Source organism: Enterococcus sp. 7F3_DIV0205 (assembly GCF_002141365.2).
Lineage (GTDB): Bacteria > Bacillota > Bacilli > Lactobacillales > Enterococcaceae > Enterococcus_L > Enterococcus_L palustris.
Genome location: NZ_CP147244.1, coordinates 2825904 through 2883574, shown reverse-complemented (window position 1 = coordinate 2883574; position 57671 = coordinate 2825904). Strand labels below are relative to the sequence as shown.

Annotated in this window: 54 protein-coding genes (2 of these 54 cut by a window edge); 7 read left to right on the top strand and 47 right to left on the bottom strand. The window is 35.8% G+C overall.

From position 1 onward, the window contains the following. Together A5821_RS13505 and A5821_RS13500 are read left to right on the top strand one after the other, a co-directional pair. Positions 1 to 472, top strand: partial view of a glycoside hydrolase family 1 protein gene (locus tag A5821_RS13505; RefSeq protein WP_086315272.1) — the final stretch only. Its footprint begins 953 nt before the window's first position; 472 of the gene's 1425 nt are visible here — the last part of the coding sequence; its start codon lies off the left edge, out of view; the stop codon is at positions 470 to 472. A 145-nt stretch (positions 473 to 617) separates the two neighbouring features. Next, entirely contained in the window at positions 618 to 1004 is a 387-nt protein-coding gene (locus A5821_RS13500) for a VOC family protein (protein ID WP_086315271.1), read from the top strand. A 103-nt stretch (positions 1005 to 1107) separates the two neighbouring features. On the opposite strand, the gene A5821_RS13495 is transcribed toward A5821_RS13500, so the two are convergent. From A5821_RS13495 to A5821_RS13465, 7 genes are all read right to left on the bottom strand, one after another. After that, positions 1108 to 2166: a DUF4179 domain-containing protein gene (locus tag A5821_RS13495; protein WP_086315270.1), complete on the bottom strand. Its 1059-nt coding sequence runs from the start codon at positions 2164 to 2166 to the stop codon at positions 1108 to 1110. Further along, positions 2163 to 2678 carry a sigma-70 family RNA polymerase sigma factor gene (locus tag A5821_RS13490; protein ID WP_086315269.1) on the bottom strand — a complete coding sequence of 172 codons (516 nt, stop codon included), beginning with the start codon at positions 2676 to 2678 and terminating at the stop codon, positions 2163 to 2165. The genes A5821_RS13495 and A5821_RS13490 overlap by 4 nt, the downstream gene beginning before the upstream one ends. 188 nt (positions 2679 to 2866) lie before the next feature. Beyond that, entirely contained in the window at positions 2867 to 4681 is a 1815-nt protein-coding gene (locus tag A5821_RS13485) for a collagen binding domain-containing protein (RefSeq protein WP_339098760.1), read from the bottom strand. A gap of 302 nt (positions 4682 to 4983) precedes the next feature. Continuing rightward, positions 4984 to 6690, bottom strand: coding sequence for a cache domain-containing sensor histidine kinase (locus A5821_RS13480; protein ID WP_170923042.1), 1707 nt, complete (start codon positions 6688 to 6690; stop codon positions 4984 to 4986). 5 nt (positions 6691 to 6695) lie between these two features. After that, entirely contained in the window at positions 6696 to 7457 is a 762-nt protein-coding gene (locus tag A5821_RS13475; RefSeq protein ID WP_086315266.1) for a response regulator transcription factor, read from the bottom strand. 397 nt (positions 7458 to 7854) lie between these two features. Then, the gene (locus A5821_RS13470; protein WP_086315265.1) at positions 7855 to 10062 is read right to left on the bottom strand and encodes a leucine-rich repeat domain-containing protein; all 2208 of its coding nucleotides are present in this window, start codon (positions 10060 to 10062) and stop codon (positions 7855 to 7857) included. A 258-nt stretch (positions 10063 to 10320) separates the two neighbouring features. Then, the gene (locus A5821_RS13465) at positions 10321 to 11004 is read right to left on the bottom strand and encodes a replication initiation protein (RefSeq protein ID WP_086315264.1); all 684 of its coding nucleotides are present in this window, start codon (positions 11002 to 11004) and stop codon (positions 10321 to 10323) included. 260 nt (positions 11005 to 11264) lie between these two features. Here A5821_RS13465 and A5821_RS13460 point away from each other — a divergent pair, with 260 nt between their 5' ends. Continuing rightward, positions 11265 to 11984 (top strand): SDR family NAD(P)-dependent oxidoreductase, encoded by a 720-nt coding sequence (locus A5821_RS13460; RefSeq protein ID WP_086315263.1) that lies wholly within the window; start codon positions 11265 to 11267, stop codon positions 11982 to 11984. Between the two features lie 111 nt (positions 11985 to 12095). On the opposite strand, the gene A5821_RS13455 is transcribed toward A5821_RS13460, so the two are convergent. Further along, positions 12096 to 12962: a hypothetical protein gene (locus A5821_RS13455; RefSeq protein ID WP_086315262.1), complete on the bottom strand. Its 867-nt coding sequence runs from the start codon at positions 12960 to 12962 to the stop codon at positions 12096 to 12098. Between the two features lie 238 nt (positions 12963 to 13200). Between A5821_RS13455 and A5821_RS13450 the strand changes: the two genes are divergently transcribed. After that, positions 13201 to 14199 (top strand): linear amide C-N hydrolase, encoded by a 999-nt coding sequence (locus A5821_RS13450; RefSeq protein WP_086315261.1) that lies wholly within the window; start codon positions 13201 to 13203, stop codon positions 14197 to 14199. Positions 14200 to 14281: 82 nt separating this feature from the next. Here A5821_RS13450 and A5821_RS13445 read toward each other — a convergent pair whose 3' ends face one another. The 36 genes from A5821_RS13445 to A5821_RS13270 form a co-directional block, all read right to left on the bottom strand. After that, the gene (locus tag A5821_RS13445; protein WP_170923041.1) at positions 14282 to 15682 is read right to left on the bottom strand and encodes a MucBP domain-containing protein; all 1401 of its coding nucleotides are present in this window, start codon (positions 15680 to 15682) and stop codon (positions 14282 to 14284) included. Positions 15683 to 15804: 122 nt separating this feature from the next. Then, positions 15805 to 16542 carry a helix-turn-helix domain-containing protein gene (locus A5821_RS13440; protein WP_086315259.1) on the bottom strand — a complete coding sequence of 246 codons (738 nt, stop codon included), beginning with the start codon at positions 16540 to 16542 and terminating at the stop codon, positions 15805 to 15807. 261 nt (positions 16543 to 16803) lie between these two features. After that, positions 16804 to 17655, bottom strand: a complete 852-nt coding sequence (locus tag A5821_RS13435; protein ID WP_086315258.1) for an aldo/keto reductase — start codon at positions 17653 to 17655, stop codon at positions 16804 to 16806. 90 nt (positions 17656 to 17745) lie between these two features. Beyond that, positions 17746 to 18165, bottom strand: a complete 420-nt coding sequence (locus A5821_RS13430; RefSeq protein ID WP_086315257.1) for a MerR family transcriptional regulator — start codon at positions 18163 to 18165, stop codon at positions 17746 to 17748. A 21-nt stretch (positions 18166 to 18186) separates the two neighbouring features. Next, positions 18187 to 18765 carry a histidine phosphatase family protein gene (locus tag A5821_RS13425; protein ID WP_086315256.1) on the bottom strand — a complete coding sequence of 193 codons (579 nt, stop codon included), beginning with the start codon at positions 18763 to 18765 and terminating at the stop codon, positions 18187 to 18189. A 102-nt stretch (positions 18766 to 18867) separates the two neighbouring features. Beyond that, on the bottom strand, positions 18868 to 19434 hold the full coding sequence (locus A5821_RS13420; RefSeq protein ID WP_086315255.1) for a YdeI/OmpD-associated family protein: 567 nt from the start codon (positions 19432 to 19434) through the stop codon (positions 18868 to 18870). Positions 19435 to 19908: 474 nt separating this feature from the next. Beyond that, complete coding sequence (locus A5821_RS13415) at positions 19909 to 21216, bottom strand: carbohydrate-binding domain-containing protein (RefSeq protein WP_086315254.1); 1308 nt, start codon at positions 21214 to 21216, stop codon at positions 19909 to 19911. Positions 21217 to 21423: 207 nt separating this feature from the next. Beyond that, entirely contained in the window at positions 21424 to 22500 is a 1077-nt protein-coding gene (locus tag A5821_RS13410) for an acyltransferase (RefSeq protein WP_086315253.1), read from the bottom strand. Continuing rightward, a complete protein-coding gene (locus A5821_RS13405) occupies positions 22497 to 23462 on the bottom strand; it encodes a glycosyltransferase family 2 protein (RefSeq protein ID WP_086315252.1) in 966 nt (321 codons plus the stop codon). Before A5821_RS13405 ends, A5821_RS13410 begins: the two co-directional genes overlap by 4 nt. A gap of 39 nt (positions 23463 to 23501) precedes the next feature. Then, positions 23502 to 25184 carry a hypothetical protein gene (locus A5821_RS13400; RefSeq protein WP_086315251.1) on the bottom strand — a complete coding sequence of 561 codons (1683 nt, stop codon included), beginning with the start codon at positions 25182 to 25184 and terminating at the stop codon, positions 23502 to 23504. Positions 25185 to 25285: 101 nt separating this feature from the next. Next, complete coding sequence (locus A5821_RS13395) at positions 25286 to 26020, bottom strand: hypothetical protein (RefSeq protein ID WP_086315250.1); 735 nt, start codon at positions 26018 to 26020, stop codon at positions 25286 to 25288. 14 nt (positions 26021 to 26034) lie between these two features. Further along, a complete protein-coding gene (locus A5821_RS13390) occupies positions 26035 to 26988 on the bottom strand; it encodes a DUF5067 domain-containing protein (protein ID WP_086315249.1) in 954 nt (317 codons plus the stop codon). Next, entirely contained in the window at positions 26985 to 29630 is a 2646-nt protein-coding gene (locus tag A5821_RS13385; protein ID WP_086315248.1) for a YfhO family protein, read from the bottom strand. The genes A5821_RS13390 and A5821_RS13385 overlap by 4 nt, the downstream gene beginning before the upstream one ends. Before the next feature lie 33 nt (positions 29631 to 29663). Beyond that, positions 29664 to 30281, bottom strand: a complete 618-nt coding sequence (gene lepB / locus A5821_RS13380) for a signal peptidase I (protein WP_086315247.1) — start codon at positions 30279 to 30281, stop codon at positions 29664 to 29666. A gap of 30 nt (positions 30282 to 30311) precedes the next feature. Then, a complete protein-coding gene (lepB, locus tag A5821_RS13375; RefSeq protein ID WP_086315246.1) occupies positions 30312 to 31133 on the bottom strand; it encodes a signal peptidase I in 822 nt (273 codons plus the stop codon). Between the two features lie 24 nt (positions 31134 to 31157). Next, a complete protein-coding gene (locus tag A5821_RS13370; RefSeq protein ID WP_086315245.1) occupies positions 31158 to 31823 on the bottom strand; it encodes a hypothetical protein in 666 nt (221 codons plus the stop codon). 32 nt (positions 31824 to 31855) lie between these two features. Next, on the bottom strand, positions 31856 to 32926 hold the full coding sequence (locus A5821_RS13365; RefSeq protein WP_086315244.1) for a DUF916 and DUF3324 domain-containing protein: 1071 nt from the start codon (positions 32924 to 32926) through the stop codon (positions 31856 to 31858). A 119-nt stretch (positions 32927 to 33045) separates the two neighbouring features. Next, positions 33046 to 33834: a WxL domain-containing protein gene (locus A5821_RS13360; RefSeq protein ID WP_086315243.1), complete on the bottom strand. Its 789-nt coding sequence runs from the start codon at positions 33832 to 33834 to the stop codon at positions 33046 to 33048. Between the two features lie 30 nt (positions 33835 to 33864). Further along, a complete protein-coding gene (locus tag A5821_RS13355; protein ID WP_086315242.1) occupies positions 33865 to 34668 on the bottom strand; it encodes a WxL domain-containing protein in 804 nt (267 codons plus the stop codon). Positions 34669 to 34672: 4 nt separating this feature from the next. Then, positions 34673 to 35017: an LPXTG cell wall anchor domain-containing protein gene (locus tag A5821_RS13350; RefSeq protein ID WP_086315241.1), complete on the bottom strand. Its 345-nt coding sequence runs from the start codon at positions 35015 to 35017 to the stop codon at positions 34673 to 34675. A 20-nt stretch (positions 35018 to 35037) separates the two neighbouring features. Next, positions 35038 to 38541: an isopeptide-forming domain-containing fimbrial protein gene (locus A5821_RS13345; protein WP_086315240.1), complete on the bottom strand. Its 3504-nt coding sequence runs from the start codon at positions 38539 to 38541 to the stop codon at positions 35038 to 35040. A gap of 200 nt (positions 38542 to 38741) precedes the next feature. Continuing rightward, on the bottom strand, positions 38742 to 39461 hold the full coding sequence (locus A5821_RS13340) for a DNA-binding response regulator (protein ID WP_086315239.1): 720 nt from the start codon (positions 39459 to 39461) through the stop codon (positions 38742 to 38744). Between the two features lie 343 nt (positions 39462 to 39804). Further along, positions 39805 to 40905: a tyrosine-type recombinase/integrase gene (locus A5821_RS13335; protein ID WP_086315238.1), complete on the bottom strand. Its 1101-nt coding sequence runs from the start codon at positions 40903 to 40905 to the stop codon at positions 39805 to 39807. 503 nt (positions 40906 to 41408) lie between these two features. Then, positions 41409 to 42326, bottom strand: a complete 918-nt coding sequence (locus A5821_RS13330; RefSeq protein ID WP_086315237.1) for a helix-turn-helix transcriptional regulator — start codon at positions 42324 to 42326, stop codon at positions 41409 to 41411. Positions 42327 to 42561: 235 nt separating this feature from the next. Continuing rightward, a complete protein-coding gene (locus A5821_RS13325) occupies positions 42562 to 43056 on the bottom strand; it encodes a DUF1456 family protein (protein ID WP_086315236.1) in 495 nt (164 codons plus the stop codon). A 107-nt stretch (positions 43057 to 43163) separates the two neighbouring features. Continuing rightward, positions 43164 to 43538 (bottom strand): VOC family protein, encoded by a 375-nt coding sequence (locus tag A5821_RS13320; RefSeq protein WP_086315235.1) that lies wholly within the window; start codon positions 43536 to 43538, stop codon positions 43164 to 43166. A 144-nt stretch (positions 43539 to 43682) separates the two neighbouring features. Further along, on the bottom strand, positions 43683 to 45314 hold the full coding sequence (locus A5821_RS13315) for a peptide ABC transporter substrate-binding protein (RefSeq protein WP_086315234.1): 1632 nt from the start codon (positions 45312 to 45314) through the stop codon (positions 43683 to 43685). A gap of 32 nt (positions 45315 to 45346) precedes the next feature. Continuing rightward, positions 45347 to 46423: a M42 family metallopeptidase gene (locus tag A5821_RS13310; protein ID WP_086315233.1), complete on the bottom strand. Its 1077-nt coding sequence runs from the start codon at positions 46421 to 46423 to the stop codon at positions 45347 to 45349. A gap of 32 nt (positions 46424 to 46455) precedes the next feature. Then, on the bottom strand, positions 46456 to 47568 hold the full coding sequence (gene ald, locus A5821_RS13305; RefSeq protein WP_086315232.1) for an alanine dehydrogenase: 1113 nt from the start codon (positions 47566 to 47568) through the stop codon (positions 46456 to 46458). Between the two features lie 190 nt (positions 47569 to 47758). Beyond that, positions 47759 to 48748: a tagatose-bisphosphate aldolase gene (gene lacD, locus A5821_RS13300; protein ID WP_086315231.1), complete on the bottom strand. Its 990-nt coding sequence runs from the start codon at positions 48746 to 48748 to the stop codon at positions 47759 to 47761. A 239-nt stretch (positions 48749 to 48987) separates the two neighbouring features. Then, positions 48988 to 49983, bottom strand: a complete 996-nt coding sequence (gene lacD, locus A5821_RS13295; RefSeq protein ID WP_086315230.1) for a tagatose-bisphosphate aldolase — start codon at positions 49981 to 49983, stop codon at positions 48988 to 48990. 10 nt (positions 49984 to 49993) lie between these two features. Further along, on the bottom strand, positions 49994 to 51034 hold the full coding sequence (locus A5821_RS13290) for a galactitol-1-phosphate 5-dehydrogenase (protein ID WP_249921876.1): 1041 nt from the start codon (positions 51032 to 51034) through the stop codon (positions 49994 to 49996). Between the two features lies 1 nt (position 51035). Then, complete coding sequence (locus tag A5821_RS13285) at positions 51036 to 52391, bottom strand: PTS galactitol transporter subunit IIC (protein ID WP_086315229.1); 1356 nt, start codon at positions 52389 to 52391, stop codon at positions 51036 to 51038. Between the two features lie 19 nt (positions 52392 to 52410). After that, a complete protein-coding gene (gatB, locus tag A5821_RS13280) occupies positions 52411 to 52686 on the bottom strand; it encodes a PTS galactitol transporter subunit IIB (protein WP_086315228.1) in 276 nt (91 codons plus the stop codon). Between the two features lie 19 nt (positions 52687 to 52705). Further along, positions 52706 to 53149 carry a PTS sugar transporter subunit IIA gene (locus tag A5821_RS13275; RefSeq protein ID WP_086315227.1) on the bottom strand — a complete coding sequence of 148 codons (444 nt, stop codon included), beginning with the start codon at positions 53147 to 53149 and terminating at the stop codon, positions 52706 to 52708. Positions 53150 to 53164: 15 nt separating this feature from the next. Continuing rightward, positions 53165 to 53932: a DeoR/GlpR family DNA-binding transcription regulator gene (locus A5821_RS13270; protein ID WP_086315226.1), complete on the bottom strand. Its 768-nt coding sequence runs from the start codon at positions 53930 to 53932 to the stop codon at positions 53165 to 53167. Between the two features lie 192 nt (positions 53933 to 54124). On the opposite strand from A5821_RS13270, the gene A5821_RS13265 reads away from it, so the two are divergent. The 3 genes from A5821_RS13265 to A5821_RS13255 all read left to right on the top strand — a co-directional run bounded on the left by A5821_RS13265 (position 54125) and on the right by A5821_RS13255 (position 56380). Further along, positions 54125 to 55063 carry a 1-phosphofructokinase family hexose kinase gene (locus A5821_RS13265; RefSeq protein WP_086315225.1) on the top strand — a complete coding sequence of 313 codons (939 nt, stop codon included), beginning with the start codon at positions 54125 to 54127 and terminating at the stop codon, positions 55061 to 55063. A gap of 81 nt (positions 55064 to 55144) precedes the next feature. Then, complete coding sequence (locus A5821_RS13260) at positions 55145 to 55435, top strand: hypothetical protein (protein WP_086315224.1); 291 nt, start codon at positions 55145 to 55147, stop codon at positions 55433 to 55435. Positions 55436 to 55453: 18 nt separating this feature from the next. Then, positions 55454 to 56380: a LacI family DNA-binding transcriptional regulator gene (locus A5821_RS13255; protein ID WP_086315223.1), complete on the top strand. Its 927-nt coding sequence runs from the start codon at positions 55454 to 55456 to the stop codon at positions 56378 to 56380. A 47-nt stretch (positions 56381 to 56427) separates the two neighbouring features. On the opposite strand, the gene A5821_RS13250 is transcribed toward A5821_RS13255, so the two are convergent. From A5821_RS13250 to A5821_RS13240, 3 genes are all read right to left on the bottom strand, one after another. Next, a complete protein-coding gene (locus A5821_RS13250) occupies positions 56428 to 56844 on the bottom strand; it encodes a DUF1801 domain-containing protein (protein ID WP_086315222.1) in 417 nt (138 codons plus the stop codon). Between the two features lies 1 nt (position 56845). Next, entirely contained in the window at positions 56846 to 57391 is a 546-nt protein-coding gene (locus A5821_RS13245; RefSeq protein ID WP_086315221.1) for a GyrI-like domain-containing protein, read from the bottom strand. 93 nt (positions 57392 to 57484) lie between these two features. Then, positions 57485 to 57671, bottom strand: the 3' end of a protein-coding gene (locus A5821_RS13240; RefSeq protein WP_086315220.1) for a YebC/PmpR family DNA-binding transcriptional regulator. 539 nt of this gene lie beyond the right edge of the window; only the last 187 of its 726 coding nucleotides appear in the window; the start codon falls outside the window, past its right edge; its stop codon occupies positions 57485 to 57487.

Here is a 57671-nt window from a genome sequence, read left to right as displayed (position 1 = left end):
TTTAGAAAAACGGAATGATAAAACAGGTGGCAATCTGTTTGGCGGCGTCTCAAATGAATACCTTGAAACCAGTGACTGGGGTTGGCAAATCGATCCTATTGGGCTACGCTATACCTTAAACCAAATCTATTCTCGCTATGAAGTACCATTAATGGTCGTAGAAAATGGACTTGGTGCCTTTGATAAAGTAGAAGCGGACGGTTCGATCAATGATGATTATCGAATCGATTACTTCAAACAACATATTATTGAAATGGAAAAAGCGATTGATGATGGTGTTGATTTGATTGGGTATACGCCTTGGGGTTGTATTGATCTAATCAGTGCTGGAACTGGTGAAATGAGTAAGCGTTATGGGTTTATCTATGTTGATCGTGACGACGAAGGCAATGGGTCGCTTGATAGAAGCCGAAAAAAATCATTTTATTGGTACAAACAAGTGATTGAATCAAATGGTGGAAATCTCGCCTAGTGAACATTTTTTCTCTCTGATTTTCTAGAAAAATAAAAACTGTGTAAGTAGTTTTCCAAGCGAGTCTACTTACACAGTTTTTTTAAGCACATCAATTGTAATTATACTAAAATCTGCTATCTTACACTTAAGGAGAGTGAAGGAAATGAAACAACCAATAACGTTTATTTCAGTAACAGAACATGCTAAAAAGCAAATGGATTTTTATGTTGACGTTTTTCCAAACACTACGATTCAATCCACAACTTATTATGATACGTTTCCAGAACGTGTGTTGAATGGACAATTAGATTTAAACGGCACTTTGATTTATTTTTTAGAGATGGGACCTGAAAATCCCGTTACGCCTGGTTGGAACCTCTCATTATTTGTAGAAATGGACACTGAAGAAGAGTTTGACCAAATTTTTTCAGCACTTTCTGCTGAAGGTGTTGTGATTATGGGACCAGAAGCAGCTGGCATTTTCAAAAAAGTGACGTGGCTGACAGATAAATTCGGTGTCACTTGGCAGTTCGTATTTGCTGGTAAATAAAAAAGCCGCTTCCAGCTTTATCTAGTAAGGAAGCGGTAAACACATGTTGATTTTACGGGTAAAGTCAGTGCTCGCAGCATTGACTTTTTCCTTTTCAAGTAAACTACTGACGCTTAAATTCGACCTCAGTATTCCCATAATGAAGTAGCAACAAATCTGCTTGATCATATCCTGGGTAATCAAAAATCACCTGATAATACTGTTTTCCACCTTTTTCATCAGTGCTAATTTCTCTTAGCAAATAACGCTCTTCTTGTCCATTGATTGTAGCTTGCAGCCAGATATCATCTATATCGACTAATTCATTAAACCTCTTATCACTTGTTGTCAGCACAAACGAATTTGGATACACTAGACCCGACACTATTTCTGACCATGAAGGATCGGTCGGAGCAAAGTCAAATGCATCAAATGATTTGATTTTTGACGTATCAATCGGCAATTCCCACATACCTTGAAGCTCTTCGAATATTTTTCCTTCTTTTCTTCCTGGGCTATCATCCATAGGATACATCGCAGTTAAACGATTAATGACGATTACTGCATTCTCCAATGCTGGTACATTTCCGTCACTTGCGCGAAGTCGATAAGTTAATTCTAGCTGATTTGTACTGTGGTCAAAATGAGAATCAGATACAATTGAATGAAATAGATTCAAATTCTCATGTGATTCTGACAAACCACTTTTCAAATCAACCAGATAACGACCATCACCATTTTTAAGCGCAAAGTTGATCCCATAATTATCGAGCGTTTTATCAGTGAATTTTGACTTTTTCGGAACTTCGATCGTAAAATGCAGGCCTATTTCATTTTGATCTGCATAGACTTCATTTAACTTGATTTCAATATCTTCATTTAATGCTTTTGTACTTTGTTGTGTGACGAATCCTTTATCTTGAAGGGTCTTAGAGGTGAACTGCCCGAGATGTAAGAAATTGGTCACGGCTTTACCAATCGGCGTAAAAGCTAACGAAAGTCCTAGTAATAGGATTGCCGCAAGTACAACGAATGGTAGAATTTTTTTCTTTTTAGGATGCACTCGTTTCTTTTCTTGAGAAATTTTTTGGTATGCTGTATCAAATGCTTGACGAGCTTCTTGAGAGAGTACTTGATTTTCTTGCATGGTCTTGTTCAACTCTTCTTCAAAATCTTTCATCATACTATTCCTCCTTCAGATCCGATATAATCTTTTTGCAATAATGCGCGCCCTCGGGCTAAACGAGATTTGATCGTTCCAGTGGGTTCAGTTAAAATCTCACTGATTTCCTTTACTGAAAAACCATTGTAATAATACAAGACAAGAGGAATCCGATAAATTGGTTTGAGTCCACTCAGTAAGTCATTCATTCCTAAATGCTCTGTCTCTTGATTATCAACTAAAAACGGATAATCCTCTATATCAAAAGAAGGCTCCAAGTTCAATAACTTCTTACATTGATTGATCATTATTCGACAGATCCACGTATTAAAATATTTTGGATTTTTAAGTTGATCTATTTTTTGGTACGCAGTGATCACTGTTTCTTGCAGTACATCTGCTATATCTTGTTCATTCGATAAAAACCGCCTAGCCATATTATAAAGTACAATTTCATACCCTTGAATCAATTGAATGAATGCCTCTTGATTCCCCTTTTGAGCTTTTTTAACTAAAAACACATCATTTGCCAAGTAAAATACTCCCTTCATCTCCAACAGTTAATTTGAACCTTATATCTATTAGAGTCTCAAAAAACGTAAATGGTTGCATCAAAATTATAAAACAGTGATATTTATATACATAGCACTATTTTTAGGATATATAAATAAAGGATAAAACAAATAGTCGGTGCTACTTGTTTTATCCTTTATCCTATTCTTTATTTAGTTACTTTTTTACGAATTAGTACATAAGCACCAACTGCCATCATGATTACTATCAACCCAGCAATCATTACGGCATAGCTATCTTTACTGCCAGCTTTAGGTAATTGTCCTTTTGATTGATTTTTAGAAGCATTCAACAGGACTTTATCAGCTTTTGGTTTTACTTTTTCTTCTTTAACTGGTATTAGTTCACCTTCTGCATGTCCGCTAGGGTTGATTTCTTCTTGTTTGCTTGATTTATCTTCACTCGTTTCCTTAGGGTCATTGATGCGTATTTCTGGTTGTTCTTCTTTGGCTTTATTTAGTTCTTCTTCTTGCGTTTCTTTCGCTTGTTCTTCTGGGATTAGTGGTGTAATTTCCTCTAGTTCTCCTGATTCATCTTCAATCACTTCGACTTGCTCACCAACGTGGATTTCTGGTTGTTCTTCTTTAGCTTGGTTTAGCTCTTCTTCTTGTGTTTCTTTCGCTTGTTCTGCTGGATCTAGCGGTATAATTTCTCCCACTTCTCCTGATTCGTCTTCAATCACTTCAACTTGCTCGTCGATGTGGATTTCTGGTTGTTCTTCTTTAGCTTGGTTTAGCTCTTCTTCTTGTGTTTCTTTCGCTTCTTCTGTTGGATCTAATGGTGTAATTTCTCCCATTTCTCCTGATTCGTCTTCAATCACTTCAACTTGCTCGCCAATGTGGATTTCTGGACGTTCTTCTTGTGCAACATTTAGTTCTTCTTCTTGTTCTTTCTTTGCTTGCTCCGTTGGATCTAGCGGCGCAATTTCTTCTAGTTCACTTGACTCATCTTCAATATTTTCTTCCTCTACGATTGCTTCTTTAATAGGTTGATTTTCATCACCAATTGCATTACCGTCTAAAAAGATATTTTTCACTTTATGAGCAGCGATTTCGTAGATTGGTTTTTGGTATAACACTTGATAATCAACTTGGCAATCATTCGTAAAGTTTGGTTGCTTTTTCCCAGCTTCTGTTATTGTTGCTGTATACATAATTGTAAATGAAGCCAAACGTGCTTTTTCACGATACAAACGAATGACAAAAGCATTATCTGCTCCAAACTCCACTGTCCCGTATCCTTGATTTATAAATTCTTCCAAACTTAGTGCTGATCGACCTAAATAATTATCCACCGTAAATACAAAACTATCTTGATTTAATACTTGACCGCCACCAGATTTGTCTGTTAAAACGATATCTTTAGCTAGATCGCTCTTCGTTAAATTTGCATTTAAAAACCAACGAATTTGGCCTGATTTCCCCAGTAAATCACCCGTTTTATAAAAGAACGGTTTTTCCCCTTCGACGCCACCACCAGAGTGTCCTTTAACAACAATATTTTTTATACTGATTGACGTTCCTAAATTTACGGGTACTTCTTTTACTGTATTTTCCTCAACATTTGTCACACGAACGCCAAATGTGAATTCTCCGCGAACGCGCTCTAATTGACTCACTTTTTCATTAAATGTACAAATAACTTTATCTTTATATACTCGAACTATTCCTAATCCGTTTAAATATATTTCACGTGGTGTATCATTAGAATCTGTCAATCCCTCTAATTCTTTTGGTAAAGACAACGTCAAAACATCACCTGCTTTAAGCTTTGCACCTGCTTTTTCGCTAAATGTTACATGGATAGATGTCAATTCCCCATCCATCAATTCTGTCTTATCAAATTGAATTGTATCAATAAATCCTGCCTTGCTTAGTTCGGCAGCTAACGAATGTTCTCCAAACCCAACTAATCCTAAGAAACCTACAACCATTACTAGACACCATGATAATTTTTTTAACATCTTTTATACATCGTTCCTTCCTCTAATTGATATAGACCAATATGTATTCTCCATTGCGTTTATAAAAAGCACTTTTTTGATGTTAAACAATATATATATTCAAGTCAAATCATATACATTTTTGCACATTATTTTATAATAAAGCTCTTAAAGTAATATATTCAGCTCGTTAGAAGACCAAACCACGCCTTCCCTCTCTCTACGTATCAGCTATTTTTTTGCCTTCAGTCATTTTGCTGATAATAGTAAAAAAAGCCGCTTGAAATTTCAAGTGACTTCCTTATCCTTAAATTTGTGTGTGTTTAATAACGTGGTAACTTCAACAAGACATGTGTATACTGATTTGGTTCAGTACGGATTTTCATTTCATAGTCAGATCCATATTGTAAGCTAAGCCGCTCATCAATGTTACTCAGACCAATACCTCCAAGTTTAGTACAAGCATGTTCATGCTCTTGATCTAAACGATACCCCTTACCATTGTCGCAAATTTCGATATAAAAACTAGCATGATCTGCTCTTGTACGAATAGTAATCAGCCCAGGTCTATTGATTTCCTTGATTCCATGGTAAATTGCATTTTCAACAATCGGCTGTATCACAAGTTTTGGTAATTGATAATCAGATAAACGTGGATCTTCGATTATTTCATATGTCAATTGCTCACCATAACGTTGTTGCTGAATAAATAGATATTGACGTACATGTTCTATTTCATTTTTCAGAAGAATCATTTCATTCCCCTGGTTCAGCGACAATCTGAAAAAATTAGCTAATGATTTAGTTGTTTCAACTACTTTTTTGGTATCATTGAACTCTGCCATCCAAATAATCGTATCTAACGTGTTATATAGAAAATGAGGATTGATTTGGCTAGCCAGTGTTTGTATTTCATACTTGTGAATTGCCTGTTCTTTGGCTTTTACTTCTAATACTAACTGCTCCATCTGCATCAACATGAGATTGAAACTGCGGGCAAGACTCCGAATTTCATCAGGACCTGATTCTACAACTTGTGCATCTGATAAACCTGATACAACATGTTTCATTGAATGTTCAAGGGTTCGCATCGGTTTAGTTAGTCCTCTAATAACAAATACACTCCCTATAAAAATAACTAAAAACATTAGCACTCCAACCATTGTCATCTTCCACCACATATTACTTGAAATCATAGTCAACTCTTCTAAAGAAGCAACTCCTATTAACCGCCATCCCGCTTCCACAATTAATTGATGATAAACAAGTTGTTGTGCCTTCTCGTCATACCCTGTTTTACGTCTACTATCAAGTTGAACCTGAGTTTGGCGCTTTTGCTCTGAAAAAACAGTATCATTCTGATGATAAACGAGTTCTTCACGATCATTAATCATAAAAACATACCCTTTTTGTCCAATATTTAACTGTCTTAAATAATTTTCTATCCCTTTAGAATCAATATCCAACCGAATCACACCAATTTTCTGATCCTCGTCAGTGACGATTTCTTTAGTAATAGAAATTATCCACTCTTCTTCACTGCCCTTTACTGTCTGTTTCCTAGCAGAAGTTACGATTGTCATACCATCTATGTTAATTCCTTGTTTACGCCATTCTTCCTCTAAATTTTTTTTTGACTTTAACACTTCAACAGACCCTTCATTAGATACAAAACGACCATCTTTTGTTAATAAAATAGCTGAGATCAAAGAATCATCTGTCGCAAGCATGTTGGTCAGTACGTTCAATGCTTGAGCACGGCTTTCTGGATTATCTGCCGCCATAAATTCTTTAACATCTGAACTAATGGCAATGGCTGTTGCGACCTGCTTCAAACGTTTGATATAGTCATTGACATAATCACCACTGCGCTCAATTGTATTTATCGTATCTTCTTGCGCCTTCTTTAACATGATCGCAGACGTATTATACGTCGTTGAAACGCCGTAATAAACTAATAGAATAAGCGTCGTTAGGAAAAAATAATGGCTGATTTGGACAGACAGTGAACGCCACTTGAGTTTACTCAAGAGCCTCATCGTTGTACCGCCTCTTTTTTATATTGCCTCGGCGATACCCCTGTCACTTGTTTGAAACGTAAAGAAAAATAATTAACATCTTCAAATCCAACTTTTACAGCAATTTCATAGTTTTTGAGTGGTGTTGCAAGTAACAATACTTTCGCTTGTTCGATTCGCTTTTTACTGACATAATCTTGAAATGTTGTGCCTAGTGTTTTCTTGATCACACTGCTCAAATAACTCGCATTATAGCCCAACTTATTTGCCAACCATGTTAATGATAATAAGGGGTTACTTAGTTGCTCTTCAATGATTTGTTTCACTGTATCTGCTAACGTACTATCTTTCCTAGCACCCTCTTTAGTCACACGTACATCGCTCAGTTGTTGACACAATTGATCTGACTTTATCTTGTTGATCGATCGAATCAATAACCCTTCGATTTCTTGTCTTGTTACTGGTTTTAAAATATAATCATCTGCCCCTAATTTTATAGCAGTCACAGCATAGTCAAAATAATCATATCCTGTTAAAAATATGATTACCGTTTTCGGCAAAAATAATTTGACCTTCTTAGCAAAAGTTAAGCCATCCAAATAAGGTAAATTGATGTCTGTCAAAATAATGTGAGGGCTTTCTTTTTTGACAATCTCAAGAGCCTTTTTCCCATCACCCGCTTCAAATATTTGATCGATTTCCAACCCTTTAAAATCAATCAACGTTACAATCCCTTTACGTACCAAAGGTTCATCCTCTATAACCAAAAGTTTATACATGCTATTCCCTTCTTTCTTTACCTCAAATATAAAAAACTCCTTTATTTATCATAACAAATAAAGAAGTTTTTTATATATTTTTTTGTAACTTTTAGAAATAATTAGTAATCATCTTTTTTTTATTTAGAAATATTACAGTTTAAATTATCTAATAGAGAAAAATCAGTTGTTTTAGTTCCTATAAGATTCAAGTTTTTTAAACCTAATCTATTGCTCCAACACTCGCTTATTCCCTATAACCTCTTATCTTGATAATCCACTAACTGCTAATACAAGTATTATCACAGATCTCAATACTTTTAAATCTAATTCATATCTCTTCCTGTTGTTACTAATTATCTTTTTTTATTATTAATATCTTTGGGAGTTCCCCTAAACATCTTGTTAGTTTTAACATTTAAGGTAATCCTTTTTTATGAAGAAATGGTAATTCATCTAGAGGTGAATAGTCAGCAATCGGATTCCTATCAAGAGACAAATTAAACATTTTTTTCAAGGTTTTCAAAGGCTCAATATCTACAATTTGATTTGATCTTAATCTTAGTAGCTCAAGATTTGTTAATTCATTCAATGGTGAGACATCTACGATCTGATTAGAATCCAAGTTTAGACTGCTCAAATTAACCAAAGTTTTCAATGGAGAGATATCAGTGATTTGATTTCTTGATAAAGACAAACTACTTAAATTACTCAGTGAAGAGAGCTCTGTAATATCAACAACCTGATTGGAAATTATAGACAAATGAGTAAGATTACTTAATGTAGCGACCCCTGAGATATCAGCGATTTGATTGTAATCGAGAGTCAAATATTTTAGATTTTTTAGGAGTTTCAATGCTGAGGTATTTGTTACTTTATTGTTTCCAAGTCCCAGAATTTCTAAATTTTCCAAAGATTTCAAAGAGTCAAGTTCGACTATCTCATTTATGCCAAGAAATAACTGTTTTAAGTTCGATAAAGTTGCCAATGATGAAATATCTGTAATTTCGTTGCCAACTAATGATAATTTAGTTAATTTCTTTAATGGTACTAAAAATTCAAGGTTAGTGATTCGGTTTGTTCTTAGATTTAAATCTATTAATTGGGTCAGTTTACTAACACTTGAAAAATCTTTAATACTAGTTCCCTGAATATCTAAAATTTCAAGACTTGTTAAATTTTCAAAACCTGATATATCTGTAAGTTTATAACTTCCTAGACGAAGCTCTTTTAATTGTTTCAATTCAGAAAGTCTATTTATTTTTGTAAGTTCATTTCCTTGAATGGTAAGTTTTGTTAGTTGCTTTAGTGCAGAAAGTGAATTTACTTCTTTGACTTTGTGTCCCCATATCCTTAAATCGGTTAGTTGTTCTAAGTTAGATAATGGAGAAATATCTGTAAAATCACCTTGTAAATCTAATTCTTTCAACTGTTTTAAGTTTGAAATTGGCGAGATATCTGTAAGTTTATTTTCAGAAATACTAAGATCTTCCAACTGTTTAATAGAAGCTATCCAACTAATGTCTGACATCTCATTCCCAGATAATCTAAGTTTTTTCAGTTGTCCCATCTTTCCTAACTCTGAATAACCTAATATATTAGAATTCTTAATCCCATATAATCCCAATGTTTCTAAAGAACTCAATTCTCCTAGAGGACTAATGTCACTGATGTTAGATGGACCGTTAATAAATAATTCTTTCAGTTTTTTTAATTGACCAATTCCTTTAAATTTTAATGGAACATCCCCTTTTTGCCAGATATTATCTATTATCATTTTTTCTATATTAGAAAGGCTAAAAATTGGCTGTAAGTCACTTACTTCACTACTGTATAGTTCAAACTTCTTTAATTTTGTTAAACGCTCAGCTCCTTCAAGATTAAGCGTATCTCCTTTTTGGGCACTTCCTCTATAAGTAAAATCTTCTAAAGTTTGCAATTGATATACTTCACTAATATCTTTCAAATTTCCTGTAGACCTCAAGTGTAGTTTTTTTAGATTCGTAAAATTTTCTACTCCTGCTAAACTTTCTAATTTGGAAATAGAAAGATATAATGTCTCAAGATTTTTTAAGGAAGTTATTTTGGAAAAATCCTTCACCTCTTCCACGTCAATACTTAGATATTGAAGGTTTGTTAAATATTGTATCCCTTCAAAATCAGTAATGTTAATTAAGTAATTCAATTTTTTGATACCACTTAACTCATCTGTTGTTACTTGAGAAGTAACCTCTTTATCTAAAATGACAGCAATTTCTGAAGCTAAGTTTTTTTCTGGAAAAACCTCAGAAATTGTTCCCAACACAGGATCGGCATCTGCATACGCTAATCCCTGATCTTTAATCTTTTTTAGCGTAGCAGCTCCAATTCCCTTAACCTTACTCAATTCGTCCAGTGACGCATACGGTCTTGAAGCAACAATTCTCTGCGCAAGTACTGCTCCGATTCCTGAAATTTTCTGCAAGTCTTCTATACTTGCACTGTTAATATCAACTTGCCCGACTTGTGCCGTTGCTTCAATACTTTCTTGTGCTCGAGCAAGCTCACCTTTTGATAATCCACCAACCGATAATACAAGCATCATCATAATGGAAATCAATACTTTTAATTCTTTTTTCTTTCTCAATTTTTGTCTCCTCCTTTTTTTCAGCAATAGTTTTTTGATTAACGGATGTTCAGAGACCTTAATTGACTCCGAACTTTGCTAAATAAATCATCTATCGGCTACCTTTTGCATCAATCAAATCATAACTATATGTACAGTTTATATTATAAAATCCAATTCTTATATAGAGAATCATTATAAAAATATAGAGTTTAATCAGGTCTTTCTATTCGTCAAATAAAAGAGTCACCGAAAAATTTCAGTGACTCTTTTTAGCATTTATGGTCTACTCTTATCAAATTTAAAAATATACCCTCGAACTTTATTCCCTTGTGTCTTACTATATTTTTTTTCCACTTCTAAATGCCTAAAATACTTACTTAACTCCTCAATCGATGGCTTTAAAATCTTTTGATCGATTTGTCCAACTTGGTAATTCTCAGGAACCCCGAGTAAAAAGGTCAAATTCTCAAACGACACTTCCCAGTACCCTTTTTTTTCAGCCTGTTTTAACAAACGATATAGATTTTTTGCATATTTCTTTTTCACCGAAATAAATTCTTCTAAAGAAAAACAAGTAGCATTGGCATGTACTTGATTTAACAGGCATGTGAATTTGGGATTAAAACAGGCTTGGATTGCTTTCTCTTTTTCAAGAAATGTAAAATCTTCAAAAATCATAAAACGTTCTAAACCAACCTGGTCATCGTCCGTATACATATGCAGATAATTGGTCTTCGTCAGTTTTTGATACATATTATTTAAATCCTTTAAGAACCTCGTGTTAGAGGTTGAGGTATAGTGGGCCAAATGTTTTAAATCATCCCATTTCAAATAAATTTGTTCGTGTTGCTCTTCTTTTGTTCTACTTAATAGAGAAAAAAACAAGTTGAATTCATTCGCATTGAAGGTCCCTAGTGAGACCGTATTCAACTCATTTTTATACTTTACATAGTCATGCATTCTAAAACCTGCTTTCTCTCACTTACTTGAAGGCTATTATAGTCAGTTTCATTTTACAAAGCAAGTTCACATACAAAAAGGTACTGATTAACCTCTGTTATCTACACATCTTTCTCCAGCCTATATAGCTTATAAAGCCTTTAGATTTAAGGTCTTGCTTCCCTTACTTCATTTTCCCAACACTTATTTGCGCTGACAAGATCTGTAAGCGATGCTATTCTTTGGAAGTAATTTAACTACACAACGGAAGGATGTTTTTTATGAGTAAATCAATTATTATCGTAGGTGCAGGTCCAGGAGTTGGCTTTGAAACAGCAAAAAAATATGGTTCTCAGGGTTATAAAGTCGGATTGATCAATATTTTGGAACCCGTTTTAATTGAGTTGAAAGATGAACTAGAACAAGATGGTATTACTGTTTATTATGAAACTGCTGATGCAAGCAACACAGCAGAATTAAATCAAGCAATCGATCGTCTAGTTACACAGCTCGGCGGTTTAACTACTTATTTCTATAATGTTCCCGGACCTTTAGGAAAATCCTACATGCCATTGAGCGAAGCACCTGAATCATTATTCTCTTTATTTTTACAACTAAGAGTCACTTCTGTCTTAACTTCTGTTCAACATGTATTGCCTTATTTAGAAGAAAGTCATGGCTCTGTGTTGATCTCTAGTGGGCAATCAGACCGAATTGCTTATCCTTATACCGGCATCATGGGAACAGCTCAAGCTGCATTGAAAATGTTGATGACCCATCTAAGTCAAGAGCTAAAAGAAAAAGATATTTTTGTTGGTTACTTCCCATTAGATAATCCACCTGTGATCACTGATGAGAAAAAAGAAGCAAAGCGTGAAGACTTACCTGGTGGTTTTGAATTGACTAAAGAAATGAGAATCACAGCTAAAGACGTGGCGGAAGTTATTTTCAAAGAAGATGTACTTAGAGAAAATTTTGATGTTCGCGTCCAAAAAGCTTAATAATTTTTTTTGTTCTCTAAAACATAGTTTTAAAGTTATCCACTACTAAAAATCAAACAATAAAGCGACCATAAATGAATGATCCGTCTATGGTCGCTTTATTATCGATTTTTACTTCTGTTTATCCTTAGTCAAAAGTTCAATTAACTCTTGTTGCTGCTCGATCACTTCTACCAATCGTTCGTTCAACTCTATTTGACGACTTCTTTTCGTCCGCTGCAACTTCGTTTCTAGCCACTGACTATTTTTAAAGATGCGAATTCCTTCTGTTATGTGACCTGCTAAAATAATAGCAACAGCACTAAGACTCAATCCAACTAGCCAATTCTTCAAAACAAGTAACTGTTCCCATGTTTCCTGAACAAGATTTGGAATACCCGCAATATTTCTGGTTGTGTGAATCAATTCTTTCAATTGCTCCAACAAGGACATAACACTTGGAATCAACTGATCTAAAGTAAAGGTAGACTGGCGGAAGATATCTGAGAGTTTTTCCTGAAAACGATTAAGTTCTTGTACACTCAGACTATTGATTCGCTGATCGATCACTGTATAAGTTTGATACATTTCTATTGTCATTTTTGTTAATACGGTTAAAAGAGCAATCACTAAAAATAAATAACCTATCACTAATAATTTCTCACTCAAATGCCACTGATCCTTTTTTCTTAATCGCCATAAAAGGTACCCCACAAGCACTAATCCCGCTAACATAACAATAGTCTGGATAATAATCAGTAGGCTCAAATTCGTTACTACCTGACTAACTTTGTCTGACAATCCTGCTTGCCAATCTTTAGATGAAAAAAAAGTTAGCACATTATTGACCGTGATTCGAAAAGATTTCCGAATAATAGTTTCAATAAATCCTCGCTGATTGATTACTAAAAATAATAGTATGACCAGATAAATCAGACTACTTAAATGGACAATCGCTCTTAAACGACCCCTTTTAGTAAAATATTCTCTCACCACCATAAATCCCCCTCGGATAAATAACTAAATAAAATATGATTATATAGTAGCATTATAACAAAAAAGTAAATACTGATACACTTTCACCAACATTAAGCTGCTAGAATTTCTATAGTATTTATTTGATTATAACTTTAAACTACGTTAAACTTTTAGAAAGTTCACTTTAGCTTAAATTATTCTATAATCTTATTTTTTTAGATAAACTATTTATTTCATTAAAAAGAGGGAGCGATAATCTATGTGCACAAGTGTTACGATGATGACGAAAGATCAACATGTTTTATTAGCAAGAACAATGGATTTTGCGGTTGTTCTTGAGGCCGAACCAACGTTTATTCCGCGGAATAAATTTATATTCGTTAACGATGAAAGCTATGATCGCAAAAACGACTATGCTTTTGTAGGAATGGCGCGACAAGTAGATAAAGAACACTTTGTTTTTGCTGATGGTTTAAATGAAAAAGGCCTTTCCTGCGCAGCCCTCTATTTTTCAGGTTATGCTGATTATAATAGTCAAGATACTTCAAAAAAATATACTTTAGCACCACACGATGTTGTGCCGTTTTTACTTTCTACTTGTTCCACTATCGAAGAAGTAACACGTACGATGGAAAATGCCCAAGTTGAAGACACAGCCTTAGATTTTCTAGGAATCGTCTTACCTCTTCATTGGGTCATCACGGATAAAACAGGGAAAAGTATTGTCATTGAATATACAGAACAAACATTACACATCCACGAAAATACGATCGGCGTTATGACCAATAGTCCTGATTACAAATGGCATACAACAAATTTAAGAAATTATATTGGGCTTCAACCTGAACAAAAAACAGAAGTTCATTTAAAAGATATGGTCATGAAACCGTTCGGTGAAGGAACGGGTGCCTTTGGTCTGCCTGGTGATTTTACTCCGCCATCAAGATTTGTCAGAGCGGTCTTCTTAAAAGCTTGCTTACAGGATGTCCAAACAGAATTAGATGGCGTTACCTCTATGTTTCATGTGCTTGCTAATGTTGATATCCCTAAAGGTGTTGTAAAAACAACGCAAGCTTATGACTATACGCAATATACTTCTGTTATGGTCAATAGCTCATTGAATTATTATTACAAAACATACAATAATCAACGGATTCGCTGTATTCAATTAGAAAACGAAGACTTTGACGCTACTTCTGGGAAAATTTGGTCTAATGGTGATTCGGAAGATATTTTATATCGAAATAGCAAAAAATAATCACTTTAAAAAAACAATTAACGGGAGTGACACACCACACTAATTTAGTGATGTGTCACTCCCGTTAATCTTTTCTGGCTCTTTATCTATTTTTTATTCGGAAACCGAAAATCAAACTAAATAGAAACAAACTCAGCATTCCAGCCGATAAAATCACTGTATTTTGCTCTGCTGCTCCCGTTTTGGGTAGTTGTGATTGCGCTTGTTCTTGTTGTTGCTGTTGCGATTGTTCTTTATTTACGTTATTTATTTCTGGTTCAATTGGATCTGTTTTTACTTTTTCATAAATAAATGTCATTTCCTTAGGTTGCTCTGTAAAAATTCCTGTGTCATCCCCAAGTACTTCTTTTAACTGATAACCTGCGATTTCCTTATCAATTTCATAACGAGTTCCAACGTCTCCTGTTAGAGTAATACTTGGCTTTAACGTCGTTCCATCTTGATCTTTGAAATTGGCAGTAACACTTGATAGCGTCGGAACATGAATGATGGTTGTTGTCACACTATTAGATTGTAATGTAAAAGGTTGTTGGGCTAAACTAGTCACACCTTCTAAGGACACGTTTTGATCGATTGAAGTTTGATTTTCTCCAGTTACTTTTACTTGATAACTAAATGTTATTTTTTCGTTTTCAGGTATATCAGTAAACGAATAGGCAAATTCACGACCATTCCAAGCACTATCGTCAATCGGAAGTTCATTGATCTTTGTCGTATTTGGCAGGTATTCAACACCATCAGGCAAACTGTTTTTAAGGACACTTTCCCCAACTTTACCTCCGCTGTTCTCTGCTGTTAAAGTATACGTCAAAATATCGCCAACTTTGGCTTCTGAATTACTAACCGTTAGCGGCATCTGGAAATCAGGTGCTACAAAAAGGTTTTGTTCAGCTAAGGATAATGGAATCGGTGAGAATGGCTTGATGCCGCCAGCGCCATCTGAAGTCTCACCAGTGAACAAACCAGGCAGATCAACATTACCAGTGATATTCCCTACTTTTACTTTAAAATAGTAGTATACCTCCATACTGCCTGATAATGACCCTTTAAAAGGAAGATTCATTTCATTTGGAAAATCAGGCATAATACTAGAAAGACCTTCATCACTAAGATGGGTTGGAGGCAGATCGTTGGAACCAACATAAAATGATTCTGCCGCATACTCCAAACCTTCATTGAACCAAAAAATAATATTATGATCATAAATCTCTTGATTATTATCGAATTCTTTTAGTTGATATCTCATAGAAAAAAGATACGTTTCACCTATCTTTAATGGTATATTCGCGTCTATGGGCTGCCCATCTTCTTGGAGTAGTTGATACTTCACCGCTAATTCACCTGGCATACTGATTCTATCTGCCCTTGCTAAAGAATCGGATTGGGGCAATTCCAAAGCCGCTACATGGTCAACGTGGGTAAAAGTCATTAAGATAAACATGATTAGGACAGCTAGTATGCTCGTCCATTTTTTTTGTTTCATTTCTAATGTTCTCCTTCTAAAATACATTTTGATTAACAATGACTTTACCACACTAAACCTGTCTTTACAATTCAGTTTTTACCAGGTAACAGCTTATTTTGATTCATCGCTAAGTAAAATCATCAGCTAATGATTTCTTTTCTTTTCCTGACAGTCTCTTTCAGCAATTCTGTATATTCTTTTTGGTGTTTTTTCAAATACTCTTTCAAAGACTCTTCTTTTTCTTTTGACCAACTCGAATCACTTTTTATTACGTTTCCAGCCTCATCTACTTCAACAGTTGCACTGTATGTCACGTTTGGATCATTATCCTTTGCAATAATGACATAGCGTTTATTGCCTTCTTTAACTTCAACAACGAGTTTACCTTTTCTAGCAATTACCCATGGATGATGTTCAGATAAAGGAATCGGATTGAACCCTGTCTCAAGAATATATGTTGAATATAAGACATCTGCTTCTTTTAAAGCATAACTCCCTGCGTATTTGTAATCATCCTGCTTCCAAGAGTGCGCTGCAAGATTCTTTAAGTAGCGTTGTTCATCCATTCTCAACTTACCGTTAAACCCTACATAAATCACAGCAAGTATTCCAATTACGATCAAAATTCGCTTATAGTATTTATTCCATTTCACTTTTTTAGATAAATCTTTTGCCATTTCTGTATCCTCCCGTAATAAATTATCAAGAGAGATACCGAACAAATCGCTGATTGCTACAATCGTTTCTAAATCCGGATAATTTCTTCCGACTTCCCAACTTGAGACAGTCGAACGCGAAACATTTAATAAGTCACTTAATTGTTCTTGTGTTAATTCTTTCTTTAGTCGTTGCTCTTTGATTTTATCACCTATGTTCACGGTATCACCTCCTTCTTTTTTATTATCTTGATAACTTATAATAAAAGATAGCTACTTTTCGTATCATACTGAAATGTCGCACTGATACAATTCGTGTCATGTTGATCTATCAAGGTTTAAAGGACTCTGCACCTTCATATTATAGCAAATAAATACGCAGGCTATTTCCTGTTTAAATAAAAAACTACAATCAAAAACGTGTAAAAATCACAAGTTTTTTGATCGTAGTTTTTCTGTTACTTACTATTCACTATTAATCCCTTACACATTCATCTTTCTGCCAGCCATCCATTTGATCATCGCAGGATCTGCATGGGAGAAAAATTGGCTTTCCCCTTCATTCAATGTAGCAATTGCTGCTTTGTCTTCTTCTGACAGTTCAAAATCAAATACAGCCATATTTTCAGCCATTCGCTCTGGTTTTACCGACTTCGCTAGAACAACGATCTCTTGCTCAATCAACCATCGAACAATAACTTGCGCTACAGATTTATGATATTTATCGCCAATGGTCGTTAGGATTTCATTTGTAAAAATCCCATTTTTGCCTTCTGCAAATGGCGCCCACGCTTCAGGCTGGATTCCTTCTGCTTTTAAGGCTTCGATATTTTTTGTTTGCTGATTGAACGGGTTGATCTCAATTTGATTGATTTGCGGCACCACTTTATTGAACTCAGCTAAATCAACTGCGCGATCTACTGCAAAGTTCGAAACACCGATTGCACGAATTTTCCCAGCTTCTTGTAGTTCCTCCATCGCCCGCCATGCACCATAAACATCATTATACGGTTGATGTAATAATAGTAAATCAACATAATTCAGACCTAATCTGTCCAGAGACCGTTCAAAAGATTCCTTGACTCCTTCATAAGAAACATTTTCTACCCAAATTTTAGTAGTAATAAACAGTTCTTCGCGAGGAATACCCGAAGCTGCAATTCCTCTACCGACTGCTTCTTCATTCATATAAGATTGAGCTGTGTCAATATGACGGTAACCTACTTTGATCGCATCAATCACTGCTTGCTCAGCTTCTTTAGGGTCTGTGATTTGATACGTACCGAAGCCTAAAATAGGGATTTCTATCCCATTGTTCAATTTGACTGTTTGCATTTGTCTTTCCTCCATCTCTTTTTGGTTCTATGAGTGCCTAACAACTTCACTATAAACTATGGAGTCAGCTTCATAGCAAGCTGTTTATTCTTAATTTTTGTGATTTACCTTCCAAAGCTCTTCAACATTGTCTGATGTGACTTCTCCTGATTTGAACTTGGCGATATGCTCATCATAGGTATCGATTTTGTATTGAAGTAAATCACGTGTTTTAGTCATTTCTTCTAATTTTCCAGTGATCTCTTGGAGTTGGTCTTGCAAGATCTGTTTTTGTGCCTGCTCAACATTTCCCCCGAGTTGAGAAAGTGTAGCGAATTCGATCAAAGACTCGATTGAGACTCCTGCATTACGTAAACTTTTTGCTAAATAAATCCAATTCAGGTCTCTTGTTGTATAGACACGGTAGCCGTTTTTATCCCGTTTGATTGGCGGAATAACACCTACTCGTTCATAATAACGAACTGTATCAGTCGTTAAGCCAAACATTTCTGCTGCTTCTTTACTGTTCAACTTGATTTCCTCCTTGCTTACTTATCCCAAACTTGAATAATCGTGATTGATGATTTCTAATAATTTAAATGTATCATGCTCAAATTCAAATTTCAAAATACAACAATTTCCTAATCGGTCTTTTTGATCCACTTCACTAGTATGCGCCCAGTTTCGCATAAATTGTCGACAAGATGCACCATGAGAAACAGCTAAAACAGTTTCTCCCGCTTCCTTCATGATGTCCATCACAGTTTCAGATACTCGTTGTCTAAATTGCCCTTCTTCTTCTCCACCATAACCAGCAAAAAAATCACCATACGGTAAAGGCGGATTCAGTGATTCACTCTCTGATTCAAATCGTCCAAAATTCCATTCTTTCAAGCCTTTTACTCTTTTATAAGGCATATCCGTTACTTGTTCTAACGTATCACTTGCTCGCTCAGATGTTGATGCATACGCACTGTCAAAAATAATGTTGCGATTCTTGAAATAGTCTCCTGCAATTTGAGCTTGCCGGATGCCTTTTTCTGTCAGTGGAGAATCACACCAGCCTTGAATTTTTTTCTGTTGATTGAATAACGTTTCTCCATGTCTCATCAAATACAATGTTTTGGTCATAACCTTGCCCTCATTTCTATTCGTTATGTTTATCATAAACCATGAAGTGAACTCCAAGGCAAGTAAAAAAGCTGAACTTTATTGTTCAGCTCAACTTTTTAATTATTCGAGCAATCGGCCTTCATCATGCCAAGCACCATACATTTTTTCAGCCTTTGTATTTTCCAGAAATTTATCCAAACGTTTCTCAAATAATTCTGGCTGATGTTTATAATTTTGGATCGTGTCGATGCGGATACGGCGATATAGCTCAGGGAAATTCAGGAATATTTCATAGATATCTGCATTTTCTTTGAGTCTTTTTTCTATGATTTCATCTATTTGAAAGGAATCTTCCGTCATATCTGGTAGAACTTTTCTACCTTGTTCTGTCATCAATCCTAGACGTTCTAGACGACGGACGCGTTCTTTGTTTAATTCCGTCCAAGGACTTTTTTTCGCTCTAGGTGACAGACGTTGAGCAGTTTGGGTTTCAGATATTTTCTTTTTGATGCCGTCGATCCAACCAAAGCAAAGCGCTTCTTCTACAGCATCTAGGTATTGGATTTTATCGGGTTCTGGTTTGATACTGACGATGATCCAGCAATATTTTTCGGTTGTGCTGTTGCCTTCTAACCAGTTTCGTAATTCTTGCCTAGTCGTTACGGATAACAGATTATCTATTTCCATTTTAATACGGCTCCTCTTAGTTGATTAAAAATAGTATACATTAATCCGACTAAAAAATGAAAATACTCACTCTCTTATTTATGCTATCAGAGAAACTGCCTTTATTTTTGTTGAATTACTAATAGCGTTGGATATGCATAAAATAAAGGTCATAACTAATACGTATACTTTTTTAGTTAAGGCTTTTTTTTCGACAAAAAAGTGGAATAGGGAATATTTGATTGACTCCCCCGCTGCTGATTTTCACAAATCATTGATAAAAAACTTCATGCCTATTTACTGATTTCAATGCACACAAAAATAGGAAACCTGAAGGAGATTTCCTTTAGGTTTCCTATTAACTGATTTAATTCTTGAAATTCAACTTGTTGATAAAGCCTTTGATACAGCTCATTTTTGTAACGTCTCATTATTTCTAGCTATCAAAAAGAGCTAGCTTTATCACTGATTTTTATATACGAAGATGGGCAAGAATTATTTTCGTATATCAGCTTCATAATAGTAATTCACAACATATTCGTTGCCGTCTTTCACAACTTCAAAATCTTCGCGGTCTATTTTCAAAAGATCCCATTCTGTTTTACCAAAATCATAAAGATAGTTGTTCACTTCAAAAATATTTCCAATTTCAATATCGTAAACAGTTTCATTATAAAGTTTAAATTCGTCTGTATCAAAATCTAATACCCAGTGTTTTGTTGTTACTGGTAAAGTAAATTTAGTTGGAGTTTCAGAGAAAATCACTTCATGTTTACCATTTGTTTTAATCTGACTTACTTCATTTTTATTGTGTAGTTTACTTTCTTGACGTGAACCAATGATTTTAAGTTCTTTAGGCGTCCCTTTAGATAAATCACCTAATAAACCACCTTGTTCATTTAAAAATACATTGTCAGGTTCTGAAACCCACGTGTAGTTTTTCATATCTCTCATATTACGAGCAACACTTGTAAAGTCAGTTACAAATACTGGTACATCATCAGTAATTTCAAATGTTGGTTTTCTGTATTCTTCACGAACGACAGCACCTGAATATGCTCGTAGCATTTGTTTATCTGCATGTAAAGCTGAGTACTGACTATTAATATCAGTCGAAATACCAGTAATTGAACTTCCCGCACCTTCTGCTTGGATATGAGCAATAATCGAACGAGCACCAGAAACTTTTCCTTCGCCTACAACAGTTGCACCTTTCCATGCATAAATGTCACGATAAGCGTAAATACCAGTTCCCTCACTACCTGTCCCTTTTAGCACAGCATCATGATAAGGTTTAATATCGTTTTCACTGTAAACACCATAGTTCTTACCAAATCCTTCTACAGTTCCACCGTCCATTTGGATTTCGTTATGAACGAATACACCCGTTCCAGCAGCAGTTGCAGTGATGTGTCCTTTACCATATTTCGTAAATTTAAATGCTTTTAAATGATCACCGACATTAATCCCTACTTCTTCGTTTGTTTTAACATTCAACTCACCATTTCCGCGGAATTCAAGCGTTCTTTTAGCATTGATCGCACCCATATTAACTGGTTTTGTGTTGTTCAATGTAATCGTAATGATCTTTGAGCTATACAAAGACGCGTTCTCATTTAAAAGATACTCACCTTTTCTTGTTGTCAATACATTTGTACCATCTGCCTTAGTAGTTACAGTTGCAGCATAACCATTCAAATCAGTATTAGATGTCAATAATTCAGCGGCAAATGCTTTTTGACCACCAGCTACTGCTAATAAACCAAAAAACAAGACTCCAGCAACATTTTTAATTTTAACCATTTTTTTACCTCTTTCTTTTTTTATTTGCTGTTTCCAGCATCTCTATTCTAACACATAAAATAACTTAATTTCTATCTTTTATTTTAGTGATTCTCTATTTTTTTGAAAAAACAACGCATAAAAAAGCCTACAAATAGACAAATAAGCTTTTGCCGTCTTTTTCACTTAAAAATAAAAAATAACAACAAAAGCATCATTCAGATTGTTTTATAAACCTGAATACAGCTTAATAAAGTATTGAATTTTTTTACCTAAAACACCTGAGAAATCTTCAATTTTTAAAAACTGAAATAAAATAGAGCGTACATAATCTATCAGACTAGATCCGACATAAATCAAACTACCATAAACAAAAATCAGCAGGACCGCAATTAAAAGATTCTCACTCGCCAAATGACCAAATTGATTTTTCAATATAAAGTAAAATATCATCGGATGTGTATGAATCAAATAGACGCCGAAAGAAACGGGAGCTATTGCGGTAATAACTTTAACCACTATTTGATTCTCTATCCTTATTTTTAAGAATAGAAGAAACAATACTACCGAACTACCCAAAATCAAAGGCGAGACATAATCAATAAACCAATTTCTGCCCATTGTTTCTTCCAAAAACGGACTGAATGAACTTACAATAATCAAGAATAACGCTGCTCCATTAAGGCCTAAATAGCTAATCCATAGTTTTTTCGTCTCTATTTTTTCGATATCCACATGTAATCTTAGATACGCACCGATCACATACATGAAAACCAACCAAATCATACTGTAGCCTTTATAAAGATTAAATGGATCGTCTTTTGAAACGACCGAAGCTGTTCCTAGTAAGACAATCACGCCCACACCATACATCATTTCAGTTTTGCTTAATAATTTGATGCCTTTATTCAGTAGCGGGATAAATAGAAATAATCCTGCGTATGCTGAAAAAAACCAATAACTTTTTGTTAATAAAGGAAAAAAAGAATAAATAGGCAACGAAATCTCTACCCCTAAAATATATTGAGCCATAATAGTGAGTAATACCGAATAAAAGAAAACTTCAAACCATAGACAAATAAATTTTTCTATGCGCCACTTTCCTCCGATCATGAAATATCCTGTGATCAGTGCAAAACAATTCACACCAACAAAACAAATCGTTTCAATGCTCCAAAAAACAAAGTAATTTAAGCTTCCATATTCAACGTTATCTAATACCCCACCAATTCCTAATATATGAAGAATAACCACCATGTACATTGAAACGATCCGTAACAACTCTATGCCTATATGCCTCTTCAACTTTCTCCACTACTCCTTTTATCATCCCTCGTTTGCCCTTCATAATATTCTTCAACAAAGTACAACGGACGCTTTTTCGTCTCATTGAATACCCTACCCAAATATTCACCAATAATTCCTAAAGAAATCAATTGAAGTCCTCCAAGAAAGAGAATACCGATCATTAATGAAGGATATCCTGATACACTAGCTCCTAGTAAAAGCGTTTGAACCAAGACAATCATCATATAAATAAATCCAACCACCGAAACTACCGCCCCAATCATTGCTGAAACCCTAAGCGGCAGCGTTGTATAGGATGTGATTCCATTCATAGCTAGATTCGCTAACGAAGATAAACGCCATTTTGTCGCTCCTCCCGCTCGCTCATCAGCATCATAAAACAGTTCTTTTTTTCTATAACCAATCCAACCATATAGCCCTTTTGTATAGCGTTCGTGCTCTCTTAATTCTTTTAAAGCATTGATTGCTTTGCGATCTAACAATCGAAAATCACCAGCATGGGGATAGATTGTCGTTCTGGTAGTTTTTTGTAGAATTTTATAATAGGACGACGACAACAATTTTTTTAAGAATGTCTCTCCTTTACGGTTTTTACGGACAGCATACACATCTGAGTAGCCTTGTTCCCACCAAAGGATCATTTCTTGAATCAATTCCGGCGGTTGTTGTAAATCGGCATCTATCACAACTGCAGCATCTCCTTTGGCGTAGTCAAAACCAGCCAACATTGCAACCTCTTTCCCAAAATTTCTTGACAGATCTAACAGAGTAATTCTAGAATCTTTCTCTTGTAACGCTAAGATGATCGAAACACTTTGATCTTCACTACCATCATTGACAAAAAGATACTCAAACTGATAGCTTGAACAAGTTTGACTTAACTGCTCTAGCCTCTGGTAAAGCTGCCCCAACACTTCCTCTTCATTTAAAAATGGAACGATAATCGTTATTTTTTTCATCCTTTATTCAACCTTTGCTAAGCTGCTGCTTTTCTCTAACTATTCTTTATAAAAAAGAATAAAGTCTTTGTTCTGGTATACTTCGAAATCTTTAAGTTTCTTTTCATAGTTGCTTAAATCTGCTCCTTGATGATATAAATACCCAATCTGTCCTTTATTATCTTCTACAAATTCTCCCTCTTTCATAAATGTGTACCGGGCATACTGGTTAGATGTCATATTCGTTTCCCGCTCAAAAGGTTGATCTCGACTTGCTTGATATGCTTCCGGTGAAACTGGGTCAAAAAATCGGAAAAAGATAAATGTTAATTCAGTAAGCTGATGAATACTCGTTCGATCCACATAAATTGTTCCAAGTTTTTTCTCTTTGCTGATTTGAATCACTTCATTCATCGTTTGCGGCGCCATGTAGGTACTATCTTGCTGTTCATCACGATAAGAAGAGTTATAACTAAATAAAAATGAAACAAACAACACAGTGAAAAAACTAAAAACTGCTGTAGTAACTGACTTCTTATCTAGCGACCATAATGCTGATAGCCCATATCCCATGACCAAAATTACTGGAAAAAGAAAGACATTCCAATGATGCACAACAGGAACAACAATTAAAATTAAAGGGATCGGTGCAATTAGCCACGCTAAAAGAACGCTGCTAAAATGACTTTTTTCTCGCACTACTTTGACAATCCCAACACTAAACAATAATAGTCCAGCTAAATTGTAAAACATTCCGTAATTTGGTAACGAACTGAAAATCAACCCATCTCTTCCAGATAACAAAAAGCCATGGATTCTACTTAAATTCATTAAGAATGCTGACCAAATATCATTACTGTACAAAATCGTCTGTCCTTCATTTTGACTACCTAACAATTTTGGAAAAGTCATCCCTACTATTGTTATTGATCTATCACCAAAATATTGAATATAGGCAAAGAAAATGATCGGCACTATCGTAATAACTAACACCAACGATAACCCTATACCCTGACGTATACTCAGGAGTTTTTTCTTCCAAAAATAAAAAAGTAATAGTAACGAAAAGACCGGCAAGAAATACCATGTAGCAATATATGCATAAGCCGTTAAACCTATCGAAATCATCGCTCCGCTATAGAACCAATTCTGTTTTTTCCCTTGACTCTTAAGCCCTAATTGAAGCAAACAAAAAGCAATCAGCAACAAGTGCGGTGCAACATTGGCATCTAAGCCGAATCGGCTAATCATGAGTTGCCAAGGATTGATGATTACTATAAAAATGATCGACATCAATAATTGATGAGAAATTTTCAGTCTGATCAATGTCCACATTGTAAAAAGTAATGTTGCAGAGGAGAGACAGACCATCGCTAAGCGTGTGCTAATAACTGTCAAACCCAATATTTTCACAAAGGGTAAAGAGAGATACGAATAGAGTGCAGACGGTCCTGTTCCATACCCAATCAAATAGATGGGCCAAGAATTCAAGGCGCTATCCTGTCCATAATTTGCAAGAGCCCACGTATCATATCCCGACATCGCTTCATCGATTTGCAATCCTGGAAGTTGGCCTAAGTTATAATAACGAACAAATAACCCAATACAAAAAAGTACGAATAGTACTTGATGAAAATCACTTTTAAAAAGTACTGTTCCTGCTCTTTGAGCTTCAAATCTAATAGTCAAAAAGCCCGCTGTCATAAATAGAATCAGCAATCCATATAACACCACAACGTCCATTCTATATCTCCTTTTCCAACCCCGTTTTGTTACTATCCTTTTAAGTTAATTACCTATTCAACAGCGCAAATAATGAAACTTGATTCATGCTTTCTAGCTACTTAGATAGAAAAATCTCTAATCAACGCGTGTATTTGCAATGGAGTGCCATCGGTCGAAAAACTCATCAAAAGATTTCTTCCAATTTCTTTATCCGCTTCAGCTTGTGTCACTGTATCGATCACATAAACCTCAGCGTTCGCTAATTGCTCTTTAGGTGCTTTGATTTGTTCATTAAATGCAGCCATTTTATTTTCTATCTTAGAAATTTGCATCATTTCACCTATCGAATTAACTACTTCCTCCGGCTGTTCAATATACACCTTGCCTTCCTCAACATCGTTATAAATATCAATGATTTGTGTACTCAAGCAAGCTTCTTTTTTAGCTTTTACAAATAGATATGACCACTCGATCCGCCCGTAAGAATGACGCTTTCCATCTTTATTTTTATAATACTTTTCTGTAAAGACTGTTAATTTGTCACCATTAGCAATCAAATTAAAGACTTGAGGTTCTAACTCGTTATCCTCTGATTTAAGTGCTTTTTCAATCACAACATCTGCTTTTTTTGAAAATTCTGGTACTTGCAACTTAAATTTATCCTTCATGAGTTTGTTTAGTTCTGCTTCAGATATCTTCAAATAATCAAAGTTACCAAAACGCTTCTCTTGTTTGGTGCTCCACGTAAAATTTTGGTCTTCTTTGGACCATGTTTCCTTTCCATCTTCTTTTTTACACCCCGTAAAAATCGTTAAAGACAATAGGGCTATGATCAATAATTGACTTTTTTTCATAACATACTCCTTGTCTATTTACTTAGAGCTTTTAAATCTAAAACTATTTCTTCTTGCTCTGGAAATTCCTCATCTGAAAAATGAAGCATCACTGAGCCATTTGTATCCCTCAATCGATAAATCACTACTGATTCACTATTTTGATTTTCGCCGATTGCTTTAGAAGATTGTTTTTCTAGCTCTCCAAGCTCTGTTTTTTCAGATTCCTTTGGTAAAGTAGTCTGTTGCAATTCTTGCCCCTTATAGCTTGCTGTTACCAACGAAGACCAAATCATTGGCTTTAATGGTGTTTCTTTCAAGTTGGTCACCCCATATTTAACAGCAAGAAGTTTCCCAACACTTTCAGACTCAATGACCTTATACCCACTTACTTTGATAGCTAAACGATCATTTTTTGCAGTATTTTCTTCCTTTTCTTCAGTGCTTACTTTATCTGATTGTCCAGTTTCTACTAAAGATCTTGCCGATTCATCAATGATTTCCGCCCTTTTTTTATAGCCATTATCATCTGCTGAATAATAGATCAATTGCGCAAACCCGTTTTCTGTTTCAATATAGTAAATATGAGCCCACGACTTTTTTTCTTTAAAGCGTGTAAAGACTGTGTATTTGTATGCAGGTAACTTATTCACTTTGAATTCTTTCATATAGATATCTTCTGCTTTATCATACTTATATACTTTACCTAACTGCTTCTGAGTTTTTTTAGCAAAGTCTTTCAGATCTACTTCTGATTTTTGCTTAGTAGTGATAAACATAGCTGAATTACTTTTCTTATCTGTTGCGGCAAAAACAGTTGTTGCTGAATAATTTTCTTGATAATTTTTATCTTCTTCCCAAGTACTGGGTAGTTGAAATGCATAAGACACACCTTTATCTTCAAAGGTTTGCTTTTTAGTGTCCAACTTTTGTGAACATCCTGTTAAAACAGCCAAAGCTAGTGCGATAGCAATCAATTTCTTTTTCATTTTGTTTCTCCATTCTTCAAACCCTCAGAACCAACTTCCACCTTTTGAACCACTTGACGCTTATTGTTCCTACTATCAATCAATGTGTACAGTAGAAATATAAGAGAACAGCTAATAAATAATCCTAACCCTAGCTTAAAGCCTTGGGGAAGAAACACAAATTCAACTGTATGCTTCCCTTTTGGCACCCGTAAGGTCAAAAACGCATCTTTGAATGTTGGAATCTCAGTCCTTTTACCATCCACGTAAGCCGTCCATCCCTTATCAAAAGGTATCGTAGTCAAAATGACCTGATCTTCTGTTAACTCTACTGATGCTTTTGCCTTACGCCCTGTAGTTTTAAAATCCACACCTTTTTTCTGAATTTTATTTATAACTTCTTCAAATTTAGGAATATCCAGTACCACCACATCTGGTTTAAAAATCTTTATTTTTGTTTTGTCATTATCTCTGAAAACAGCTTTGATATTGACTGTTTTAGCTTCCTTATGATAGCCAAGATCATGATATTGTCCGCCATCTACCATATTACTTTTTCGACTAACGCCTTCTATCGTTAACTCTATTTCCGTTTTATCCATATACCCAAAATCTGTTGGTGTAATACTAAAATAGGCTTGAGAATTAGCCGGAACATCCACAGACCATTCGATAATATTTTCTTCTGTCGGTTCGATTTCAGAATAGATGTATGCTCCATTTTCCTGTTCTTCAACTAAATTTTCCATTCCTACTTGCTTAGTATCAACAAATTGGAACAGTTTTTCTTTTTCACCAGCCATATGAGTCAGCAACGCAGTTTGGTTTGCTACAGCATTTTTTTCATATATTTTTTCATCTGTTAAAACGCCCAATGGCAATGCGTATTTATTCTCGTACAGTGTATATTCTCCACTTTTACTTTTTTTATCAAAGCCATATTTCGAGAGTTTTTCCTTTGAAATATTGTATTTGATCCCTAACATTGCATCCATTAACAAGGTATTATTTAGATAACTGATATTTAAATTGCTACCAAAAGAACGAAAGCCTAATTGATGTAAATATGCAGATGAATTACGATTTCGAATAGATGAAAACATCGTTACGCCACTATAACCATAAAGGAAACTATCATTTCGGCTCACACTGTCCATATTCTCCAAACGATATAATTGCTCATTTTCCACTTTTGTTTGATCAACTAGTTTCTTGATATCTGGATAATATTTATCAAAGTATTCTCGTGCAGGATATCCCCAATCAGTACGAATACCGGCAATCATACGTTGAGCGTTAAAACTTGTTTCAGCTAAAATTAGTACGGTTAAGATTATCGGCAGCCATTTCAATTTCCATTCTTTTTGATAACAGTAAAATAACAATAGATACAGCAACAAAAACACAAATGTCAAAATAATCGATCCACTTGATAGGTAATCGTAACGTTGTTTGTTAGTGAAAAAGATTGCCGCTAAGAAAATCAGAAGTAGCCCTATACTAATATTCACCAGTTTTTCAAAGTCATCTTTTGTGAATACTTCCAAAGCATAGCCAGCTAATAAAATAATCAAACAGGACAACAAAAAACTATAACGGAATAAGAACATATTTGGTGCATGCATTCCTTGCCAAAAAAGATTGAGAGGATCGATATAAAAGCTTCCAGCAACAATTACACCCAAACTGCCATATAACAATTTATTCTTCAATGGAATTTTTTTACTCACAAAATAATAAAAGAAAAAAATCAAAGCCAACAAACCAATGTAAATAAATGGTGCACTTTTATATTTACTTGTATCATAGACACCCACCATGTTTTTAGTAACCAAGTCCCACAGTTCAACATCCGCTGTAAATAATCGATTAACTCTATTCAATCCTTCACCATTGTTTTTCAAATCTAATATCGTTGGCAGAATCGTAACCATAGACGCGCCGCCAGCTAATATAGACGTAATCAAATAGGATATGACCCTTGAAGAATACCTTTTCCTATTCGTAAATAACCGAGCAAAAAAATAAAGAAATGAGAAAATCCCTATCATGAATGCCATATAGAAGTTCGATAAAAACAGCAATAAATAGCTAATAAAAAGTAATGCAGGCTTTTTGAAATCCATCAATCGATGAATTCCTAAAAGAATCAAAGGCAAGTAGATAAACGCATCCAGCCACATAATAACCTCTGAATAAGCTGTTGTATAAGACATCAGTGCATAAGCTACACTTAATCCAACATGTAGTGGCTTAGCAATTTTATATGTTTGAGAGGAGAAGAACCAAAAGGCCCCTCCAATTGCTCCAAATTTTAACAACGTAATCATATATAACGCATCAGGCATTGCTTGATTATCAAAAAAGTAAACAATTGGTGTAAAAATACCGTTCAAATAATAAGCGGAAAGAGCCCAAAAATTTAGTCCTAACGAACCATACCAAGTATAAAAAGCACTTTGTTCACCATGTAAAACATTATTAAAACTAGCATGGAAAACTGCATACTGACTTAAGGCATCACTCGCTAGAATTGTCGTTTTACTCCCTGGATAAATCCCGATGCTATAATAAATGGCCGCCATGATTGTAATTGGCAACACGATACTTAAACATAAAAAAATTCCATTTCCCTTAATAGCTGCTATCACTTTTTGCTTCATATTGACCTCGCTCTTATTTCGTAAATTTTAAAATCAGCTGACAAACCCCATTTTATGCAACGGAAAGTAACGGTACTTGACTACCCCTTCAATTTGATTCTTCTCAACCAAACCAAACACCCTGCTATCAGTAGAATGTTTACTATTGTCGCCTAAAACAAAATAACAATTTTTAGGAATTTTATTTAATCCAGTCAACTGACTCATGACAGACATACTAATATTGATCTTAAGCGTTCCATCGGGCAAATCCATTGCTAATTTATTTAGACCATCGGTTAAATATCCATCTGTTTCTGATAGTCGATAGTTCAAAAATAGTTTATTATTCTCTAACCAAATCATATCTCCCGGCATTCCAATAACCCGCTTCACAAATGAATCACCTGGTTTATCCTTCGGCTCAAACGTAATGATCTCATTGCGTTTAGGATCTTGGCTTTTTTGAACAAAGATACGATCTCCATTCTCAAACGTCGGAGCCATGGATTGTCCATCTACAACGTGCGTTTTTATATGTATTAAAAACAACAAGCAGCACAAAGCAAATAGTAAGAAAAAAACAGTCGTTACAACCTGATGGAATATTCTGTTATAACGAATTTCCTTTTCCTCCATTTGCTTTGAACGTATTTTTTTACTCTTCTTCATAAAATCATTCTTCTCTCAATTCTTTCCTGATTAAAAACCTGTAGCTGTATGAAACGGAAAATATCGTAGTTCCACAACGCCAATAATATCTTTTTCATCAATCAAGCCATAGTTTCTACTATCACTAGCAAACTGTCGATTATCTCCCAAAACAAAGTACTTCCCCTGCGGTACCTTAGATACATCGACTGTTTGTTTCAACGTAAAGTCTTGTGTTACAAGAAATCCAGCAGACTTTACTTCAGCAATCGATTCTTCTAAAAAACGTTCTGGAGTCAGTTTATTATTAATATATAGTTCATCATTTTTATAATACAGCTCTTCTCCAGGTAAACCGATAACTCGTCTTATCGATTTCTGATTGGTTTGAGGAACTTTAAAATAAATCAATTTAAATCGTTTGATTTCTCCCCATTTATTGACCAGCAAACGATCTTTATCATTTAATGCTTTAGTCATAGCATATCCTTCCATCTTCGGAAGACGAACAGTAAAATATGACGCCACACTTACAATAAGAAGCGTAATGATGATCGTAAAGACGATCTCTTTGCTCGTTTGCTTCAACCGTTTTCTTTGAGCTTTTTTTACTGATCCTTTTTTTCTTTTGTTCTTTGTTTTATTCTTTATAGAATATGAGGAACTTGATTTCCTTCTCTTCTTGTCAAAACCGTCCCCCTCACCTTGAGAAGGACGCTTTTTTTTCGGTATCTGTTGCTTTTTCTTAATACTTTTTCTATGTCGTTTATTAGCAGATGCTATTGTATTTATTTTTTGCTTCTTCGGCTTTACTGCCCTTTTAGTCTCCTGTTGCACTAGTTCTTTTTTTTTCGTATTGATTGTTTTTTTCATGATTGAAAAATCACCTCTCAACAGTTATTTCTTTTGCTGTAAAGCTGATTCATTCACATCGAACTCTTTAAACACTTTCTTCTGGCTGGTCACTACCTTTTGTATATCCTTCAAATAACTTTCTCTGTAGGCAGGATCTTCTAATTTTCCAGCGTCTTGTCCACTAATATTGATTCCTAGGTTTCTAGTCATTGTAAAATGGCGGTTCAGCATTTTCTGCCCTTCTACTGACATTCCTTGTGAAGCATTCCTATTTGCAACACTTGTCAATTGTGTAGAAAGATCACGCATATTTTTAGATGTTTTTTCAGCATTCGCTCCATTATCAATAGCCTTCAGCTGTTTTTCCAATTCTCCAACAAAATAATAGCCTTTAGCTAGTGAATCTGCATCATCCGCTGTCAAATTAGTCAGTTGATAATACCTTGAATATGCGGCACTACCAGCTGTTAGAAGAACTAAAAAGAAAAAAATCAAACTTGTCCGAAATTGTTTCTTTTTTTGCTTTTCTAATCTATGACTTAAAAACTTGATCCTTTTGCGTTTTTTCTTATTCTTCACGCGTCGACTAACCATTATTTTCCATTTTCGTTTCGTGGATAGGCTTAAAAAAAGAAAGAAAATACCAAATAGAAGAAAGAGGATAGCACCTGATAATAAGCCAATGAAAGACATGTCTAAAATACTCACGGATCTATTCCCCTTTCAAATAAAAGAACAAATTAGCGTTTCTTCTTTTTCAATTGTTTTTTCTTTTTCTTGTTATTGTTCCCAATAGCTCTTACAACGAAAAAGACAATCAATGCAACGACCACAACTCCACCAACGATCATTGCAATCAGACGCCAGTTGATCCCGCGTTCTTGCGTCAGTGAGACATCTTGCGAATTAAATTTATCCGCTTCTTCGTCCGTAATCGAGAATTTTTCTGTCCATTCCCATTTCTTGTCACCAGCAGTGACTAAAATATGTGCCGTATATTCACCTGGTTCCATTCGATCTCCATTCATCTCGACAGGAAAATCAATCATTGTGTTTGGAGCCATTCTCATACCAGCTTTTTTAGTATCATAAAGGACTTCTTTGGAATCTCCCTTCATGATTTGAGCATCGACTGTCATATCCTCTAAGTATTCTGCTTCAACATTAGAGAAATTCAAAAAGACAGCATTTCGATAATTTGTTAGACCTGCATAAGCTTTATTGAAGGCTAGATCTGGTTCCACCTTTGTATCTGTTTCATTTAAAATCATTCCAACAAGAAAGGCGTATTCATTAGTAATACCAGCTTTTTTCTCTTCTTTTTTTTCTTCTTTGGTAATTTGTTTCATCTGAATCCCACCGGAAATACTGCCATCAAAGCTAGATTCAGGCATGGTAATTTCTAAATCTAAAGGTACCATTGATTTAGCGGGGATCTTCACTTCTTTCGGTCCTTTAACAACATCCACAAAATTATATTTAAGAGATTTATCATCTTCAATTGTTGTAGGTCCATATTCAATAACACCATTCCCATTGGTCTTAGCACCATTAAGAGAAACACCAATCACCATTTCATGTTCTGTTCCGTTAGATAGTTCAATTTGAACCGTTTGTTTTTGCCCAGGAGACATTTTCAAATCAAAATAACCAACAGTACTTTTTTGATTCTCCGGTTTGACGACTTTGTAATTAAACCCGACACCAAAATCTGCTTGAGTTCCGCCTTCCGCATAAGAAACTTGACTAAAACAGGTACCACAAGCTATGTACAAAAATAATGCCAAATAAAATAAATATTTTCTCTTCATATTCTTTCAATTACCTTTCTTATTTAACGATTAAACAAGGTCACCGACTCTTTGAGCCGGTGAGCTTGCCTTATAAATCAAATCTCTTCACCATGATCGGAAGAATAGTCGATTATTTTTTAGTTTACTTCAGCCAATGTCCAAGTTACTGTTGCATTGTATTTAGCTGTACGTACATCTGTATCTGCATCAAATTCTAATTTAATTGCATCGCCAGCAGTACCTTCTTTTTGACTACCGAAAGTTAATTGGTGAGTTCCTTTACCTTTGACTTTACCATCGGCAGCAGCCACATCATTTACTAAAAATTCTTTAGAACCGCCACCAAATGAAATTGCTGAGGTTTCAGAACCATTTTCACCAAATTTAGGAGTCACTGGTTTTAAAGCAGGCGCAATATCAGTGATCAAACGCATTTTGTTATAAGTTAATGTAGAGCCTTTTAATTCAACAGCATCTTCGCCAGCGATTTCTGCTGTGAAGTTTTTCGTTAATTCTGCGCTTAATTTAAAGCTGTGGTTCGCAATTGAACGATCGTCTTTAAATTGTACTAGGTTTTCAATCGGATGTTGATCTGCGTTCCCTTTATTTGCAGTTGCAGGTTTAGCCCAATATTCAAATTTTTCTTTACCACCAGCTGGAATATCAAGTGCTGCATGTTTGTCAAAGTCAAGTGGTGAAACAGTCATGATTCCGAACTCACCTGGATCTGTTACAGTCCAGTCAGTGATTTCAGAACTTCCAGTTGGGTCAGTTACTGTTGTATTCTCAGTTGTATTTCTTGTAAACTCGATATCAGCCGAACCATTGACTGGTACGTTATCCGCTTTCGTTGCATTTGGAAGTGCTACCGCTGTTCCTACTGCTGCTAATAATACAGCGCCGCATAATTTGTGTGTTAATTTCATTTGTATTTCCTCCTAGGTTTTGTGTTTTATTTATGGCAACTCGGCAATAGTCCAAGTTAACACCGTTGAATATTCTACCAGGTCTTTTTTCGTTGCCCCTGGTATACTTAATTGGATGGCACTATTCTCATACACTTGTTTATTGTCAAATGCTGGATCTAGTACCGGTTGTTCTTTTAATAAGCGCGGACTTAATGTTCCTGGTTGTCCGTTTTTATTTTCTTTTGATGCACCAAAAGAGATACTCCAAATCCCGCGACCTTTGCCTGGCTTAGCCTCAGCTAAATTATAGGTTTCACCAACATTGCTCAATCGAATAATCTCTTTTGAAACAGTTGGTGCCTCACTTAAATCCCTTGTAGCGTTTACCCAAGATTTATCAAAGGAGATCACTGCACCATTCAATTGAGAGTTTTGAGCTTTATCGTTTTTAAACTGCGTCTCTTGCCTAACTTGTAGTGTCCAGCCTTGAGCGCCGGGTCTAAAATCAGAAACTTGTACAAAATTTCCTCTAGGACCTGTTTGATCTTTAAATAATTGGGCATTCACAGGATAGGTTTGATCTTTGTCCGACAGTAGATATTTACTGAAATTCAGCTGTGGAACAAAATCAATTCTAAGATCTCCTGTTGTGCTTGGTGTCGGCCCTGGGTCAACAATTGTAGTTGGATTTTCTGGATCACGAAGTCCAATTTCTTGCTCTGGCTGTGTGAGTCCAATCGTGGCATTTCCATCTTGACTGTCATCAGCATGTACTTGCTGAACATCGGCTAAAAACACTATGCTTGCCGAAAGAAGAAGTAAGGGAATTGAACAAGTTATTTTCTTTTTCATCGCCTTATCTCTCCTTTCCTTTTTCAGCATTTTCTTTTTTACGTTTCCATATGAAATAAATGACCACAATCACAACTACTGCTACACCGCTGATGGATAAACTTCTCGCCACCAATTCTCCAGTCGAAGGGTATCTTCCTTTTGGTTTAGGTGAAGGCTTTTCTTTTGGTTCTTCTGTTGTTGACGGTGTTGTAGTCGGCGTTGTCTCGTCTTCATAAAATCCGACGCCGCCTGTTGTTTGAACAGCACCGCCATTACCTCCGCCCTCAGCTTTTGCACTAAGAGGCGTAATTGCAAAGAATGATACTAATACAATGGAGGTCAAAACGTAGTACTTCAAATTTTTCATACCGATTCATTCCTCCATTACTATTTTGTATCTGCTAAGGTAAACTCAATTGTCGCACTATATTTTCCAAGCTTATCTACAGCTCCTGGCGGTAAAATAATTCTAAAACCGTCACCTTTTGACCATTCTTCTTGACTAATATCATAGTTACCAGCACTAGTATGTGTGTGTGTAACGATTGGTCGAGTCGTACCAGTTATTTCATTGATGACTTCTTTACCATCTTCTTTGCCTTTGTAGTAGATAGCGTTTTTCAAAACAGTTTTACCGTCTACATGAGTTAATGGTTTAAGCAATTGAGCAGATAGCGTCCAACTCTTGAACTTCCCACGGTTATCAGCAACCACTAATGGATCACCAACGATAGTCGGATTAACTGCTTCAGTATTTTCCTTCAAACTTTCTACCTTCTGTCCAAAATCTAGTGATTTTGGAGCAGATACAAACGTTAGAACACCATGTGGCGGCCCACCTGGTAACCCTATTTCAAGGGACCATTTTTCAATTTGCACATGTGATGCTGAAGGGTTCGTTGGTCCTGGTACAAAAGGTTCTTCTTGTGGTGAATCTCCTAGTGCACGCGCTTTATTCAGGACCTCAGTACCTTCTTCGGTCACAGCACTTTGTTCCACAGTCACCTCAAAAGTTGCCTTAACGCTCTTATTAGCAGCTATATCACCAGCAAAAATTGTTAATGTTCTTGTTGCAATTTCGTAACTATATTTATCTTTACCAACCGTCACTCCATCGATCGTTACCTTGCTTTTATCTGGATCAAAATTCAATCCTTCTGGTAAAATATCGATTAGTTTCACATTTTTCCAGCTGTAAGAATCAGCTTTTTTATTTGCTGCTTCTAAAGTATATGTCACAATATCTCCAACTGAAGTTGTATCCCCACCGCTTGAAACAGCTGTTTTGGTCATAGTCGGATTATCTGGGATCACGTCGGCAACAAAGTATTTCTCAACACCTTTAAAAACAGCATCATGGTACGTCAACTCTTTATACGGATTGATATTACCATCTGCAGTATTTGTTACTGGTGGTTTAATCAAACCAATTTGATCGTAAATTTCAGGCTTAGTGCCTGCCTCCGAAATAATTTGAGCCGCTTGATGCTGCTTTTCACCATCTGCAAGATAAACACTTAATTCTTTTGTTTTCTCCACATAATTAGGTAAGTTAAACGTCCAAGAACCATCAGATTTAACAGTTGAAGTTCCTAGTAAAGTCCCTGTGTCTTTATCGCCAGTATCGTAATAAACGTTAACCGTAGCACCAGCCTCAGCACCAGTTCCTGAAAGAACTTTGGTTGCGTTGTTCAGCTTGATATCGGTTAATTTTTTTGGTGTTGGCGGAGTTACATCAAGAACTGTTCGTTCAGGAGCCGTTAAGTCTTTTGCCTCACTTGTGTGGACATAGTTAGTCCCTTCTTTATCTAGAGGTCCTCTCCATGCACTAGCAACTTTAACTTTTTGATCTTTTACTAAGAATTTGTCATCAGGAACAGCAAGTTTGAACATACCACTTCTGGTATCGTCACCATAAACAGAAACACTACCACTTCCTGGACTATCTTCTATTATTTCTGCTATACCTTGATATATCTCGCCTGAATCGTCACTCACAGATACTCTAGTATGAACTTCACCAACATAGGCGTCACGAGGTTCATCATGTTTTCCTTCTGGAATAACTGCATGCCCCCAGATAAACTTATCTGCATCAGTTGGTACTCTCAATTCATCAATAATAGCTGCTTGATTATTGGCAGTTAATCTTGTATATGCAGGCATTCCACCATCTTGGGCAAAACCTGTTATCACGTCCTGACTACTTGTAGGACTAACTGTGCCAAAATTTGTTCCAGTCAATTCAAAGTCCACTAATGGAAAACTGCGTATTGGACTACTCTCTAAATTCATTCCCCTTTTCCACACAGACAATTCTGAATTTTTACTACTGAAGCTAGAGGCTGCTCTTGTAACATCAAAAACGAGTCCGCCACCAGTACGAACATTAGAAAAATCAAAATATTTTACACTATCCATTTTCATACTTACTTCTCGTCCATTGAAAATCCCATTATTTGCAGAATTAGTATTGCCTCGGGATACAAAATAAGTTTCAGGTCCTGCGTAAATATTAATATCTCGACTACCAGAATCGATTGAAGCCCCAAATTTGGCATCCAATGCAATATTTGAATCTGCTCCTTCTACAGTAAAACTGTTTGGTGGAAGTGATGCGACCCCACCTGTGAAGTAAATCGCCTGATTCCCTCCACTGACTCCAGGTGCACGAGGAGTACCATCGCCGTAGTTGGTAATCATAAAGTCTGAACCACCACTTATGTTTACTTTATTATTCCCTCCGTACATTCGAATTCCGGGTGCTCTCCCACTCTTCTTCAATATATTTATTTTAGAATTTCCAGATACATTGAAGGTCATATCACCTGCTTCTCGAAATCGCAAAGCTGCTCCTAAATTGTAGCCATGATCACCATCCATAACTATACTCAATTCTGAACTGTCAGACACATTAAAGCTTCCGCCTTTACTTTGAAGCACGATTGCTGAAGTTTGTGTACCATGAGCAGTCATTTTTGCTCCATTGGTGAGGTTTAAAGTAGACTCATCTGCAACTAAAACGAGAATGCCGCCATAATCTACTTCCTGTCGTCCATCGCCTTTAATATCTAGTTCGGTTCCTTTTCCATCAACGAAAAAGTCTAATTGCTGACGCATATCCCAAGCTTGTCCTCTTGTATTAGAAGTCTGACCTTTCATACTATGAGTCCGTACTTTTGATTCACTATTAATAAGCACTTTACCGCCAACATTAAGTCTATTGTCATTTCCATAAAATTTTTCTGCATCTGAGCTGATAACAGACTTATTGGTGATTGTTAAATTTTTAGACATAACAGCTGGATTGGCAGATGTTGAGTCATATGAGAGATTGGCATTGTCAAAAATAACATTCCAACCATGTAAAACGGCAATTTGAGCCGCATTGCCAGCAGTTGACTTAATTGTTCCACTTAGAGTCAACAAACCCGTTCCCTGCATCAATTTCCCCGTTGTTCCAGTAAACTCAACGTCTCTAATAGTTACATCCGCTGTATCAGATGAATTCATATAATACGTTCTCATATCTAACTTATTATTATTTCCATTGATTGTGACCTTTCTTGCAATCGGCGGGTTAGAGGTAGCTACTAAATTAGAAACGATATTGATTTCATCACTATTTCCTTGTAACGCCGCTACAAATTCAGTCCACGAGCTAACATCTTGACTGACTCTTGACAAGTTATTCCTTGTCAGAACTGAGTCAGGAGACGCATCAGTTGAATTGGAATCTGAAGTAGTTATGATCTTTTCATTAATAACAGGACTTGATGATGTACTCCCTTTTTCTTCAGCAGATATATCGCTTATGACGTTTAGTCTTACAGCTAAAATTACTCCAAAAAGAAATAATACAGCTAAAAAAAGCTTCTTTTTATTTCTCATTTATATCCTCCTTTCCTCAAAATTAAGCGTGTCAAGAAAAGTTTGCCAAACTCCAGACACATATATTTCAATTTTTTCTCATAGATTTTATTTACTCATTCAATGAGCTATCTATAGAAAAAATAGAAATCAACTATTGATAATAATTTTTTGAGAATGCTTTTACATTTCATTCTCCCCACTTAAACATATCTTTTTAATTAAGCATTCAGCATATACCCTTTAGAGCGAACCGTTTTGATATACTCATTTGTACTACCATCATCCTCAATTTTTCTCCGTAGATGATAGATAATATTGGCTACGCGGTACTGTTTATCTTCAGTTTCGTTGTTCCAAACATTTTTATAAATTTCTTCATATGTTAATGCCTGTCCTGCATGATTACTTAGTAATTCGATTGTTCGAAATTCAAGTTTTGTCAAACTTACTTCCTGATTTCCATTTAACAAAACACTAAAGTTAGAATGAATGAGTTCAACTTTATTTTTTGGCTCATTGACTTCTTGCAGTGCTTTATCCTCATAACTACTAAGCCTTTTTTGATTTCGGTTAGAATAACGATTCAAATTACCATGTATAAATAAAGACAATTCATCTGAATCAACAGAAGCATTGATGATCCCATCTGCACCTAATTTCATATAAACGATTCTCGTAGACTTATCTGTATTCTCAGATAATATCCATAGTAAAGCCGATGTTTGTTCACGAATCTTTATGATTGATTCACAAATTACTCCTATTTGATTTACATTTTCTGCTTCTTCAATAATCAATGCGTCAAATTCATCTCTTTCAATATCCCATTCTTGATTTTCTTCCAGATAACGGACATTGCATCTTGTTTCTTTCAAAGTTTCTATGTATGTGTTGTTATCCGATTTTGTATTTGTCGAAATAATTCCAATATTGTACATGTCCTTTCTCTCCTTCGTATCCTATGTTTTATTAATTTTTTCCTATTCTAGTCATTATATTTGCAGTATTTTAAAATAGTTTTTATACTAGTTAAAATTAGGAATTCGACTACTAAAATCCATTCTTGTTTTTTAGTAAAACAAGAAAAACAAAGTAGCCTGCTTATTTTACAGTGCCTAGACACCTCATTGACGGCGCAGTTCGACGGCGGAAAAAATAAAAAAAAGCTGCCCTGATCAAATAGAAAAGAGCCGCTTTTAAAATGATAAAAAACGTTCGTTATAAAAAAATAAAAAAAAACCTCTCCTTATATCGAATGAAATTAAAAATCAATAAGAATTATTATATTAATGCTAATTTATCTATTGCTAATCGCTGTTCTTCTAAGAATGAGTTTGTATACGTATCCAAAGTCATTTTGATTGATGAATGTCCTAATAAAGAGCTGATTGCAGCGATATTAACTCCTAACTCAACACAACGAGTGGCAAAAGTATGACGTAGGGCATGAAAAGAGACATAATTTAACCCGAGCTTTCTCTTAATTCTCTCAAAGCGGTAGCTGACTGTTCTAGGTTCAACTGGTTGTTCAGCGTTCGTTATTACATAACTAGAGGTTGCTTGTTTTTTCCATTTCAGTAGGGCTTTTTTAATCTTTGCAGAAAGTGGAATAACTCGATTAGCGTTAATAGTCTTTGGTTTTGTTTCAACGATTTTCGTCCGTTGACCTGTTGAATTAGGCAAAGTAATTCGTTGCTTGGTTCGTTGAACTCTTAAAACAGATGAATCAAAATCAATATCTTCCCATTTTAATGCGCAAATTTCACCAATACGCATCCCCGTTTCCAAAGCTAATAAAATAGGTAACCCTTTCACTGTCTTCATACTTTCAGCTTCCACTGCTTTTTGTTGTATACGCGTCAATGCTCTAACTTTCTTTTTATCAATTTTTGGTAGAATCGTCCGTTCACAAGGATTTAAATAGATATATCCGCGCTCTTTAGCTGCTTCTAAACAGCTTTTTACAATTCGAAAAATAATATGAATAGAACTTGCTGCTAAATTTTCAGATAATCGTTTTACTAACTTATTAATATCAGTAGCAGTAATTTTTTTCAGAGAGCGCCGTTCTAAACTAGGGAAAACATATAATTGGAGCTTGTTGCTGTAACTAGCATGAGTACTTTCTTTTAAGGTAGGCGCCATGATATCTGTTAGCCAGATATTCGCCCAATCTCCAAAGGTTCCATAAAATTCTTTGATTGCTCCTGTATAAATGCTTGTTTTTTGTCCTTTTTTTTCAATTAATTGTTCTTTAACTGCTCGATATGAACGGGCGTAAATATAACCATAATGAATACTTCCATCTATTTTTCTTGCTTTGGGGTATCTACCTTCCCAACGTCCATCTTTTCGTTTATAAATATTCTCACCTTTAGCCAAAATAATCAAATCCTTCCTATATTATTGACGGCGAATATGACGGCGTTCAAAAACAACCGAACTGTCACTCAATCACTAACTTCATCTCAATTAAGTAAACTATTTCTTCAAAATTCTCATTTTTTTTAGTTTTTACCTTAAAAATTGAAAATTTTTATCGTTTTTTTCTTGTTTTTACTATTGATTTATCTTTTATAAACCCATAGAATAAATAGAGATATAGAATCATTAAGAATTCACCTACAAACATTTCTTGTTTTACTAAAAAACAAGAAATGTTTTTTATATCAATAACATATTTATAACTACTGAAATTTTATCAGTTTTATATTATTTTTGATACATAACTAGATAATCACTCCGATATATTCCATTAAAAAAACTTTTATGCCGACTATAAACTATTTATTGATTCCATTTCTCTTTAGCCATTAAGAATTTTTTCAAAAAAAGGACCCTTTATAATTGTTAGTTTTCCGCTAACAATTATAAAGGGTCCTTTTTTAGTAGGTTCCATTTAATTTTATGATTTCTTGCTTATGTAACTCTTTTAATTTATCTGGTGCTATCACTTTCACACCATTGCCAAACATCATTAAAAAAGGCAAAATCGTTTTTTGCTGATTAGAATAAATTGTAACATCAACATGTGTGTCAGTCACTTGGATTTCATTTTCAGTATAGTAATCATAAAGTTTCCCTAAATCCTCCTTCCTAAATCGTAATTGAATCACCTCACCTTTCGGTTCAATGAGCCTTTGATTGGAGTATTTAGACCATTCAAATGTGGATTGTTGTATCGTGAGATCACGTATTCTGGTAATTTTGAAATAACGAAATGAAGATCGCTTCTCACAAAAAGAATAGATATACCAGCTACCATTCATCAGCATCATTTCATATGGATGAATCATTCGCTTGGTATGTTCACCTTTGTTGTCTACATAGTCGATTAATAATTTTTTGTTGTTTTTCAAGGCAAGATTAATGTGATTGATTTTCCCCTTAGTTTCTGCTTCTATTTCAGGTCGATGCATCGTTGGTGATTCAAATGAAAAATGAGTTTTTACTTGTTTTTCTTTGTTCTCTTTTCCTTGCATTAATTCAATTTTTTCTTTGATGGTATTTTGTTGATCAGCTATCCCAAACAACCCTTCTTTGATGTTGAGAGCAGTGAGAATAGCTTGCTTTTCTGCGCCACTATAAGTATGTGTTCGCAATTTGAAAGAACTGATTAAGGAAAAACCGCCATTACGACCTGAATGAGAAATAATTGGAAAGCCAGCTAATTCAATTGTTTCGATATCACGAAAAATCGTTCTTTTAGTCACTTCAAATCGTTGGGCTAATTGAGCAGTTGAAACAATTTCATTATCTAGAAGCAGAACAATGATAGCGAGTATTCGTTCGATTTTTTTCATACGTATCCCCCGTGCAATTATTTCTATATGTTTATCAACAATAAAAAAAGTGGTCAAGGCATAACTCTATGAGTCACATCCCAGCCACAAGGAATCCGAATAAATGGTGGTAGCAGAAGTAACTACTACATTACACTTCGATTACATTGTTGTAAATCACGAAAATTCTATGCTAGACAGTACAAGGTGTCTGGACGACACCTTGCTTCCCTTAACTTCTCAGTACTATAAAAAACTAATCTCGATATCTAATTGCCAATCCTTTTAGGAAATTTCTTGCATAGCGATCGCCACATTCTTTGTAGTTTCGGTGACCTTCTTTTCTTAAAATGGCACTTAATTCACTATCTGAAGCGTAAACGCCCGCAAGTCTTAACACATCCAACATGTCATCACTTGTTAGGGTTAAAGCAATTTTTACTTTTTTTAGCAATACATTATTGACATTGCTTTGGCTAGTAATCAAAAATGTCGGCTTAGGCGTTACACCATTTTTCACAGGTGGTTTTCCTCTTTTATACGTAATCAAACCATTTAAAAAAGCTTCTAATGTACGATTATCGCAAACCGCATCCCGTGGTAGTTCATCTTCTTCATTTTGTTTTGTTAATAATACTCGTAACTCATCTCTTGTAATCTCTAAGTCGCCTAATTTAAATATTTTGATCATATCTGTATCTTTAATATCCAACGCATAGCGTAAGCGAATCAGTATATCATTATTATTCATCTTTCTCCTCCAGAAAACATATCATCATTTCTTTAGTATAAAGCTTTCTTTCTGAGAATGCATCAATTTGTTGTGATTTACTAGAATATTTAAACGGTGAGCTTCACTTAAGCGCCATGGTAAACCGCTTCAATATTGTACCCATCTGGATCAAGAATAAAGGCCGCATAATAATGAGCACCGTAATCTGGTCTAATTCCAGGTTTACCGTTGTCCGTTCCGCCAGCTTTTAGTGCAGCATTGTAGAAAGCTTCTACTTCTTCTTTTGATGCAGCACTGAAAGCAAAATGAATCAGTTGCGGCTCTCCTTCATTTATCCAAAAACTCCCAGCAGGATCTCCACTGATGATTTCCTTAGGGCCAAAGCTAACAGTAGTACCAAAGTCTAACTTCATTTCACTTCCTAATGGTGCTAAAACTTCTGTATAGAACTGTTTACTTCTTTCCATATCCCTTACATTTACTGAAAAATGATCCATCATACTTCTTCACCTTACCTTTTTTTAGTTTTACTTTCTATAACTAATATACAAACGTACGTTCCCTTTGTCAATACGAACATAAAAAAAATGTTGAAAAGTAGCATTTTGCTCACTTCTCAACATTTCTCTATTTTTTATAGCTATTTATTTTACTGACACATTCTTATAGTAAGGAGCGCCAATTGCGCGGTAAACTAACCCTTCTACACGATCATTCACTAAGAATGCTTCTGACGCTTGGTACAATGGTGTCACTGGTGAGTTATCCATCAATACTTTTTGTGCGTCTAATAATGTATTCCAACGTTTTTCGTTTTCAGTCGCATACGTTGTTGCAGATTCTGTTAATAATTTATCGAATTCTTCATTGCTGAATTTACCGTAATTTTGTTCTCCACCTGTTCTAAACAGTTGTAAGAAGTCATATGGATCAGCATACGTTGCTGCCCAACCAGCTAAAACAACGTCAAAATCACCTTTGCTCATTTGATCTAAACGGTTTTTAAATGGTACGCTTGAAATCGTTACTTTTAAGCCACTTAAATTTTCTGTCAACAGACCTTGAACATACTCAGATAACTTCTTCGCTGAATCGGTATCCGATGTTAACAACGTAATTGATGCTGAATCAACACCTAATTCTTTCTTGGCATCTTCCCAGAGTTTTTTTCCACCTTCGATATCAGTCTTCATCAAAACGCCTGCTTCTTCAGCGAAATCTTTCCCAGTTTCTTGGTTCGCAATTCCTTTAGGTACAAATGCTTCAATTGCCATTGAGCCATCTTTTAGGATATTTTTAGCGATTTGATCTGAATTGATCAATTTTGTGATTGCATTTCTTGCATTTTTATTCGCAAAGACTTTATTTTCCGTGTTGTATTGTAAATAAGATGTTGATGGATAAATACGCGTTACTAGTTCTGGATTTTCTTTTTCTTGATCGACATATTCACCTTTGATTGGCGCAATATCTGTTTCGCCAGCCTTAAACAAGTTGACATTTGTGCCGATTTCCTTACTTACTTGAACATTGACCTCGTCCAATTTAACTTTGTCGGCCGCTCTATATTTATCATTCTTCAAATAATTCCATGTGATGCTAGTTCCATCCCAATCAGCAAGAGTAAAGGGACCATTATAGATCATGTTATCACTGTTTGTACCATAATCTTTGCCTTTTTCTTCAACAAATTTTTCATTCAATGGATAGAATGTTGGTTTTGCTAAAAGAGAAGATAAATATGGAATCGGGTATTCTAAATTGATTTCTAAAGTATGTTCATCCACTGCTTTGACGCCTAGATCAGCCGCTGGTTTTTCCCCTTTAGAAATAGCTTTGTAGTTTTCAAACCCATCAAACAAATACGCATATTCTGAACCCGTTTTTGGATCTACTGTACGTTTCCATGAATAAACAAAATCATTTGCCGTTACTGGATCCCCATTGCTCCATTTGGCATCATCACGTAATTCGATTGTGTATTTTTTCCCATCATTCGTTGGTGCAACAACTTCTTTGGCAATCGCAGGTGCGGAAGTACTGTCATCCGCAAACTCATATAAGCCTTCCATTACTTGGCTGATTGCTGAGAAACTAACCACATCTGTTGCTTGTGAGATATCCATTGTCGGCAATTCTGCACTTTCCAATACTTTTAAAACTTGTTTTTTATCGCCAGTTGCTTCTTCTTTTTTACTTCCTGTACTACATGCAGCCAAAGATACAACTAATGCACTTGCAGCGATTGTCGTTAACGCCCACTTTTTCATGTTCATTTTTGCGATTCCCCCAATTTCTTTTTTTATTATTAAAACCTTTCGATTGCAGCTTCCGTTAAATCATTAACGATAGCAACAGCTAATTGCCGTGCAGCTTGATAGTCCTCATAAGCAACATAACCATAATGGGTATGTGCATAACGAACTGGCACGCCAATCACAATGGCAGGTACCCCTTTGTTCGTCAAGTTAATGATTGCGCCATTAGTTCCCCCGCCTTTTCTAACAGAACTTTGCATCGGTAACCCATATTTTTCGGCAGTTTCTTTAGCAAAACGTTGAAAGCGAGGATTAGTAATCATTGAAACATCAAAATTTCTCAGCATTGGTCCTCGTTTTAATCCTGACTGGATCATATATTCTTCTGAAAATGTATCATCCGCTGGACAGCCTTCAAACACAATTGCCAAATCTGGTTTAACGTTATTCATGGCCACTGTCGCGCCTCGCTCACCGACTTCTTCTTGAGCTGTCATTGTACCGATTAAATTGAATTCTGTCTCTTTTTCAGCCAATTCTTTGAGCGTTTCAAGTAAACATGCGCAGCCAATACGGCAGTCAAATGCTTTGCCCAACATCACGTCTGTTGCTTCTAGATACTCAAACGAAACATCTGGAATGACTGGGTCACCGATGGCAATATTTAATTTATCAATTACTTCTTCAGCACTCGTACACCCCACATCAATTACCATATCATCAATGGTTTGAACTTCTTTACGTTCGGCATCTGTCATAAAGTGTGGTGGTTTACTTGCAATGATCCCTGGAACTTCTTCACCCGTTTCAGTTTTGATACGTACACGATGAGCTGGAATTGTATTGGGTACCCAACCGCCCAACGGTAAAAAACGCAACGTTCCGTTTGGTTTGATTGCTTGAACGATAAAACCCACTTCATCACTGTGTGCATCAAATAAAATCGTTGGCTGCTCCGCTTTATGCTCGCCAACTTTCATATAAACATTACGAATATGGTCTTCCGTAACCTGAGCAAATGGTGCTGAAAATTCTTTGGCTATCGCCACAACATCGTCTTCAAAACCAGAAACACCAGATGCATTAGATAAACGTTCAATTAAATGTAAAGATTCTTTTTTGGTCATACCTATGATTGCCCTCCTGATAATTTTAGCTACTATAAAACAGATTGAACAGAAGAATACGTTAAGTCCAAATCAGTTGCAACCGCAGGATTCGTCATTGCACCGTTCAATGTATTAACACCTGCAAGTAATGCTGGATTTTGCTCTACAGCTTGTTCAAAGCCTTTATTTGCCAGCTCCACTACGTATTGTAACGTCGCATTAGCTAAAGCAAATGTGGCTGTTTGCGGCACTGCTCCTGGCATATTGGCTACAGCGTAATGAACCACCCCATGTTTAACATACGTTGGATGTTGATGGGTAGTCACTTCATCGATGGTTTCAAAAATCCCGCCCTGATCGATCGCAATATCAATGATTACCGAATGCTCAGGCATTGAAGCAACCATTTCTTCTGTTACTAAAACGGGAGCCTTACGTCCTGGAATCAAAACGGCACCTATCACAAGATCTGCGTCTTTGACTGCTTCTTGAATATTGAAGTGATTTGAAACAAGCGTTTTAACAGCGCTGTTGAACTGATTATCGATTTCTTGGAGTTTCTTGATGTTTACATCTAGAATCGTAACATCTGCCCCCAGACCAAGTGCGATTTTCGCCGCGTTACAGCCCGAAATCCCACCACCAATAATGGTTACTTTACCCTTTCTCACGCCTGGAACGCCGCCTAATAAAATACCTTTTCCTTCTGGGACTTTTTCTAAAAACTGAGCACCGATTTGTGCTGCTAAGCGTCCTGCAATTTCACTCATTGGTGCTAATAGCGGTAATTCTCCAGTTGCTAGTTGGACACTTTCATACGCAATCGTTTTCGTTTTTCTTTTCATTAATTCCTCAGCTAGTGGTTTATTGGCTGCTAAATGAAGATATGTGAATAAAACCAAATCTTCTCTTAAGTATTGATACTCTTCTTTTAATGGTTCTTTTACTTTTAACACTAATTCTTGCGCCCAAGCTTCTTCAGCTGTTTTAACGATCGTAGCACCAACCGCTACGTATTCTTCATCATGGATCGAAGCTCCTAGTCCGGCATTTGTTTCAACAAAAACTGTGTGACCATGTTTAATGAGATCCAAAACCCCTGAAGCAGGTAATGCTACTCGATTTTCGCCATTTTTGATTTCTTTTGGAATACCAATTTTCATTATTCAGGATCCTCTCTAACTCATTACTTATCATTTTATTTTATAAGCTACTTACTAGATTATAGTTTAATGAAAGTTCATCTGCAATACATAGAAAAAAATTTAATTTTCTCTTTCGTTTTTAATCCTTCTTTTATATAAAACGTCTGAAATAAATCAATTCAAGATTTATTTCAGACGTTATTTACTATTAGCCAACCTCAACTTTTGACCGCCAAGAGGTGCCGCAACGATCAACGATTTCATTCAACGTTTCAATATTTTCTTTTCCTTGTGTAGCAAACCAGTCACGCCCTGCCGCTTCACCTTTAGCAGCAAATGGCTTCACTCCTTCACGCCAAGTTGCACGTCCGCATAAGACTCCACTAAATTTAGAGCCCGCTTCTTTCGCAAATTCTAATGTTTCTTGGAAGAGTTTTGTCGAAACACCCGCACTAAGAAAAATAAACGGCAGTTCTGTCAATTCACTTTGTTTTTGAAAATAACCTAAAGCTTCTTTTCTACTATAAACAACTTCATTTTCCGCAAAGCCTTCCACATAATTCATATTAACTGGTACTTCCATTTTTAAGACATCGATATGATATTGAGGCTTAGAAAATTCGATCATCGATTCCAAAACCTTGTGGGGTTTTACTCTGGCAAAAGAGGCCGAACTGGAGTCAGTAATCTCAGTGTCATAAGTCACGATTTCCACAAAGAGTGGAATATCTTCACCTAAACATTCGCTACCTAGACGCTCAACAAAGACATGTTTTAAATGATTGATTGCTGCTGGTTCATCTGGATCATAGTACAATAAAAACTTGATTGCATCTGCTCCGGCTGCTTTTAAACGAGCTACTGACCAGTCTTCTAATAAATCCGGCATTCTACCTGGTGTTGAAGTGTCATAGCCAGTTTTTTCATAAGCTAATAATAATCCACAATTTTTGTCTCGTGCCTTTGTTGCTGGCAATCCGTATTCTGGATCAAGTAAAATTGCTGAAGCATATGGTGTGAGTTCTTGTGAAGCAACTTTTTTAAAATCAACAATTTCTTCACCAGTGGCCATCGTACTAGCAGCTGCAATCATTTTTTTTAAAGAACCTCGTTGATCGATCGCTAATGCTTCGATCAACCCTTTTTCATTGGATAAACGATTTAGTGCATCCATTTTTGCTTGACTGATTTTGATCATGTTAATGGCTCCTTTGCTCTTTTTTTGAGGAAAACCTCTCTTACTTTTGAGTATACTCGCTGGTATTTAGAAAGACAAAGAAGATGGTCTTTTGAAAGATAAAACAAAAGCAGGCTAAGAAAGTTCTAGCCTACTTTTGATTTGCTTTATAATTCTCTGATTTTATTGTATAGTAGATACAAAGCTGAGGTTGAGATAAAATGTCGTTCAGGTGTGAGAGTTTGGACTAACCATTTATCCTATGCCTCGTTTTTTTCAATTTTGTTATGCCAAGAAGTTGCAGTTGTTTGTAAAACTTTATTTAGTTGACTAATATTCTGATGACCATCAGTTGTTAGCCACTGTTTTGCGGCGATATCACCTTTTTTGACAAATGGTTCTACTCCATTTGCCCATGTTGCTCTTCCGCATAAGACACCATTAAAAGTGGATTGTGCCTTAGCTGCAAATGTTAGTGTTTCTTGGAATAAGTTCGCGCTTACTCCTGCACTGAGAAAGATAAAAGGTAATCGTGTTGCTTTACTCTGCTCTTTAAAGTAAGTCGATGCAGCTTCTTGTGTATAACAAACCTCTGTACCGTAGCCCTCTACATAGTTCATGTTGACTGGTACTTCTACTTTTAAAACGTCTACATTATAACGTTCCTTCGAAAATTCTTTCATCATTCCATTCACTTTATGAGGTTTGATTTCAGCAAACTCAATCGAGTTCGTATCAAGTCCGTTCGCATCATATGACAATACTTCTAAGAAAAATGGTAAGTCTTCCGCTAAACACTCTGATCCAATTCTTTCGATGAAAATATGTTTTTGCTCATTTATTTCTTCTGATTCATCGATATCATAATAAAGTAAAAACTTGCAAGCATCCGCTCCGACTTCCTTTAACCGTTTTACTGACCATTCATTTAAAATATCAGGTAATCGTCCTGGTTTATTTGCGTCATAACCAGTCTTTTCATAGGCTAACAATAGACCCGCCGTTTGCGCTCGTTCTGTTGCCGCAGGTAATCCATATTCTGGATCTAATAAGATCGAAGAAGCAAAAGGTGTCAATTCCTTTGAAACAATCTTTTTAAATTCGCTGATTTGTTTTGACGAAACAGCTTCCGACTGGTATTTTCCAATCATTTTCTTTAGAGCGCCACGCTGATCAATTGCTAACGCACTGATAATCCCTGATTCATCCGATACTCGTTGAAGAGCTTCATATTTTTTCCGACTAACTTTTTTCATACCTAACCTCTCATTCTTGATTTATTCCGTATAATACTTTGACATGTTCTGAATCCTTTTTAACCATTTCTTTAAATGGCTTTTCTAAATCTTCTAAACGGTAGATACCTGTAATCAGGGGCTTCACATTAATTTCCTTTTCTGCCATATAGCGCAATCCAGCCGTCCATTCAAAACCTGGAAATGGCGCTGAATACGACATCCATGATCCTGTTATTTCTAGCTCTCCACGTAGGATTTTTTCAAAATCAACTGGTGACAATACAACTTCTTTGGTGCTAGTTCCCACATAACTGATTTGGCCTCTTTTTTGAATAAATCGAATTGCCTGAACTTGAGTGACTGAGCTGCCAGCTGTTTCGATCACAATTTCTGGTAACTCATGTGCTTTAAAGTAATCTTCTAATGGATCATTACTAGGGTTGACCAATCGATCCGCTCCACTATCTTTAGCTAGAGCTAGTTTTTTATCATTTAAATCAACAACAGTGATTTCGCCTACTCCTCTGGCACGTAATGCTAATAATGTTAATAAGCCAATCGTACCTGCACCTAAAATCATGACACTGACTCCTGCATGAAGTTTGATTCGTTCAATTCCATGAATCGCCACAGTCAACGGTTCTAGCAAAGCTGCCTCTTTTAAGGATAAGTTCTTTGGAACCTTCACACAATTCTTAGCTGGAACTGCTACATATTCAGCCATTGCTCCTTGTTCTCTCGAACCGATAAAACTATAGTCAGCACACATTGCAGGCTCCCCTTTTTGACAAGCATCACATTTACCACACGGAATGAGCGGGGCAACTGCTACACGATCACCGCTGACAAAATCAGTTACATCTGCTCCACATGCTTCGATAATTCCCGAAAATTCATGACCTAAGACTTGAGGAAAAGCATGGACACCACCATCGAAATATCTAGGTAAATCTGAACCACAAACACCACAGTAGGAAACTTTTATCAAAACTTTGTCTGGTTCAAGCTTTGGCTTCTCTAGTTCATTTAACATCATTTGAGCTTTTCCAACAACTTCCAATGCTCTCAAACTACTTCACTCCTTCTCCGTCTGCTTCTACATATAAAGTTTGTCTCTTGTACTTAATAAATGTATAAACAAAGCATGCTACGTAAACTACCAAAATCACAAAGAAACCTAGACCCGTCTCTAAAGTAATTCCTTTAGTTAGTAAATAAGTAATCGGACTTCCTGCTTGGTCTAAAGATGATACACGCTCTCCTTGCGCTACTAAACCAACAGATTGTCCTAATTGTGTCTGCAAACTAATCATTTGATTAGAAATCCAAATCGTCACATACATAATTACAGAACCAGAAATTAAAGTTCTAAATAAGTTTCCTTTATGAACTCCAACAGCAATTGCGATGAAAAAGCCCATCGTGGCTAAATCACCAAATGGTAATACTTGATTCCCCGGCACAATCACAGCAATAAAAATTGTTAATGGTACAAAAAGTAAACTTGCTGCAATAACTTGTGAGTCTCCTAATAACAAAGCAGGATCTAAACCAATTTTTAATTCACTGCCTTTAAAATGTTTATCTAATAATTTGCGCGCAGCTTCTGAAATCGGAATTAATCCTTCCATGATCAATTTCACTACCATTGGCATCAAAACCATAACTGCCGCCATCTGAATTGCTAATTGTAATGAATCGCCAACTGAATATTTTGCTAAAAGTCCAATCACAAACCCAAGAACCGCTCCAACAATCGTTGGTTGTCCAAGTACACCTAGTTTTTCTTCGATTTTCTCTGAGGTAATGTTGATTTTATTGACTCCTGGAATCTTTTCGATCAAATCATCGATTGGAGCAGCAAATACACCCATGTAAGCAGAGGAACCATGCGGGATGGATATCCCTTCCAATCCAAAGTAATCATCCGTCACTTGTCCAAACATATCTCCTAATTTATATGCAACTACGGCATGGACAACAACCCCTAAAATTCCTAAATAAAAGTTACCTGTGGCAATCTGAACAATCGCACCAGTAAAAGCCATATGCCAAATATTCCAAATGTCAACGTTTACAACTTTTGTCATTTTAAATACTAGCATTATAATATTAACTCCAATCGCCACAGGAATCGCAATCAGTCCTAAGTCAGAACCCCAAGCCATAGGCGAGGTCCCAGGCCAACCAAGATCAACGACATTCAAACCCAAATTGAAATTTTTCGCCATCGCTTCAGCTGCTGCACCTAAATTATCTGTCAGCAATGAAATCACTAAGCCGATCCCGACAAACCCAATTCCTATCGTGATTCCTGAACGAAGTGATTTACCGATTCCTTGACCTAATAACAATCCTAATATCATGATAACGATTGGAAGCATCACACTTGCACCGAGATCCACGATATATTGAATAATAGCCATATTTTTTACTCCTTCCTTATTATTTCAACACATCTAATATCTTATTTTCTGTGCCTTCAATATTCACACCTGAAACAAACGCTACGCCATGAACAACTGGAATTCCATAATCTTTTCGAACTTTAGCAGTTGTCACGATCAAATCGGCTCCTTCTTTTTTACTATCCAGTTCACTTACACGGCATTGAACCACTTCGACTGGAATATTTTCTCTTGCGGCTAATTCTTTGATTTTATTCGCAGCTACAGTTGAAGTTGCGATCGCTCCTCCGCAGGCAACGATTACTTTTTTCATACTCAATCCACTCCTTATCTTATAAATACGTCGAAATAATTGTTTTCATTTTATTGGTATCTTTTGCTTGTGCCAATTCTTCAATAAATCCTTCTTTTTGAATTGATTCAATCAATTTTTGTAGGACGGATAGATGCTTCTTTCCCTCTTTGATTGCTAGCATTATAACGACGGATACATTAAGCACATCTTCCTCATCCCCACCCATCTCATTAAACAAAATAGGCTGCTTCAAAGTAGCAAACACTAAACGATCTTCATTAACGTAAGTCCCGTCAGTATGCGGGATTGCTACACCTATTTTTAACGGTAGTCCCGTTGGGAACTCTGATTCTCTTTCAATCAGTGCGGTCAAAAAAGGTTGCTGAACGATTCCCTTGGCTTCTAATTCTGTACTTAGTTTTTCAAATAACTCATTTTGTGTATTGACTAGCAACTGATGATACAATAACGGCTCTTTCACTCTACTCCCCTCCTTCTACTCATCTTCTGTACAATAAATTTCGACTCCTTTCTGACTGATTTTTTCATACGTTTCTGAAGATAAATCTTCATCCGTAATGATAATATCTATCTCATCAAAAGTCGCAGTACGATTAAACGCAATACTGCCAAATTTGCTGTGATCAGCTAAAATGATCGAGGTTTGGCTATGATGGATCATTTCCTTTGAAATCATTGTTTCACCCATATGATGGTTTGTGATACCGACCTCATCGTCAATTCCCCCACACCCAAAAAAGCCGATATCTACAAAAATATTTTGCAGATTATTTGAAGCAAATGGACCATATAATGAGTCTTCATTTTTTCTAAGCATCCCTCCTGGAATCAAGAGGTTGATATCTTCACTGTGTAATAACAAATTAACGATTGGAATGGTGTTAGTGATCACAGTAATGTTTTTCAAATTCATGATCTCTCTAGCTAACGCTAATGTTGTCGTACCATAATCTAAATAAATCGTGTCTCCTTCTTCAATATGCTTGGCGGCTTGTTTGGCAATAGCGGTTTTCTCTTCTTGATACTCACTCTTGCGTCGTTCGTAATCTGTCTCTTGATTTGAACTATCTAACACAGCTCCACCATGAATCTTTTTGATTAGTCCTTCTTTCTCTAATTCATATAAATCCTTGCGTATTGTTTCTCTCGTCACACGTAATTCTTTGCTTAACTTCAAAATTTTGACAGAATGATTCTTCTTTAAAATATCCAAAATATAGTCTTTTCTTTCTTGTGCGTTCATTTTTTCCCTCCTAGTCTCTTTGTAATCGTTAACATAATAATAGCATCTGCAAATAAAATTGCAATACTTTTTTTGCTTTTATTTTGCTTTCACTTCATAAACTTTGCTTTAATCGAAATAAAGCAAAATCTAATGTTGATTATTCTATTTTTTGATGCTATCATTTCAGTAAATTAAAGGAGATGATGAAAAATGATACATTTAATTTGTCCCAATCCAGCGATCGACCGTACCTTATTGATAGAAGACTTCACTGTCGATAGTCCAAACCGTCCCTATACAATCAAAGAATTTGCAGGTGGCAAGAGTTTTAATGTCGCTTATGCATTGGATTTCGAAAGCCCTAATGTTCCTTACTGTATTCACACCATTTTAGGAGGCAAAAATGGTGACTATTTAAAAGAGTTAGCTGCTAAAAGAACTATTCACTTAGAAATAACAGATGTAGACGTTAATACACGGTTTTGCACTATTATCGCAGATACAAAAAACAATAATATTTATCCCATTTATGAGAATAGTTTCGTATTAAGCAAACCTCTATTAAACAAATTTACCAAGCAATTACTGAATGCTATCCAACCAAAGGACACTGTTGTTTTTTCTGGTTCTTTGATGAAAGGAATGCCAGATGATTATATTGCTCAGCTCCAAAAACAACTCAAAGATCAAGACATACGTTTTTTCATAGATACTAGTGGAGTTGCTTTAGTCGAAGCATTTCAGGAGCATCCCGCTGTAATCAAAATCAATGACGAAGAACTGTGTGATTTAGTACCTGATTACACCTTTAATGGATTAGAAGATTACGCTGATTTTTTGAAATCAAAAACAGCAGCAACTATTCCATATTTTATTATCACACTTGGTGCGAAGGGTGTTGTGGCAAAGTTAAATCAAATGGTCTACCACCTTTCTCTTCCACCTGTGAAGGCTAAAAACCCGATTGCCTGCGGTGATTTCTTTTTAGGAGGTTTGGTGAAATACCTGACATTAGGACAGTTAGAGGACCTTGAAGTATTGAAAAAAGCAATAAGTTACTCAACAGCTAATGTACTAAATTGGTTCCCTGAAATGAAGCAGTCCGATATCGATCGAATCGAAAAAGAAATCATCATCCAACGCTTATAGCAAAATAAAATAGACAATTCCTCTTGACCTGATACGCGTTTCATACTTTATAGTTGAAAAAAAGACAGGAGGAATCAATTTATGAGGAATGGGATGCTTGAATTGACAGATCGTGTGGGGTTAGATTATTACTTTGTTTCTTTATCAACTGAGAAAGACTCACTTGTCATCAGAAGCTTGAATAACTATTGCAAACCTATTGATAAAGCAGTAAAATTGGCTGAAATAGAAGAATTGACCTTTGGAGCAGAAGGTGAACTTGATTTTATCTGTTTTGATTATGAAGAAGAGCATTATCACTTTATCGATTATGGTAATCACTTGATGCCTTTTTTAAGTGATATTTTACGTCCATTAAGTGTTAGTTACTAGGTTTGAAAGGAGTCGCTTATGGCAAACATCCGTGATATCGCCAAATTATCTGGCTATTCTGTGGCGACGGTTTCCCGTGTGCTGAATGATCATCCTTATGTTTCTGAGGAAAAACGAACGAAAATTCTTAAAATCATGCATGAGCTTGATTATATACCAAATGCAAAAGCTAGAGAGTTGAGTCGCGGGAGATCCAAACATATTGCCGTTATGATTCCTTACGCCGACCATCCCTATTCTGATAAAATCGTCAGCGGTATCTTGAAAGCTGCTTTTAACGATGGTTACAAAGTAACATTACTGCCGACCAACTACGACCCTACAGTTGAAAAACATTATTTAAACGAGTTAGCTGCAAAAGCTTGGGATGGCATGATCATTACATCAAAAAAAGTCTCTTTTGAAGTTATTATGAGCTACCTGAAATATGCACCGATTGTTTGCTGTGAAGACACTGGTAATTTTCCGATTTCCTGTGTTTCGATCAAGCGCGAAGAATCTTATATTGATTTGTTTACTAAATTAAAAAAACAAGGCTATCAGAACATCGGATTAACCGTTGGACGAACTGAAAAAGTGAGTGCCAGCACCGCTTTGGTTTTACAAACTTACAGCACTATCATCGGCTGTTTGGATGAGTCACTGATCGTTAGAAACTGCCGCTCATACGAAGATGGCATACAAGCTGGTAGTCATTTTGCAACATTGTCCGATCTTGATGTGATCGTCACAAACGGAGATGATGTCGCTGCTGGTATTTTACAAACTATTTCCCAAGATCAAATAATGGTGATTGGGGAAGAGAATTTACTTTCTAGTAGACTTCTGCACTTTTCTACGATCGATCACCATATAGATCAATGTGGGGAAGCCGCTTTTCACCTACTTTTAGAGGAAAAAATTAGCACAAAAACAATTCCGTACACGTTTATTGACCGAAACTAAATAAGGGCTATGCCACACAACATTTTATCAATTGTGTGGCATAACCCTTATTTTAATAGCCTATTACCTTTTTTATGATAAGTTAGTGCTCTCTCAATACAAAACGCTAACTCATTGACTGGTAATTCTTTTTCAGGATCCAGCACAATTGCTCGATTTTTCGAAAACTCGAAAACATCACTAAACAACGCTCTAAATTCCTCCACTAATGTCGTTTGACAATGAAAGAACAGTGCAATGTTTTCAGAACCAAAACGATCGATACGAATCGGACTTCCTGCTTTTGTTACTTTCGTTGCATAAGAAGGTTGATTCCATTTTAAGCTTTCTTCCAACTCACCTACTATTGCGATTTCGGAAGCTGTAGTAAAAATCAATTCTCTAAGTGCTAATAGTGGTTTGCGAAATCGTTCAGGATAATGCTCAAAAATAGCAGCCACATTTGTATCCGAAAATTCTTTCATTTTATCCCTCTTTTATTGTCTTTTTCTCACTGATAGGAATCCATAATTCGCACTTATAGTTATCCGCTTCCATGTCACCCAGTGGATACAACTCAATTCTTGGAATTCCAATATTTTCACACATTGCCTCATCTGCCCACGGCGAAAGTGTGCTTTGTTTTAATTGCATCAAAACATTCGGTTCAAACGGTTGATGTTCCTCAAGTGCTTTGACACCTGCTGAAATTGCGCCAATACATTCAATGATTGCCCATTTTGAAGCTGGAAAGTGGATCTCGGCTAAATCATTCAAAATAGCCTTATCCTGACTTGTCTTTGTACCGATCATGTAATTGAACTGCTGTTGGCTGTTATTACTATCAGAAACACCTAGTAATCCTTGAATCGTTCCATCTGTTACCGACATTAATCGATTGATTTTTTCTTCGGTCAAGCTCGACCAAAAACGTGATATTTCATAATAATTTTCGTCTTGCTCTATCTTGGTCATCTCTTGTTTGTGACCTGTGATGGTAAAAGCTTCTTTTTGTTCTACTTTATAATTCATAGACTCATCTCCATTCATGTGATGACTATAAATTACCATACAAATGATGACAACAATCTGTCATCATTTGTAACAATTTTCTATATTAACGACTCACATATCCCCTGAAGTGAAAACCTCAGACACATCATCGTCTTCCTCAAGCTTATCGATCAAAATCTGCAGTTGTTCTTGTTGCTCCAGGTCTAACTCGACTAAGGTTTGAGGAACCATAGTCAGTTCGGCTTGAGCTAAAGTGTAACCATCTTTTTCCAGTATATCTCGGACAGTGGTAAAGTCT

What these genes read in the sequence shown, in the direction of transcription:
- A5821_RS13500 (WP_086315271.1), top strand. Translation starts at nt 618, where the DNA reads ATGAAACAACCAATAACGTTTATTTCAGTAACAGAACATGCTAAAAAG.
- A5821_RS13495 (WP_086315270.1), bottom strand. Translation starts at nt 2,166, where the DNA reads ATGATGAAAGATTTTGAAGAAGAGTTGAACAAGACCATGCAAGAAAAT.
- A5821_RS13485 (WP_339098760.1), bottom strand. Translation starts at nt 4,681, where the DNA reads ATGTTAAAAAAATTATCATGGTGTCTAGTAATGGTTGTAGGTTTCTTA.
- A5821_RS13475 (WP_086315266.1), bottom strand. Translation starts at nt 7,457, where the DNA reads ATGTATAAACTTTTGGTTATAGAGGATGAACCTTTGGTACGTAAAGGG.
- A5821_RS13465 (WP_086315264.1), bottom strand. Translation starts at nt 11,004, where the DNA reads ATGCATGACTATGTAAAGTATAAAAATGAGTTGAATACGGTCTCACTA.
- A5821_RS13460 (WP_086315263.1), top strand. Translation starts at nt 11,265, where the DNA reads ATGAGTAAATCAATTATTATCGTAGGTGCAGGTCCAGGAGTTGGCTTT.
- A5821_RS13455 (WP_086315262.1), bottom strand. Translation starts at nt 12,962, where the DNA reads ATGGTGGTGAGAGAATATTTTACTAAAAGGGGTCGTTTAAGAGCGATT.
- A5821_RS13450 (WP_086315261.1), top strand. Translation starts at nt 13,201, where the DNA reads ATGTGCACAAGTGTTACGATGATGACGAAAGATCAACATGTTTTATTA.
- A5821_RS13445 (WP_170923041.1), bottom strand. Translation starts at nt 15,682, where the DNA reads ATGAAACAAAAAAAATGGACGAGCATACTAGCTGTCCTAATCATGTTT.
- A5821_RS13435 (WP_086315258.1), bottom strand. Translation starts at nt 17,655, where the DNA reads ATGCAAACAGTCAAATTGAACAATGGGATAGAAATCCCTATTTTAGGC.
- A5821_RS13425 (WP_086315256.1), bottom strand. Translation starts at nt 18,765, where the DNA reads ATGACCAAAACATTGTATTTGATGAGACATGGAGAAACGTTATTCAAT.
- A5821_RS13420 (WP_086315255.1), bottom strand. Translation starts at nt 19,434, where the DNA reads ATGGAAATAGATAATCTGTTATCCGTAACGACTAGGCAAGAATTACGA.
- A5821_RS13415 (WP_086315254.1), bottom strand. Translation starts at nt 21,216, where the DNA reads ATGGTTAAAATTAAAAATGTTGCTGGAGTCTTGTTTTTTGGTTTATTA.
- A5821_RS13405 (WP_086315252.1), bottom strand. Translation starts at nt 23,462, where the DNA reads ATGAAAAAAATAACGATTATCGTTCCATTTTTAAATGAAGAGGAAGTG.
- A5821_RS13400 (WP_086315251.1), bottom strand. Translation starts at nt 25,184, where the DNA reads ATGGACGTTGTGGTGTTATATGGATTGCTGATTCTATTTATGACAGCG.
- A5821_RS13395 (WP_086315250.1), bottom strand. Translation starts at nt 26,020, where the DNA reads ATGAAAAAAAGTCAATTATTGATCATAGCCCTATTGTCTTTAACGATT.
- A5821_RS13390 (WP_086315249.1), bottom strand. Translation starts at nt 26,988, where the DNA reads ATGAAAAAGAAATTGATTGCTATCGCACTAGCTTTGGCTGTTTTAACA.
- A5821_RS13385 (WP_086315248.1), bottom strand. Translation starts at nt 29,630, where the DNA reads ATGAAGCAAAAAGTGATAGCAGCTATTAAGGGAAATGGAATTTTTTTA.
- lepB (WP_086315247.1), bottom strand. Translation starts at nt 30,281, where the DNA reads ATGAAGAAGAGTAAAAAAATACGTTCAAAGCAAATGGAGGAAAAGGAA.
- lepB (WP_086315246.1), bottom strand. Translation starts at nt 31,133, where the DNA reads ATGAAAAAAACAATCAATACGAAAAAAAAAGAACTAGTGCAACAGGAG.
- A5821_RS13365 (WP_086315244.1), bottom strand. Translation starts at nt 32,926, where the DNA reads ATGAAGAGAAAATATTTATTTTATTTGGCATTATTTTTGTACATAGCT.
- A5821_RS13360 (WP_086315243.1), bottom strand. Translation starts at nt 33,834, where the DNA reads ATGAAATTAACACACAAATTATGCGGCGCTGTATTATTAGCAGCAGTA.
- A5821_RS13355 (WP_086315242.1), bottom strand. Translation starts at nt 34,668, where the DNA reads ATGAAAAAGAAAATAACTTGTTCAATTCCCTTACTTCTTCTTTCGGCA.
- A5821_RS13350 (WP_086315241.1), bottom strand. Translation starts at nt 35,017, where the DNA reads ATGAAAAATTTGAAGTACTACGTTTTGACCTCCATTGTATTAGTATCA.
- A5821_RS13345 (WP_086315240.1), bottom strand. Translation starts at nt 38,541, where the DNA reads ATGAGAAATAAAAAGAAGCTTTTTTTAGCTGTATTATTTCTTTTTGGA.
- A5821_RS13340 (WP_086315239.1), bottom strand. Translation starts at nt 39,461, where the DNA reads ATGTACAATATTGGAATTATTTCGACAAATACAAAATCGGATAACAAC.
- A5821_RS13330 (WP_086315237.1), bottom strand. Translation starts at nt 42,326, where the DNA reads ATGAAAAAAATCGAACGAATACTCGCTATCATTGTTCTGCTTCTAGAT.
- A5821_RS13325 (WP_086315236.1), bottom strand. Translation starts at nt 43,056, where the DNA reads ATGAATAATAATGATATACTGATTCGCTTACGCTATGCGTTGGATATT.
- A5821_RS13320 (WP_086315235.1), bottom strand. Translation starts at nt 43,538, where the DNA reads ATGATGGATCATTTTTCAGTAAATGTAAGGGATATGGAAAGAAGTAAA.
- A5821_RS13315 (WP_086315234.1), bottom strand. Translation starts at nt 45,314, where the DNA reads ATGAACATGAAAAAGTGGGCGTTAACGACAATCGCTGCAAGTGCATTA.
- A5821_RS13310 (WP_086315233.1), bottom strand. Translation starts at nt 46,423, where the DNA reads ATGACCAAAAAAGAATCTTTACATTTAATTGAACGTTTATCTAATGCA.
- ald (WP_086315232.1), bottom strand. Translation starts at nt 47,568, where the DNA reads ATGAAAATTGGTATTCCAAAAGAAATCAAAAATGGCGAAAATCGAGTA.
- lacD (WP_086315231.1), bottom strand. Translation starts at nt 48,748, where the DNA reads ATGATCAAAATCAGTCAAGCAAAAATGGATGCACTAAATCGTTTATCC.
- lacD (WP_086315230.1), bottom strand. Translation starts at nt 49,983, where the DNA reads ATGAAAAAAGTTAGTCGGAAAAAATATGAAGCTCTTCAACGAGTATCG.
- A5821_RS13285 (WP_086315229.1), bottom strand. Translation starts at nt 52,391, where the DNA reads ATGGCTATTATTCAATATATCGTGGATCTCGGTGCAAGTGTGATGCTT.
- gatB (WP_086315228.1), bottom strand. Translation starts at nt 52,686, where the DNA reads ATGAAAAAAGTAATCGTTGCCTGCGGAGGAGCGATCGCAACTTCAACT.
- A5821_RS13270 (WP_086315226.1), bottom strand. Translation starts at nt 53,932, where the DNA reads ATGAACGCACAAGAAAGAAAAGACTATATTTTGGATATTTTAAAGAAG.
- A5821_RS13265 (WP_086315225.1), top strand. Translation starts at nt 54,125, where the DNA reads ATGATACATTTAATTTGTCCCAATCCAGCGATCGACCGTACCTTATTG.
- A5821_RS13260 (WP_086315224.1), top strand. Translation starts at nt 55,145, where the DNA reads ATGAGGAATGGGATGCTTGAATTGACAGATCGTGTGGGGTTAGATTAT.
- A5821_RS13255 (WP_086315223.1), top strand. Translation starts at nt 55,454, where the DNA reads ATGGCAAACATCCGTGATATCGCCAAATTATCTGGCTATTCTGTGGCG.
- A5821_RS13250 (WP_086315222.1), bottom strand. Translation starts at nt 56,844, where the DNA reads ATGAAAGAATTTTCGGATACAAATGTGGCTGCTATTTTTGAGCATTAT.
- A5821_RS13245 (WP_086315221.1), bottom strand. Translation starts at nt 57,391, where the DNA reads ATGAATTATAAAGTAGAACAAAAAGAAGCTTTTACCATCACAGGTCAC.